Origin of the sequence: uncultured Roseovarius sp., from assembly GCF_913057115.1 — a bacterium.
In the GTDB taxonomy this organism is placed as follows: Bacteria; Pseudomonadota; Alphaproteobacteria; order Rhodobacterales; family Rhodobacteraceae; genus Roseovarius.
Genome location: NZ_CAJXNN010000025.1, coordinates 1 through 57671, shown reverse-complemented (window position 1 = coordinate 57671; position 57671 = coordinate 1). Strand labels below are relative to the sequence as shown.

General features: G+C 60.3%; 46 protein-coding genes, 2 tRNA genes and 1 other RNA gene (1 of these 49 running past the window's edge). 23 read left to right on the top strand and 26 right to left on the bottom strand.

Annotated features, from left to right (window positions below):
* From katG to QZ498_RS11550, 7 genes are all read left to right on the top strand, one after another.
* The coding region annotated (katG, locus tag QZ498_RS11580; protein WP_294622391.1) for a catalase/peroxidase HPI crosses the window boundary (this coding region is incomplete at its 5' end): on the top strand, positions 1–1346 show 1346 of its 1770 nt. Its footprint begins 424 nt before the window's first position.
* A 254-nt stretch (positions 1347–1600) separates the two neighbouring features.
* Positions 1601–4465, top strand: a complete 2865-nt coding sequence (locus QZ498_RS11575; RefSeq protein WP_294622389.1) for a monovalent cation/H+ antiporter subunit A — start codon at positions 1601–1603, stop codon at positions 4463–4465.
* 1 nt (position 4466) lies between these two features.
* Complete coding sequence (locus QZ498_RS11570) at positions 4467–4832, top strand: Na+/H+ antiporter subunit C (protein ID WP_294622387.1); 366 nt, start codon at positions 4467–4469, stop codon at positions 4830–4832.
* Positions 4829–6403 carry a monovalent cation/H+ antiporter subunit D gene (locus QZ498_RS11565; protein ID WP_294622386.1) on the top strand — a complete coding sequence of 525 codons (1575 nt, stop codon included), beginning with the start codon at positions 4829–4831 and terminating at the stop codon, positions 6401–6403. Before QZ498_RS11570 ends, QZ498_RS11565 begins: the two co-directional genes overlap by 4 nt.
* On the top strand, positions 6400–6891 hold the full coding sequence (locus tag QZ498_RS11560; protein WP_294622384.1) for a Na+/H+ antiporter subunit E: 492 nt from the start codon (positions 6400–6402) through the stop codon (positions 6889–6891). Before QZ498_RS11565 ends, QZ498_RS11560 begins: the two co-directional genes overlap by 4 nt.
* Positions 6888–7157, top strand: a complete 270-nt coding sequence (locus QZ498_RS11555) for a K+/H+ antiporter subunit F (RefSeq protein WP_294622382.1) — start codon at positions 6888–6890, stop codon at positions 7155–7157. The genes QZ498_RS11560 and QZ498_RS11555 overlap by 4 nt, the downstream gene beginning before the upstream one ends.
* Before the next feature lie 12 nt (positions 7158–7169).
* Complete coding sequence (locus QZ498_RS11550; RefSeq protein ID WP_294622380.1) at positions 7170–7544, top strand: Na+/H+ antiporter subunit G; 375 nt, start codon at positions 7170–7172, stop codon at positions 7542–7544.
* Positions 7545–7729: 185 nt separating this feature from the next.
* Here the strand turns inward: QZ498_RS11550 and QZ498_RS11545 are convergent, their stop codons facing one another.
* From QZ498_RS11545 to QZ498_RS11500, 10 genes are all read right to left on the bottom strand, one after another.
* A complete protein-coding gene (locus QZ498_RS11545; RefSeq protein ID WP_294622397.1) occupies positions 7730–8905 on the bottom strand; it encodes a BspA family leucine-rich repeat surface protein in 1176 nt (391 codons plus the stop codon).
* 117 nt (positions 8906–9022) lie between these two features.
* On the bottom strand, positions 9023–10333 hold the full coding sequence (locus QZ498_RS11540; protein WP_294622378.1) for an HlyD family type I secretion periplasmic adaptor subunit: 1311 nt from the start codon (positions 10331–10333) through the stop codon (positions 9023–9025).
* The gene (locus QZ498_RS11535; protein WP_294622376.1) at positions 10323–12506 is read right to left on the bottom strand and encodes a type I secretion system permease/ATPase; all 2184 of its coding nucleotides are present in this window, start codon (positions 12504–12506) and stop codon (positions 10323–10325) included. Before QZ498_RS11535 ends, QZ498_RS11540 begins: the two co-directional genes overlap by 11 nt.
* Complete coding sequence (locus QZ498_RS11530; RefSeq protein WP_294622374.1) at positions 12503–13837, bottom strand: TolC family protein; 1335 nt, start codon at positions 13835–13837, stop codon at positions 12503–12505. Before QZ498_RS11530 ends, QZ498_RS11535 begins: the two co-directional genes overlap by 4 nt.
* Complete coding sequence (locus QZ498_RS11525) at positions 13834–14661, bottom strand: SapC family protein (protein WP_294622372.1); 828 nt, start codon at positions 14659–14661, stop codon at positions 13834–13836. The genes QZ498_RS11530 and QZ498_RS11525 overlap by 4 nt, the downstream gene beginning before the upstream one ends.
* A gap of 110 nt (positions 14662–14771) precedes the next feature.
* Positions 14772–18638, bottom strand: a complete 3867-nt coding sequence (locus QZ498_RS11520; protein ID WP_294622370.1) for an Ig-like domain-containing protein — start codon at positions 18636–18638, stop codon at positions 14772–14774.
* Between the two features lie 262 nt (positions 18639–18900).
* On the bottom strand, positions 18901–20526 hold the full coding sequence (locus QZ498_RS11515) for a CAP domain-containing protein (protein ID WP_294622368.1): 1626 nt from the start codon (positions 20524–20526) through the stop codon (positions 18901–18903).
* A gap of 186 nt (positions 20527–20712) precedes the next feature.
* A complete protein-coding gene (locus QZ498_RS11510) occupies positions 20713–25854 on the bottom strand; it encodes a VWD domain-containing protein (protein ID WP_294622366.1) in 5142 nt (1713 codons plus the stop codon).
* Between the two features lie 527 nt (positions 25855–26381).
* Positions 26382–26456 (bottom strand) — tRNA-Asn (locus QZ498_RS11505).
* Between the two features lie 70 nt (positions 26457–26526).
* The gene (locus QZ498_RS11500; RefSeq protein ID WP_294622364.1) at positions 26527–27450 is read right to left on the bottom strand and encodes an MBL fold metallo-hydrolase; all 924 of its coding nucleotides are present in this window, start codon (positions 27448–27450) and stop codon (positions 26527–26529) included.
* A 40-nt stretch (positions 27451–27490) separates the two neighbouring features.
* Between QZ498_RS11500 and QZ498_RS11495 the strand changes: the two genes are divergently transcribed.
* Entirely contained in the window at positions 27491–28780 is a 1290-nt protein-coding gene (locus QZ498_RS11495; RefSeq protein ID WP_294622362.1) for an ATP-binding protein, read from the top strand.
* Between the two features lie 13 nt (positions 28781–28793).
* Here the strand turns inward: QZ498_RS11495 and QZ498_RS11490 are convergent, their stop codons facing one another.
* Positions 28794–29099 (bottom strand): SH3 domain-containing protein, encoded by a 306-nt coding sequence (locus QZ498_RS11490; protein WP_294622360.1) that lies wholly within the window; start codon positions 29097–29099, stop codon positions 28794–28796.
* A gap of 23 nt (positions 29100–29122) precedes the next feature.
* Positions 29123–29199: transfer RNA gene (locus QZ498_RS11485), tRNA-Ile, on the bottom strand.
* 251 nt (positions 29200–29450) lie between these two features.
* Between QZ498_RS11485 and purM the strand changes: the two genes are divergently transcribed.
* The 3 genes from purM to rnd all read left to right on the top strand — a co-directional run bounded on the left by purM (position 29451) and on the right by rnd (position 32348).
* Complete coding sequence (purM, locus tag QZ498_RS11480; protein ID WP_294622358.1) at positions 29451–30497, top strand: phosphoribosylformylglycinamidine cyclo-ligase; 1047 nt, start codon at positions 29451–29453, stop codon at positions 30495–30497.
* Positions 30494–31084, top strand: coding sequence for a phosphoribosylglycinamide formyltransferase (purN, locus tag QZ498_RS11475; RefSeq protein ID WP_294622356.1), 591 nt, complete (start codon positions 30494–30496; stop codon positions 31082–31084). Before purM ends, purN begins: the two co-directional genes overlap by 4 nt.
* A gap of 106 nt (positions 31085–31190) precedes the next feature.
* On the top strand, positions 31191–32348 hold the full coding sequence (gene rnd, locus QZ498_RS11470; RefSeq protein WP_294622354.1) for a ribonuclease D: 1158 nt from the start codon (positions 31191–31193) through the stop codon (positions 32346–32348).
* A 6-nt stretch (positions 32349–32354) separates the two neighbouring features.
* Here the strand turns inward: rnd and QZ498_RS11465 are convergent, their stop codons facing one another.
* Entirely contained in the window at positions 32355–32885 is a 531-nt protein-coding gene (locus QZ498_RS11465; protein ID WP_294622352.1) for a hypothetical protein, read from the bottom strand.
* A 126-nt stretch (positions 32886–33011) separates the two neighbouring features.
* Here QZ498_RS11465 and QZ498_RS11460 point away from each other — a divergent pair, with 126 nt between their 5' ends.
* Positions 33012–33422, top strand: a complete 411-nt coding sequence (locus QZ498_RS11460; protein WP_294622351.1) for a SufE family protein — start codon at positions 33012–33014, stop codon at positions 33420–33422.
* Between the two features lie 99 nt (positions 33423–33521).
* Here the strand turns inward: QZ498_RS11460 and QZ498_RS11455 are convergent, their stop codons facing one another.
* Both QZ498_RS11455 and QZ498_RS11450 read right to left on the bottom strand, forming a co-directional pair.
* Positions 33522–34175 carry a DUF1638 domain-containing protein gene (locus QZ498_RS11455; protein WP_294622348.1) on the bottom strand — a complete coding sequence of 218 codons (654 nt, stop codon included), beginning with the start codon at positions 34173–34175 and terminating at the stop codon, positions 33522–33524.
* Between the two features lie 70 nt (positions 34176–34245).
* On the bottom strand, positions 34246–34950 hold the full coding sequence (locus QZ498_RS11450) for a B12-binding domain-containing protein (protein ID WP_294622346.1): 705 nt from the start codon (positions 34948–34950) through the stop codon (positions 34246–34248).
* 210 nt (positions 34951–35160) lie between these two features.
* Between QZ498_RS11450 and QZ498_RS11445 the strand changes: the two genes are divergently transcribed.
* Complete coding sequence (locus QZ498_RS11445) at positions 35161–36234, top strand: PA0069 family radical SAM protein (RefSeq protein WP_294622344.1); 1074 nt, start codon at positions 35161–35163, stop codon at positions 36232–36234.
* On the opposite strand, the gene bmt is transcribed toward QZ498_RS11445, so the two are convergent.
* From bmt to QZ498_RS11430, 3 genes are all read right to left on the bottom strand, one after another.
* The gene (gene bmt / locus QZ498_RS11440; RefSeq protein ID WP_294622342.1) at positions 36231–37241 is read right to left on the bottom strand and encodes a betaine--homocysteine S-methyltransferase; all 1011 of its coding nucleotides are present in this window, start codon (positions 37239–37241) and stop codon (positions 36231–36233) included. The genes QZ498_RS11445 and bmt overlap by 4 nt on opposite strands.
* A 123-nt stretch (positions 37242–37364) precedes the next feature.
* Positions 37365–38282: a class I SAM-dependent methyltransferase gene (locus QZ498_RS11435; RefSeq protein WP_294622341.1), complete on the bottom strand. Its 918-nt coding sequence runs from the start codon at positions 38280–38282 to the stop codon at positions 37365–37367.
* 138 nt (positions 38283–38420) lie between these two features.
* A complete protein-coding gene (locus QZ498_RS11430; protein ID WP_294622339.1) occupies positions 38421–38738 on the bottom strand; it encodes a DUF1476 domain-containing protein in 318 nt (105 codons plus the stop codon).
* Between the two features lie 168 nt (positions 38739–38906).
* Between QZ498_RS11430 and purC the strand changes: the two genes are divergently transcribed.
* The 7 genes from purC (at position 38907) to QZ498_RS11395 (ending at position 48266) form a co-directional block, all read left to right on the top strand.
* Positions 38907–39668: a phosphoribosylaminoimidazolesuccinocarboxamide synthase gene (gene purC, locus QZ498_RS11425; protein ID WP_294622337.1), complete on the top strand. Its 762-nt coding sequence runs from the start codon at positions 38907–38909 to the stop codon at positions 39666–39668.
* Between the two features lie 59 nt (positions 39669–39727).
* Positions 39728–39967, top strand: coding sequence for a phosphoribosylformylglycinamidine synthase subunit PurS (gene purS, locus QZ498_RS11420; RefSeq protein ID WP_294622335.1), 240 nt, complete (start codon positions 39728–39730; stop codon positions 39965–39967).
* The gene (gene purQ, locus QZ498_RS11415) at positions 39967–40635 is read left to right on the top strand and encodes a phosphoribosylformylglycinamidine synthase subunit PurQ (RefSeq protein WP_294622333.1); all 669 of its coding nucleotides are present in this window, start codon (positions 39967–39969) and stop codon (positions 40633–40635) included. Before purS ends, purQ begins: the two co-directional genes overlap by 1 nt.
* 40 nt (positions 40636–40675) lie before the next feature.
* Complete coding sequence (locus tag QZ498_RS11410; RefSeq protein ID WP_294622331.1) at positions 40676–42442, top strand: ATP-binding protein; 1767 nt, start codon at positions 40676–40678, stop codon at positions 42440–42442.
* Between the two features lie 6 nt (positions 42443–42448).
* The gene (locus QZ498_RS11405) at positions 42449–43783 is read left to right on the top strand and encodes a sigma-54 dependent transcriptional regulator (protein WP_294622329.1); all 1335 of its coding nucleotides are present in this window, start codon (positions 42449–42451) and stop codon (positions 43781–43783) included.
* Positions 43784–44236: 453 nt separating this feature from the next.
* The gene (locus tag QZ498_RS11400; RefSeq protein ID WP_294622327.1) at positions 44237–47005 is read left to right on the top strand and encodes an Rne/Rng family ribonuclease; all 2769 of its coding nucleotides are present in this window, start codon (positions 44237–44239) and stop codon (positions 47003–47005) included.
* A gap of 112 nt (positions 47006–47117) precedes the next feature.
* Entirely contained in the window at positions 47118–48266 is a 1149-nt protein-coding gene (locus tag QZ498_RS11395; RefSeq protein WP_294622325.1) for a Xaa-Pro peptidase family protein, read from the top strand.
* A gap of 6 nt (positions 48267–48272) precedes the next feature.
* Here QZ498_RS11395 and QZ498_RS11390 read toward each other — a convergent pair whose 3' ends face one another.
* Both QZ498_RS11390 and QZ498_RS11385 read right to left on the bottom strand, forming a co-directional pair.
* Positions 48273–49535, bottom strand: a complete 1263-nt coding sequence (locus tag QZ498_RS11390) for an MFS transporter (RefSeq protein ID WP_294622323.1) — start codon at positions 49533–49535, stop codon at positions 48273–48275.
* A 129-nt stretch (positions 49536–49664) separates the two neighbouring features.
* On the bottom strand, positions 49665–49895 hold the full coding sequence (locus tag QZ498_RS11385) for a sulfurtransferase TusA family protein (RefSeq protein ID WP_294622321.1): 231 nt from the start codon (positions 49893–49895) through the stop codon (positions 49665–49667).
* Positions 49896–49987: 92 nt separating this feature from the next.
* Here QZ498_RS11385 and QZ498_RS11380 point away from each other — a divergent pair, with 92 nt between their 5' ends.
* The 3 genes from QZ498_RS11380 to QZ498_RS11370 are packed head-to-tail and all read left to right on the top strand — an operon-like array spanning position 49988 to position 53435.
* On the top strand, positions 49988–50740 hold the full coding sequence (locus QZ498_RS11380) for a cytochrome c biogenesis protein CcdA (protein WP_294622395.1): 753 nt from the start codon (positions 49988–49990) through the stop codon (positions 50738–50740).
* 56 nt (positions 50741–50796) lie between these two features.
* A complete protein-coding gene (locus QZ498_RS11375; RefSeq protein ID WP_294622319.1) occupies positions 50797–52071 on the top strand; it encodes a hypothetical protein in 1275 nt (424 codons plus the stop codon).
* Positions 52068–53435, top strand: a complete 1368-nt coding sequence (locus tag QZ498_RS11370; protein ID WP_294622317.1) for a cytochrome P450 — start codon at positions 52068–52070, stop codon at positions 53433–53435. The genes QZ498_RS11375 and QZ498_RS11370 overlap by 4 nt, the downstream gene beginning before the upstream one ends.
* A 151-nt stretch (positions 53436–53586) precedes the next feature.
* Here the strand turns inward: QZ498_RS11370 and QZ498_RS11365 are convergent, their stop codons facing one another.
* The 6 genes from QZ498_RS11365 to ssrA form a co-directional block, all read right to left on the bottom strand.
* Entirely contained in the window at positions 53587–53808 is a 222-nt protein-coding gene (locus tag QZ498_RS11365; RefSeq protein WP_294622315.1) for a ribbon-helix-helix domain-containing protein, read from the bottom strand.
* Positions 53805–53984, bottom strand: a complete 180-nt coding sequence (locus QZ498_RS11360) for a DUF4169 family protein (protein ID WP_294622314.1) — start codon at positions 53982–53984, stop codon at positions 53805–53807. The genes QZ498_RS11365 and QZ498_RS11360 overlap by 4 nt, the downstream gene beginning before the upstream one ends.
* A gap of 5 nt (positions 53985–53989) precedes the next feature.
* The gene (gene fumC / locus QZ498_RS11355) at positions 53990–55384 is read right to left on the bottom strand and encodes a class II fumarate hydratase (RefSeq protein ID WP_294622312.1); all 1395 of its coding nucleotides are present in this window, start codon (positions 55382–55384) and stop codon (positions 53990–53992) included.
* Between the two features lie 95 nt (positions 55385–55479).
* Complete coding sequence (locus QZ498_RS11350; RefSeq protein WP_294622310.1) at positions 55480–55947, bottom strand: SspB family protein; 468 nt, start codon at positions 55945–55947, stop codon at positions 55480–55482.
* A 72-nt stretch (positions 55948–56019) separates the two neighbouring features.
* The gene (gene chrA, locus QZ498_RS11345; RefSeq protein WP_294622393.1) at positions 56020–57267 is read right to left on the bottom strand and encodes a chromate efflux transporter; all 1248 of its coding nucleotides are present in this window, start codon (positions 57265–57267) and stop codon (positions 56020–56022) included.
* Between the two features lie 87 nt (positions 57268–57354).
* Positions 57355–57671, bottom strand: a transfer-messenger RNA (tmRNA) gene (gene ssrA, locus QZ498_RS11340); the annotation flags it as partial.

The window sequence follows — 57671 nt, the reverse complement described above, 5'->3', positions numbered from 1 at the left end:
CCGAGGCGCTTGGCCCGGAACCCGAAGCCGCCGGTATCGAGGCACAGGGCTTTGGCTGGGACAACCCCAACATGGGCGGCAAGGCCAACAAGGCCGTGACCTCTGGCATCGAAGGCGCTTGGACGACCGAACCCACCAAATTCGACAACGGCTATCTTCGTCTGCTCTTCGGTTACGACTGGGAGCTGAAGAAATCCCCCGCCGGTGCCAACCAGTGGGAGCCGATCGACATCAAGGAAGAAGACAAGCCCGTCGATGCCACCGACCCCTCGGTGCGCCATAACCCGATCATGACCGATGCCGATATGGCCATGAAGATGGACCCGACCTATCGCGCCATCTGCGAAAAGTTCATGGAAGACGATGACTACTTCCGCGATACTTTCGCCCGCGCATGGTTCAAGCTGACCCACCGCGACATGGGCCCGAAAGCCCGCTACTTCGGCCCGGACGTGCCCGAGGAAGATCTGATCTGGCAAGATCCGGTTCCCGCAGGCAACACCGACTACGATGTTGCGGCCGTGAAGGCCAAGATCGCCGATGCCGGCCTGTCGCTGTCGGAAATGGTTGCAACTGCATGGGACAGCGCCCGCACCTATCGCGGCTCGGACATGCGCGGCGGTGCCAATGGTGCCCGCATCCGTCTTGCCCCGCAAAAGGACTGGGAAGGTAATGAACCCGCGCGCTTGCAAAAGGTTCTGGCAGCCCTCGAACCCATCGCGGCGGAAACCGGGGCCAGCATTGCTGACGTAATCGTTCTGGCCGGTAACCTCGGCGTCGAACAGGCCGCCAAGGCCGCCGGTGTCGATATCGAAGTCCCCTTCGCACCGGGCCGTGGCGATGCCACCGACGAGATGACCGACGCCGACAGCTTCGACGTTCTCGAGCCGCTGGCCGATGGCTTCCGCAACTGGCAGAAGAAAGAGTATGTGGTCAGCCCCGAGGAAATGATGCTCGACCGCGCGCAACTCATGGGCCTCACCGCGCCTGAGATGACCGTTCTGGTCGGCGGTATGCGCGTCATGGGCACCAACCACGGCGGCACGGCGCATGGCGTCTTCACCGATAACGTCGGTGCCTTGACCAATGATTTCTTCGTGAACCTGACCGACATGGCCTATCGCTGGCAGCCGGTTGGCGAAAACGCCTATGAAATCCGCGATCGTGCCACGGATGCGGTGAAATGGACCGCCACGCGCGCCGATCTGGTGTTCGGCTCGAACTCCATCCTGCGCGCTTACTCGGAGGTCTACGCACAGGACGACAACAAAGAGAAATTCGTCAAGGATTTCGTTGCCGCCTGGACCAAGGTGATGAACGCCGACCGCTTCGATCTCGAAGCGTAAGGCGCGGGGCAGGGGCATGCCCCCTGCCATCCACCCCCAAAATCCAACGGCGCCCCATATCCGGGGCGCCGTTTTTCTATCACGCAGCTGGTGAAAAATGCCGCACCCCTCATAAATCAACGTCAATAATCTTGCGCGGGACAAAGGGGTTACCCAATTATCCCGTAACAAAGTGAAAGAGTCGACTTTAACAGGCGCACACAACTGGCTACAAAAGTCAGAAGCCGAATTCGGGGAAGGTAAACGGGGGGCACATGAGCAACGGCGGCAGTCTATTACCGATCATCGCGATCCTTCCATTTCTGGGCGCACTTGTCCCCGGCATCATGATCCGCGCAGGCCGAAATGCCTGCGCCACATTCACCGCCGCGCCAACGATCCTTGCCATCGTCATGTTGGGCATCCTTGCGCCCTCTGTTATGCAGGGCGAGGTGATCCGCGCCGAGATTGCATGGCTGCCGCAACTTGGCCTCTCGGCCAGCTTTTTCCTTGACGGTTTGGGCCTGCTTTTCGCGGGCATGATCCTTGGGGTGGGGCTGCTCATCACGCTTTACGCGCGGTTCTACCTCTCGGGCGATGATCCGATGGGGCAGTTCTATACCTACCTGTTGCTCTTCCAGGGCGCGATGCTGGGTATCGTTCTTTCTGACAACATTCTGCTTTTGCTGATCTTTTGGGAGCTGACCTCGCTCTCGTCTTTCCTGCTTATCGGCTATTGGAAGCACCTGCCCGAAGGCCGCCAAGGCGCGCGTATGGCGCTGGCCGTGACCGGGGCCGGGGGCTTGGCGATGATCGGCGGCATGCTGATCCTGGGCAATATCGTGGGCAGCTATAACCTCACCGATATCTTGGCCGCAGGCGATCAAATCAAAGCCTCTGAATGGTACATGCCTGCGCTGATCCTGATCTTGCTGGGGGCCTTCACCAAATCCGCGCAGTTCCCCTTCCACTTCTGGTTGCCGCACGCCATGGCCGCGCCGACGCCGGTCTCGGCCTACCTGCACTCGGCCACCATGGTGAAGGCGGGCGTGTTCCTGATGGCGCGCATGTGGCCCGCCCTCGCTGGGACGCCGGAATGGTTCTATATCGTCGCCACGGTGGGCCTCATTACCATGGTGCTGGGCGCGGTGATTGCGCTCTTCAAGGATGACCTGAAGGCACTGCTGGCCTTCTCGACGGTCTCGCACCTTGGCCTTCTGACCATGCTCCTGGGCTTCGGCACCGAAAAGGCGGCTATCGCCGCCGTCTTCCACATCATCAACCACCTGACCTTCAAGGCCGCGCTCTTTATGACCGCCGGGATCGTCGATCACGAGGCGCATACCCGCGATATCAAACGCCTTGGCGGGCTGGCAAAACTCATGCCCATCACCGCCGTGATCGGCACCATCACCGCGCTGTCGATGGCCGGGATCGCGCCCTTCAACGGCTTTATCTCCAAAGAAAAAATGCTCGAAGAAGCGGTGCACACCGTCTGGTGGGAAAACCCGTGGATCGTACCCGCGCTCGCCACGCTCGGCGCGGTCTTCTCGGTGGCCTATAGCTTGCGCTTCATTTTCCACGTCTTCGGCGGACCTGTGCGCGATGACTACCCGGCCAAACCGCATGACCCGCCCTTCGGAATGTGGGCCGCTCCCGCACTGCTGACGGTCATGGTCATTGTGATCGGCGTCATGCCGTTCCTCGCGGAACCTGTGGTCAACATGGCCGCCAGTGCTGTGACAGGCCACGAAACCCATGCCCACCTGAAGCTCTGGCATGGGCTGACCCCGGCGCTTTACCTCTCGATCATCGCGGTCGTGGGAGGGATCGTCCTGCTTTTGCTGCACAAACCGCTGGATCGTGCATGGCTCGCCATCCCGCGCCCCGAGGCGAAAAACATTTTCGACGCGCTCATGGCCAGCATGGTCCGCCTGACCCGCGCGACAACCGAGACCCTGCACAACGGGGCCATCAGCCGTTATCTGGCGATCTTCGTGGCCGCCACCACGGCGCTTGGCTACCTCGCGTTCAGCTCTGGCACACTCTCGCCGCCCACGCGTGAGATTTTGCCCATCCCGGCCGTGGTCGCGGCAGGCTGGGTGCTTTTGATGGGGGCCACGGCGCTTGTGGTGTTGAACCATCGCAACCGGTTCCGCGCGCTGATTTTGATCGGGGTGATTGGCCTGATGATCTCGGCGGGCTTTGTCTATCTTTCGGCCCCCGACCTCGCGTTGACGCAGATTTCGGTTGAAACCGTAACCATCATGCTGCTTCTTCTGGCGCTCTACTTCATGCCCAAGGGCACCCCGCGTGAAAGCGGCGCTGGCCTGCGACTGCGCGACGGCACGATTGCCATCGCGGCCGGTGGTGCCGTGGCCGGGCTGGCATATGCCTTCCTCACGCGCGATTTCAGCACGATTTCCGACTACCACCTCGCCAACTCCTACACCGGCGGCGGCGGCACCAATGTGGTCAACGTGATCCTCGTGGATTTCCGGGGCTACGATACCTATGGCGAGATCATCGTTCTGGGCATCGCGGGCCTGACCATCTACGCACTCATGGAGTCGCTCTTGAACGGCCCGGCGGGGGCCAAGCTGCGCGCCGCCCCCATACCACCGGACCGCTCGCGCGACCGGCACCCGCTGATGATGGTGGTTGGAACACGTGCTATGCTGCCGATTGCAGTCATGGTCGGCGTTTACATCTTCTTGCGTGGTCACAACCAACCCGGTGGCGGCTTCGTGGCGGGGCTTGTGATCTCGATTGCGCTTTTGATGCAATACATGGCCTCGGGCTTTGCATGGACCCAAAACCGCAAGCGGATCGAATATCATTCGCTCATCGGGTGGGGCGCGCTGATCGCCGGGCTGACCGGGGTAGGGGCCTTGCTCTTTGACCGCCCCTTCCTGACCAGCTTTTATGAGTACATCCAGCTTCCGGGGATCGAGAAATTTGGCTTCGGCTCGGCCTTCATGTTCGACCTTGGCGTCTTCCTGACCGTGCTGGGCGCTGTCATGCTGATGCTCTACAGCCTGTCGCGCATTGCCCGCTATGCCGGTGAAACCGTCAACGTGGAGCCGATGGATTACGACCCCTCCCTCAACGTCAAACCCAGCGAGAAGGAGACCGACTGACATGGAAATCGTCGTTGCCACATCTGTCGGCGTCCTGACCGCCGGAGGGGTCTACCTGATCCTGCGCCTGCGGGCCTTCCCGGTGATCCTCGGGCTGGCTTTGCTGTCCTACGCGGTGAACGTCTTCTTGTTCTCGACCGGGCGATTGGCAATCAACATGCCGCCCGTCCTGCAAAAATATGGCGAGGCCAGCTATACCGACCCTCTGCCACAGGCGCTTGTGCTGACCGCCATCGTGATTTCTTTCGGGATGACGGCGGTCTTGGTGATGTTTGCCCTTGGGGCCTTTCTTGAAGCAGATGACGACCGGATCAACATGACGGCCGCAGATGAAGACAAAGACGCGCGGAAGGAAACCGGCGCATGACACATTGGATCATTGCTCCCGTCATTCTGCCGGCGTTGCTGGCACCCATTATCGCTTTCGTGATGCGCCACGATTACACACTGGCGCGCGCTACGTCGGTCGCGGGTACGCTCGCTCTCGTGGCGATATCCATAGGCCTTACAATCACAGCCATGGAGGGGGATACCATCGCCTACACGCTTGGCGATTGGCCCGCACCCTTCGGCATTGTCTTGGTGCTCGACAGGCTGTCGGCGCTCATGGTGCTGTTGACCTCGGCGCTGGCGCTGATCGTGCTGATCCATGCCATTGCGACCAGATGGGATGAAAAAGGCCGCCACTTCCACGCGCTCTTTCAGTTCCAATTGATGGGCATCACCGGGGCCTTCCTAACGGGTGACGCATTCAACCTCTTCGTGTTCTTCGAGGTGCTGCTCATTGCCTCCTATGGCCTGATGATCCATGGCGGTGGGCGCGTCCGCCTTCAAGCGGGCTTGCAGTACGTGGTGATGAATCTTGCAGGCTCAACGCTTTTCCTTTTTGCGCTTGGCACGCTTTACGCCTCGACCGGCACGCTCAATATCGCTGATATGGCGGTAAAACTCCGCGAAATCCCGGTTGAGGATGCGGCGCTCGTTCGGGTGGCGGCGATCCTGCTGCTTGTGGTGTTTGCCATCAAGGCCGCACTATTCCCGATACACTTCTGGCTGCCCGGCACCTATTCCAACGCTCCCGCACCAGTGGCGGCACTTTTCGCGATCATGACGAAAGTCGGTGCCTACGCCATCATCCGCATCTATACCATTTCCTTCGGGCCTGACGTGGCCGCAACCGAAGGGTTGATCGCCCAATGGCTGATGCCCGCAGCCGTGGTGACACTGGCCGTGGGGGCGGTCGGGGTCTTGGGCGCACGCCGCCTGATGCCGCTTCTTTCCTTCTCGGTCGTGGGCTCCATGGGCACCATGATGCTGGCCGTGGCCGCTTTCACGCCTTATGCCACCAGCTCGGCGCTTTACTACCTTGTGCATTCCACCTTCTCGGCGGCAGCTTTGTTTTTGCTGGCCGATCTGGTGGTCACGCGCCGCGCGGCGGGCGATGGGTTAACCGCGCAATTTCCAACGGTGCAAAACGGCCTCTTCGCGGCACTCTTCTTTGCCGGGGCCATCGGCATGGCCGGTATGCCACCGCTTAGCGGTTTTCTGGGCAAACTGGTGATCCTCGATGCGATCCGCGACAGTAGCTTCATGACCTTGGGCTGGGTGGCGGTCCTGCTTGGGTCACTTCTGACCATTATCGGCTTTGCCCGAGCGGGTAGCATCCTGTTCTGGAAATCCACCGCGCAAGCGCTTCACGAGGATGAACCCGAAACAGACAAGGATGAGCCCGAAGGCGACAGACAAGCCGAAAACGCCCCTAAGCCCGCAACCGCCCTCGAACTGGCCCCGACAATGGCCGCGGTCGCAATGCTGGCCCTTTTGGCCGCCTTCGCAGGCCCAGCCATGCAGTATCTCGAAGGGGCCTCGGCGCAACTCTATGACGGCAGCGGCTATATCTCCGCCGTCCTGCCCGAAGGTGAGGAGGCACAGCAATGATCCGGCGCATCTTCCCCCATCCGCTTCTCAGCTTCACGCTGGTCTTCGTCTGGCTGGCTCTGGTCAACAAGGTGACATCCGGCAATGTCCTTCTGGCCGTGATCCTCGCCATCGTCGTCCCGATGATGACCGCCCCTTATTGGCCGCGCCGCGCCAAGGTGGGCAAACCCCTGCGAATCATTGAATACGGCCTCGTGGTGCTGTGGGATATCGTCGTCGCCAACGTACAAGTGGCCGCGATTATCCTGTTCAAATCCAACGCCAACACCCATTCCAAATGGATCACCGTGCCGCTTGAGCTGACATCTCCCGAGGCGATTACCGTTCTGGCTGGCACCATCACCATGACACCCGGCACGGTCTCTGCCATGCTTTCGGCCGATGGGCGCAGCATCCTTGTCCACTGCCTGCATACCGATGATCCTGACGGGGTTCGCGACCAGATCAAATCGCGCTACGAATGGCGATTGAAGGAGATTTTCCAATGATCACCAGTGCCCTGATCTTCGCCTTCGGCTGCTTTGGGCTTGGCCTTTTGCTGAACCTCTGGCGCATCGCCACCGGACCGGACAGCGCCGACCGTATCCTCGCGCTCGATACCATGGTGATCAACATCATCGCGCTGCTCATCCTCTATGGCATCTGGCAAGGCACCGCCGTATATTACGAGGCCTCCATGCTCGTCGCCATGGTGGGCTTTGTCTCAACCGTCGCCTACTGCCGCTTCGTGCTGCGCGGCGATATCATCGAGTAAGGAGGGACAGATATGATCGTTGAAATCCTGATCTCGGCCTTCCTTGTCATAGCCGGAATATTCGGCATTGTCGGATCGCTCGGCATGATCAAGCTGCAAGAGACCATGCAGCGCCTCCATGCCCCCACCAAGGCCACGACATTGGGCGTGGGTGGCGTGCTGATCGCCTCCATGCTCTATTTCGGATTGGTCAAGGGCGAGTTCTCGTTCCACGAGTTGATGATCACGCTTTTCCTGTTTATCACGGCTCCGATCAGCGCGAATTTCATCGCCAAGACCTTCATGCAGGCCAACATGCGTGCCAAGGATCTGCCCCCCTCGCAAAGCGAATACGGCTGGTCAGTCTATGTCGATCCGCCAAAGCGGGAGGCCCCCGAGGGCGAATAATGCGCCTTTGAAAGCACTTTGAGACAACCAAGAGGGCTTAGCGTTTCGATGCTAGGCCCTTTATAATTTCAAAGGTGGCACTGGGACGTGGCCAGCGGGATGAGGCCTCTCATGTCTGGTAACGCGGAGTGAACAGGTAACGGAGCAATCGGGGTCGGCCAATTCTTCGCAAACAAATAATCGGCTCACACTGTCCCGCTGGGAGAGCTTTCCAAAACCTCCTGCATGTTCCCGACAAGGATACCTTGTACGGTGACCTGCGAATCTGCCACCAGCGCGGCGATGTCAATCTGGGGGGTGAGGGCAGGGACCGCATCGGCGCGTGCCTCAGCGCTCTCCAATTCGCCGAAAACCCAACGTGGTTGCGCATCGCCGGTGTCCAGCCCCACGGCGATGCGCAGGATGTCGACAGCATCAGAAACATTGACCGCGCCGTTGCCGTCGATGTCGGCAGCAACGAAATGTTCCGGGTCAGCGGGGCCCCAGGACGGGTCAAGCCCAACCGCGAGGCGCAGGGCGTCGAGCGCGTCTGAGACGTCGATCTGGGCGATATCGTCGGTTGTCACATCGCGGTCCAGCGTCAGTTGGCCATTGGTGAGCGGGGGGATGTCGAGCCTGAAAGTCCCGTTGGCGTCGGAGGTGTCGGTGGCCTCTTGCGTGCCGGTGACAAGAAAGCGGATCACGGTGTCGGGCAGGGCGCTGCCATCGGGGCCCGTGACAGTGCCGGTGAGCGCCGTTGTCTCGGGCAGGGGCGCATCGCCTTCTATCGTCCAACCGTGATCGTCGATCAGGGCCGCGCGGGCGGCTTCGGCGGCCTCGGAGTACACCAACCCCTCGGCCCCGAGCGTGACGCCCTGTTGAACGCCGGTTGTCTGGGCCTGCTGATGCCAGCCGATCAGGGTGGCGTCGTAATTGCCGACCGAAAGCCCTGAGCCATCCAGCATGCCGGTCATATCGGTGACATTCTGGATTTCGAGGCCAGAGAGGTCTTGGTCAAAGGCGTTGGCAAAATAGAACATGTAACCCATGTCGGTGACAGCGGATGTGTCCCATGCGCTGATGTCTTGGTCGAAGGCTTCAGCGTCATTGAACATCTGCCCCATGGTTGTCACGCTTGACGTATCCCAGCGCCCGATATCTTGGTTGAAAGCGCTTGCCTCCATGAACATGCGGGCCATGTCGGTCACTTGCGAGGTGTCCCAGTCGCCGATGTCCTGATTGAAGGCCTCGGCACGGTAGAACATGTACCGCATAGTGTTGACGCTGCCGGTGTCCCAGTTGCCGATGTCTTGGTTGAAACCTGAGGCTCCGTAGAACATGTAGCCTAAGCTTGTAACATCGGAGGTATCCCAGCCGGCAATGTCGGGGATGGGATTGCCGGACGGGTCGTCGCCGTCACCAAACCATTAGCTCAGGTCAGTGGAAGGGGCTGTCGTCATTCGGGGCCTCTTGTCTTGGTGTCGCAGTGCGCCGGTGCGTTATTCCCTCAGCGCGCGGTCCTTGACGCGGACGACCGGCTTCAGGATGTAATCCAGCACGGTTTTCTTGCCGGCGAGGATGTCCACCTGTGCGACCATGCCGGGCATGATTTCCACCTCGACACCGTCGGCATCAAGGATGGTGTCGGTGGTGCGGATTTCCACGACGAAAACCTCCTCCTCGCTGCGTTCGCTGCGGGTGATGGTATCGGCCCCGATGCGCAAGATCTCCCCCGACAACGAGCCGTAGCGCGAGGCGTCATAGGCGGTGATGGTCACCTTGACGGGCTGTCCGGGGTAGAGAAAGGCGATGTCGGCGGGGCGCACATAGGCCTCGACCAGTAGGGAATCGTCCAGCGGGACGATTTCGATCAGTTCCTCGCCCGCGCGGGCCATGGCGCCCAGGGTGGAACTATGGATGGTGTTGACCACGCCACGCACAGGGGCGCGCAGCTGTGAGCGGTCGGCGCGGCTTTGCAGGGCAGGCAGGGCCGGCTTGAGCGCGGCAAGTTCGGCTGTTGCGGTGGCCAGATCGGTCAGCGCGGCACTGCGAAAGCGGCTGCGTTGCGCTGCGATCCGGTCGTCGATTTCATCAAGGGCGGATTGCAGCCGGTCAAGCGAGGCGCGTGCGCGTACCTCGCGGCCGCGCCATTCCGCTTCGGTCCGGCGCAGCGAAAGCAAGGTCGTAGCCGGTTCCATGCCGCGTTCGACCAGCGGGGCCATGATTTCGCGTTCCTCACCCAGCACGGCGAGGGTTTCGGTGGCGGTTTGCAGGTCGACGCGGCCTTCCTCGAATTCCTGCTGGCGTTGTAGCCGCTGGCGTTCGAGGATGTCGATTTCGGCCTGCAATTCGGCTTGCCGTCCGCGATAGAGCGCGGTTTCGGATTTGACCACATCGGCGGCCTTGGCCACCAGATCGGGGCTGAAGCGCAGTTCGGCCCCGTCAATCTCGGCTTGCAGCCGTTCGATCCGGGCCATGAGGCCAAAGGCGCGCTGCTGTTCCTGATTGAGTTGGCTGTCAAGCAGGGTGCCGTCCAGCTCCATCAAAAGGTCACCTTTCTCGACAACCTCGCCTTCCTTGACGTGCAGGGTTTTCAGCACGCCGGGTTCGGCGGCTTCGATCACTTGCAGGGACGCCGAGGGCACAATCCGGCCATCGGCGCGGGTGACATCGTCGATCTCGGTATAGGCGGCCCAGAGCACGGCGGTCAGCAGAAAGCCCAGAATTGTGAACAAAAGGATCGAGCCGCGCAGCGGCGAGCGGCCGCGCATTTCCCGGGCCAAACGGTCAAGGTCGTGGTCACGCGCCATCCCGGTCTCCTGCGGCTTGGCGGGCACTGCGCGCGAGGATGGATTTGTCACCATCCGCGCCGACGCGTCCGTTTTCGATCACGATGACACGATCCACGAGGTCCAGAAGGCTGGTGCGGTGGGTGACCACGATCATCGTCCGATCTTGTGCCGCCTCTTTCAGCCGGGTGATGACATCGCGCTCGTTTTGGACGTCCATTGCGCTTGTGGGTTCATCGAGCAGCAAAACCGGGGGCTGCCCGACAAGCGCACGGGCCAGTGTGATGGCCTGTTTTTGCCCACCCGACAGGCCCTCGCCGCGCTCGGCCAGCATCATGTCATAGCCCGAGGGGTGGCGGGCGATGAAATCCTCGACGCCGGAAATCTGTGCGGCGTCCAGAATGTCGGCATCGCGGGGCCGGCGGGCGCCGATGGCGATGTTTTCGCGAACCGTACCCGAGAAAAGCCAGACGTCTTGCAGCACCGAGCCGATATTGCGGCGCAGATCGCCGGGGTCGATTTGCCGGATGTCGGTGTCATCCACCAGAACCGCGCCTTTGTCGGGGGTGTAAAGGCCCAAAAGCAAGCGTGCCACCGTACTTTTGCCCGAGCCGATACGCCCAAGGATGGCCACCTTTTCACCGGGCTCGATACTAAAACTGACGCCGTTGAGCGCAGATTGCATCTGATCGGGATAGGTGAAATGCACATCATCAAAGCGTATGCGCCCTTCGAGTTTGGGGCGGCTGATCCAGTGGTGCCCGGCAGGTCGTTCGCTTTCGGCGCGCATGAGGGCATCAAGATTGCGGTAGGAACTGCGCGCCTGATTCAAGCGGGTCAGGGTTTGGGCCAGTTGCGCCAGTGGCGCGAGCGTGCGCCCCGTCAGGATGACGCTGGCAATCAGGGCCCCCATGCTGACCTCGCCCGCGGTAATCAGGAAAACGCCGTAGAAGACGATCATGACCTGTGCGGCCTGTTGCGTGAAACTGGTGGCGTTCATGGCCAGTTGCGTGACCGCGCGGGCGCGGGCGCCGTGATCGGATTGGCGGGCGATGGCCTCTTCCCAGCGGGCGCGCATCCGCCGCGCGGCACCCACCGCCTTGATGGTTTCCAGCCCCGATACGGTTTCGACCAGCACGCTTTGTTTCGATTGCCCGTCCTTGAAGCTTTGTTCGGCAAGGCGCGCGAGGATCGGTTGCACGGCCAGACCGACGATCAATACCAGCGGCACGGCAATTGCCGGTACAATTGCCAGCGGCCCGCCGATGAGAGAGATCACCGCGATGAACAAAAGGATGAATGGCAGGTCGACCACGGCAACAAGCGTTGCCGAGGTGAAGAAATCGCGAAGAGTCTCGAACTCGCGCAGTGTGCTGGCAAGCGCTCCGGTCGAGCCTTTGCGCGCGCGCATCTGCATGTCGAGTAACTGGTCGAAAATGCGGCGCCCCATGACCATGTCGGCCCGCTGTCCGGCCCGGTCGATGAAACCTGCGCGCAGGTTCTTGATGAGAAAGTCGAAAATCAGGGCGATACCAACCCCGAGTGTCAGGGCAATAAGGGATTCGGTGGCTTCGTTGGGCAGCACGCGGTCATAAACCACCATGATGAAAATCGAGGTGGTCAGCGACAGGAAGTTCGCGAGGACCGCCGCCAGTAGAACCTGTGTGTAGGACCAACGATTGGCGGCAAGTGCCGACCAGAACCAGTGACCGCGCCGCCCCTCGCTACTGGCAAGAATGTCTTCGCGGTGTTCCCGGCGCAGCAAAATGGCGTAGCCGCTGTAGACCTTTTCAAGATCATCGCGGGTCATTTCACCGATGCCCTCGCCGAGGGTCGGATCATGGATAGCGAGCGAACCATCGGGTTTGACATCATGCAGCACGACGGCGCGGTCACCCTCGAGCAGAAGGATCGCAGGTGTCAGGATCGAGTCGAAGTCGTTTAGCGGATGGGCCCCAAATGCGGCCTGCATGCCGGCGCGTTCAGCGGCGGTGATGGCTTCGCGGATGCCCAGTGTGCCTTCGGCCTCGGAGGATTGCACGGCATGTAGCGTGGCCAACGTCATGGGACGGTCAAGCGTTGCCGCAGCGTGTATCAAACAGGCCTCAAGCGGAGAGGTCTCATCGGGTCGGCTTCGGTTGTCGCGGTCCAATGGAACGACGCGGCGATCATCCTTGTCTTGGTCAGCCGTCATTCCGGCACCTTGGGAAGAGTGATGTCAAAAACGTCAAGAATATCGCCCGTCAGCGCCAGCGCGGCATAATCGGTCAGGAAGCGTTCCTGTTCCGCGCGTATCAAGGTTTCTTCGGCGCGTACGTAGTCGCGTTGCGCATCCAGAAGATCAACAAGGCTACGGCGGCCAATGCTGAATTGATCACGCGCGGCCTGCACGCTGGCGGCATTGGTTTGAACCGCCTCTCGCGCGGCGGCAACACGCGCTTCGCCTGCCGCCTGATCGGTGCGAACCAAGGCCAGAGCTTCGCTTACATCGCGCAACAAGGTATCACGTTCGGCCTTTGAGGCATCGCGACGGGCCGCTGCTGCTTCAATCGCGGCGCGCCTTTGCCCACGGGTGTCGAGGCTGTAGTTCAGCGTCAGGTCCAAGCCCACGTCCGCCCCCCCGCCAGAGTCGGCTTGGCTCCCGGTAAGCCCAAGTTCAACGGCCGGTTGGCGCCGCGACTGCGCCGCGATCAGATCGGCTTCGGCGGCTTTCAGGCTGGCATTTGCCGCGCGCAAGCGCGGGCTTTGGGCCAGAACGTCGCCTTCGTCGGCAGGCAAGGCCGGGGCCTTGTCCGGAGTCGGCAGCTTGGCCGGAATCGCGTCAAAATAGCGCCGAAAAGCCGCCTCGGCGCGTTCAAGCCCGGCTTGCGCATCGACACGGCGGGTTTCTGCATCGGCCACGCGACTGCGCGCGGTCAGGTTATCGACACTTGAGCCAGCACCGCGTTGTGCGCGTTCGTCAATCTGGTCAGCGATGCCGCGCAACACACGAAGGTTTTCCTGCGCCAGCGCCAACAGTTTGCGGTTCGTGATCAGGCGCTTGTAGGCTTCGACCGCCGAGAGCGCCGAACTGGCACCACTCTCAATCTGGCGGGCCCAGCTTTGCAAAACACGGGCCTCGGCGGCGGTTTGATCGGCGCGCGCGGCCCCGGCATCGTAAACCAGTTGCGAGACACGAACGAAGGGCGAGGCGTCGCTTGTTGTTGAACTGCTGACATAGCGGGTTTCCGCGCTGACCCCGACGCTGAGGTCGGGGCGGAAGGCCCCGTCGGCTGCCTTTTTCTCAGCCCGAGCGGCGCGAGTATCCGACAGGCTTCGGGTCATGGCCGGGTCGGCCATGACGGCGCGGGCGATGTATTTTCCAAAAGGTTTTTGGGCCACCTTGCTGGAAACCCGCGATCCCCCAAGCCCTGCGGTTCCCATTTCCAAGCTGGCCGAGACCGGGGTGAGATCGGGTGGCTCGTTACAGCCTGCCAATGTGGCAAGCAGGATAGGCAAGACAGCGTGGGCGGCGCGAAATCTCATGATGTGGTGCTCCAATCGCGATCTTGTGCATCGGACAGCGCATCCAGAAACCCCGAAAGCGCCGTGTCAGATTGCGACGCCGCCTTGGGGGCTTTTCGGCCAATCCCGGCACTTTCACGCTCCGCGCGCAACATCCACCCTACATGACACAGCGATACCCGCTGTGCTTCGGCCAGACGCAGGGCGCCGCTGTGCCAAAGGTCCGGCAAGTTTTCATCGCTTAGGGCATCAAGTTTTTCGGTGTTGATCGTGTAAAGGTTCTCGAGATCAGCCTGATTCATGCCCGCAAAATCACGCAGAGGGGTCAACAGTTCCGCCGCTTGCAATGCCATGCAGGCTTTTTGCGTTTGCAGTGCGGACAGGGCCCGCGTCCGGAAGAACTCGATAACGTCTTCAAGCGGCTTTGCCGGTTTCCCTTCGGCATCGAAAAACGGCTGGTCATTGGGGTCTTTCGTCACCAATCCGCTTGCCTCGTCCACAAGCAGAGTCATTTCCCCTGCCTTGTCCGTGAACTGCGCCGCAAAAGGATGCGCCCGCAGCGCTGACGGAACATAGGTCCCCCGCCAATTTCCATCGGTTGTTACGAAGGGCGTTGGCTCGGACCTGCCAAAGCTGAGCAGCGCAACAGGGTCAATGCCGCTGTCATCCTGTCGTTTGCGAAATACCAGGGGAAAGGCACTTGCCGCCGGGGCGACTTCGGCCATGACGATATCAACGCAGTGCATTACGCGTGCGAATCCGTATGACTCAAAGCGCCGCCAGTAGCATGTGCCATGGCGCTGCGGGCTGACCGCGACCAGCTTATGGGATGTTGGGTCAGTCATGCGGGAGAAGTGTCTTCAAGGGCTACCTAGGACAGTATTGAGCTCAAACGGTTTTGCGGGCCGGTGCATATGCATCCAGCCCGCGCTTTTGTGACCGTGTCAAAAGACGATCACGCGTTCATGGCCGGATCGGCCAGGATAACGTTTTCGGGGTTAAGCTCGGCAAGATCGCCGATACCCTCGAACTGTGCCATAACCTCGACCGAGGCGTCATCGGTGCCGTTTGTTTCGGTCCGCACGAGCGCCGCATCTTCGCCGTCGCCCGCGAGGAAGTAGACGATATCGCCCGCGGCTTCGCCCGTCAGTCCTTCGAAGGCAGCCTCCAGGGTCGCCGCGTCGGTGTCGTCCAAGGCCGTGGTGAAGATCACGAAGCCTGCGTCTGCATCAAGCGCACCGCCTTCGGAAAGCCCTTGCACCACGTCTCCTTCGCCGCGCAGGTCCACTGGGTCGGAAAATGCGATGATATCGCTTTGGAAGGTGACGCCGGTGGTGAAGCCGGTGATTGTATCGGTGCCATTCGTGGCTTGATCGGCATTGAAGACAACGACATTCGCTCCGGTTGCGGACACATCCAGCGTATCGTCACCGTCCTTGCCCTGAAGAACCGAGTCAAAGTTGCTCGCTGTCAGGGTGTCGGCGCCGGATGTCCCGATTTGAAGCTCGGTTTGGCCGCCTTGCACATCATCGGTGAAGGTCAGCGTGATTGGCCCAGAGCCCTGATCGGTCATGTCGAATTGATACATCAATTCGCCTTCAGGCAATTGGGTGCTGAGAGTGCCGCCGCTCACAACGACGCTGCCTGTGTTTGCATCGGTGTCATTGACGAGGAAAAGATCCAGCTCGTTGCTGTCGCTTCCCGATACATAGGTGGCATGCGCCGGGTCAAATGTTATCGTCGTTTGCACGCCATCCGTTGCATCCAGACTTTCATTTGCAAGCACGGCAACCGACAGGGTTGAGCCGTCTTCGACGGCGTTAAACGCGCTGAAGGCCGAGGCAAGGTAAACCTCCACATCGGTCGAAACCTCCGCCGCATCACGCCCGGCGGCATTGCTGGCATTGGCCGTGACGCTCACCGTTTCGCCCGCGTCCAATGCGTCAAGCGTGGCTTGCGGCACGGTCAAGGCCCATGTGCCATCGGCCTGAACTTCGGCTGTCGCGTTCAGGATTTCACCACTTGCATCGGTGCCCACAATGGTGACATCCCGCCCGGCCTCAACCCCGAGAGCTGTGCCTGTGATCTCCGGCGTCCCGAGATCCGAGAGGTCCACCGCGCCGTCCACACCGATCGGGTCGATGGTGATGATGGGGCGGAAATCTGTGGTGATGGTAAAGGTGGCGGGGGCCGAGGTATTTTCGGCGTCATCGCTAACCGTCGCGCTCAGGTCAAAATCGGTCTCGTCGGCGAGCCCCGAAAGATCCGTGTCGTCCAAAGTGAGTGTCCAGGTTCCGCCGTCCTGCACCTCAGCCGTGAAATCCGTGCCATCAAGGGTGACCGTGACGTTACTGCCAACGGTTTCCTCGCTGGCGGTGCCGGAGATGGTCATGCCGTCGGCCAATTCATCGAGGGTAAGCGTGTCCTCGGTCGAGACCTCGGTGATGGCTACGCTGGGTGCGGTGTAATCCGTGTCTAGAGTGGCTTCATCAGAGCCGGTGTTCCCGGCGTCGTCCGATCCTTCGGCTGTGATTTGGATGGTGTCGCCATCGCTCACCGCTTGCAGCGTGGACGAGGGGATATCAACCGACCAGTCGGAGCCGGTTACCGTGGCGGTGGCCACTTCCGTGCCGTTGACGGTGACAGTCACGCTGTCGGTACCGTCTGCCGTACCGTTGACCGTAAGGTCCGAACCGCTTTCCGAGATGTTGATTGTTCCGTCGGCGTCAACTGGTGTGGTGATCACAATGCTTGGGGCAGTTGTATCCACATCGACACTGCGCGTGGCCTCGGGAGCGGGGTTGCCCGCCGCGTCGGCAAGGTTGGCCGTGATGTCGAGGCTTGCCCCATCCTGACCTTGCACCAATTGCGTGGTCTGTGCAGGCGTTAGTTCGAGCGACCAAGTCCCATCGCTGCCGACCTCGGCCATCTGGGCGTCAAGACCGGGCAGGCCGATTTCAACCATTTGGCCTTCTTCGGCGCCGGTAGAGGTGCCGGAGATGGTGAGGGCCTGTTCGCTGTCGGCGATGTTGATAATGTCGTCATCAGAGATTGTGTCGATGCTGACACTGGGGGCCGTGAAATCAGCGGTGATTTCGGAGCTGGCATTCGCCGGAATGCCGTCGGCATCGCTGACGGCGGCTGTTACCTCGATCTCGCTATCTTCGGGCAAGGCGGCGGCGTCGGCCTGTGGCAGGGTCGCTTCCCAGCTTCCATCGGCTTGGGTCTGCACCTCGGCCAGCGCGCTGCCGTTGACCGTGACGCTGACGGTCTGGCCTTCGCCGACGTTGTTCGTGACACCGGAAATCGTGACATCAGAGCCAGATTCATCGCTGTTGATCACATCATCCCCGGCGATGGTGTCGATGGCGATGGACGGTCCGCTGAAATCGGCGTCAATCGTGGTGGTTGCCGGGGTCGGGGCAGGGTTGCCAGCCGCGTCGTTGACCGTTGCGCTGACTTCGATGCCTTCAAGCACTTCATCTTCGCCCGCAGCATCCTGCAAGGCCTGCAAAGCCGATTGCGGTACGGTGACTTCCCAAGTGGAAAAGCCACCGGGCAGACCGTTGCTGACAACCTCGCCTGTGAACTCCTCACCATTGAAAGTCAGCGTCACGGCTTGACCAACGGCGGCGTCGGTTGTGCCGGTGACGGTCAGGCCCTCACTATCGCCCACATCAAGCAGGCCAACCTGGTCATCGCCGGAAATCGTGTCGATGGTAATCTCCGGCCCGGAAAGGTCGGTCGTGAAGCTGCTGGTCGCCTCAGCAGGGTTGCCCGCCGCATCCTCAACATCCGCTTCAATATCGATGGTCTGACCGTCGGTGTCAGCCACCCCTCCAAGATCATCCGAGGAAATATCGACGCTCCATTCACCGCCTCTTGCGGTGGCCGTGGCGACATGTTCGTCCCCGTCGGCATTCTTGACGCTGACGGTCACTTCCTGCCCGTCCTCGGCATCGGTCGTGCCGCTGATCGTGATACCTTCGTTCAGTTCGGCGATATTGAGAACACCATCTTCGCCGACGCCCGTGTCGGTGACCGCAATGGCGGGTGGAATGGTGTCAATGATGACGTCTTCCGTTTCACTTCCGGTTTCTTCGCCGTCTTCGTCAAATGTGGTCACAGTGATCGAAACGTCACCTTCCGGAAAGCCGCCCTCTGGTTCCGGCAACACCCAATTGCCCTCGGCATCAGGCGTAACCGTCGTGGTCGTCTCGCCACCGTCCGAGTCTGTAACAGTGACGTCTATACTGGAGGTGCCTTCGGGCACATCAAGCCCGGTGTTCTCATTGGTGAGACCGCCATTTGCCGAAAGAACCGCAGCGTTGATCGTGGGTGCAGGAGTGCCGCCATCGTCGCCGCTGTCACCAAAAGCGGCAGCCGTCGCCGCGGCTGCGGCCGCACCACCAGCCGCGATGGCCCCGGCGCCAAGGCCGGCGCCGCCCGCACTCGCGGCCATAACCTCGGCCGCGATCTCAGCGACACGCGCACTGACCATAACCTGCCCGTTGGCCGCGATTTGAAGTTCTTGTGCGGGGACTGCAATGCTGGTGCCGTTCGCCATTTGCATCTGGGCAGAGCCATCTGCCAAGACCTCGACATTTTGGACACCTTGAATGTCCGACGCATTGACAAACCCTTCACGGACTTGCGCAGCGGCCAAGGCCGGAAGCGTCAGGACAGTCCCTACAAAGGCGGCGCTGGCCGTCTTGCCCGCCGTGAGGCGGCGCGCGATCCATTCTCGGACATAAGCGCTGCGATCAGCCTCGGTCTTGATGTTGGAATTACTGGAATCGGTTTGGAAATAACGTTTCTGCACAGCAGCCTCTTCAACTTAATGGCGATACACTTGGATGGCAATTTGCCTGCCATTGCAGCAAGTATGCAAGGGAAAAATCGAATTTTCCCTGTTTTGTGGCATCATGACATGGAAGTTGAACATGTGAGTCGCCAAGAGAGGAGTTCGCTCTCTGGTTGAAGTTGAGTTTGGGTCCGATAGATGTTCTAGGCCTGCACACAAAACGGGATCGGCAGACATGTCCCAAGATTGCCCGAGGCAGGGGGCAGAGATGGCCGGCGATTCAGACGGCGTTCAGGGCACCCAAATCGCCCAGTGTAATCACATCAAGGTCAAGCTGGCTGCCCGCGTGGTCATGTGTGACACTCATACCCCGGCTGTAGGACACGTTGTCGACAGTCACCGTAGTCAACGATTGCTCCGGATCCAGCAGAACATAGGCCCCGGGAGACGCAGAGCCGGTTTCAAGGCCAACAGCCGCGCGCAATGTGTTGAGTGCGTCATCAACCTTGATATCCCCCGAAAAATCCACGTCTGCCGCAATCATATCGTGAGGTGTAGCCGGACCAAAACTCGGGGTGAGACCAACCGCGAGGCGCAGGATGTCGAGGGCATCGGTAACACCGGGTTGGCTATTGGCAACCGCACCTTGGGCCATGCTGAGATGACCTTCTTGCCCGTCTGGAAGTATTAGTGAAAAACCGCCTGTCTCATCTGTTGAAAGCATGCGCTCGGTGCCGTCGGTCAAGCTGAAACGTAGCGCGGTGTCGCCGATGCTCATGCCGTGGGTCGAGGTCAATTGACCGCTTATCGTGATCCCGTCAGGTTGCTCTTGCAAATCCAGGATCGTGTCGGAAAAGACAAGATATTCGACTTCGCTCAACGTGTTGGTTCCGTCACTGTCAGGGTCTGAACGTTGATCGGCGACGGTCATGCTGCCGTTAGGGTTTTCGGTAATTATATAATCAGAGCGCAGGCCGGTGAAAACGGCGCGATCCAGCCCGTTACCCCCCATCAAGGTGTTGTCTCCGTGCCCTATGTAGAAGCGATTGTCCAAGGCATTGCCGATGATCGTGTTGTCGACCGCGCCCAGCATTTCGACGTCACGCGCGCCATCGGCAAGGGTGACGTCGCCAGATGTCAGGATGCGTGTGCCATTCAGTAGGTCCAGCTTGACGTTGTCTCCGGACAGGTCGACGATGACATCCATCGCGGTTTCGCCTTGTCCCAAGGTCACACGCACTGCCGGGTTGCTGTCAATGCCAAGGCTGTAGCCTCCGGCCGCCCAGGTCATTGTGGCCGTGCTTTCCGTAGCGACCTGGAAATCGCCCAGGCCTTCGCCAATCGAATAGGCATTGTTTGCATCGCTGTCATCGAAGATCACTCCGGTCAGGAAGACCTTGCTTCCGGAAAGCCCGAACTTGTGGGTCAGCATCGACGCATCCCAGCCGGGTTCGAACTCCCCCCTTTGCTGTGAGATACCTGTTTCCCGGAAATAGGATCTGAACAGGTTTTCACGGTGCCCGGGGCTCTCATACAGCATGTCGTGATGCTGGGTGATCGCAGCCTGCAAATCGACCGTGCCGGTGGTGCGCCAAAGCGCGATGTTCTCGCCCCATCCGGAAGCCCCCTCGAACGGGTAGCCCGCTGCGCTCATCCGCTCACCCGGAGTGCTGCCGCCTGCGCCCGTATGCGAAAACGTATCGGTATCAAGCATCCATTGGCTGTGTCCGGCAGCGGCCTCTTGTATTTGGACATTGGCCGCCAGCGGTTGCACTGGCGTATCCGGGATGGTGCCTGCGTCCAGACCTTCGTTCAGGGCGATACCTTGTCGTTCGGCTTCGCCCCTGGGGTCAAGCCGCGCTGCGTTCACGAGTTCAAGAAAAAGCTGTTCGTTCTGGGTAAGCATGGTGCAACCTGTGGTTCAAATCGTACTGATACCGAAGGCTATGGACGAACTGCGGCGATCTTTGGACAATCCTGGGTAGTCTTGTTGGCATAGCTTCGCCTCGTGAGGGGGAGGGCGACGCACCATCCCCGAGCTGACACGCCCCCAAAGCGAGGGGGGCGTGTCAAGGTGTCAAGTTGCGGTGGCTCAGACCTCGGGCCGCGCCTCGAGGTCGCCCAGAAGGATCCCAGCCATATCGAGGCTGAGGCCATCCGAGATTGCCCCGCTGTCTATACCGGAATCGAAGGTGACATTGTCCTTGTCGATGCTTGAGAGGTCCTGATCCTTGTCGAGGAACACCCATTTCGGGGCATTCTCGCTTTCAAGCCCGACGGCGAAACGCAGCACGTCCAATGCATCCGAGACATTCACGTTGCCGCTTTGGTCAATGTCGGCGGCGATGAAGTTCTCGGCGTTGGCCGGTCCGAACGAGGGGTCGAGGTTCACGGCGAGGCGCAGAACGTTCAAGGCGTCTTGCACGTTGATCTCGGCGTCGCCGTCTTCGAAACCTCGCACCGCGTCTACGCGCCCGGCATCGGAATTCGAGCCGAGCCGGATTTCGTAAGCACCAGCCGCACTGCCTGTCTGGCCAAGAATCGGTGCGCCACCCGCGGAGAAGTTGACAACGGCACCTTCGAGCGCCCCGCCTTCCATGTCTTCGAGATTGACATGGATGGTGACCCGCGTTTCACCCTGCTCCAAGGTACCGGCCGATCCGGCATTGTCCTCGGTCGGGGCGGTTTCCTGTGATGAGGATTCAATGAACTCCTCGTCATTTGTCAGCAGGAAGTCGAGAACGGCGTTTTCAAAGGCCAAGGTCCCCGGTTCCAAGCCTGCATTGGTGACTGCATCGCGCGCGGCATCAACATCGGCCTGATCAAAATCGCCCACATCGGGGATATCCGCCGGTGCTGCGGGGTCATAGAACCCGGCCAGCGATTCGCCTGCGTCGTAGGTGAACAGGCTTTCGGCCTCGCTGTCCACGCGCCAGTCGTCACGGTAGCCACCATAAAGGTCGTCATAGGCCAAGGGCCGCTCAAGAACGGTACCGTCGGCACGCGCGATGTCGTCATCGGGGTTGCCATTGCCATCGCCCAGAAGCCCCTCGACCTCACCGGCCATGGCCTCGCTGATCTGGATGCCGATATCCATACGGCCATCACGGACGATCGCACTAAGCCGGGCGTCGCCCTCACCAACGGTGCCATCGGCCCCGGCAAAGACGACCGTGTAGGTATCGCCTTCACGGAAGATGCGATCATTGCCCACTTCAAGTACACCACCATCGGCAAGGGTTTGGACGGTGCCATCAATCGAAAGCGGGTCCAAATCGGTGGAATCGATCATCAAAGCCGACCCATCGCCAAGCCGCGCGGCCACGGCGACATTGGCCGATACGCCCGGCACGGTGTTGCCATCGGAGTCGATGACCGGCCCCATGCGTGACTGAATCTCGAAATTCTCGAAGGCACCGCCCGCGATACCATTGAGCAGGACGAATTCACCAATGGCGTGGAAGTCATAACCGACACCGTCAAGCGTCAGAAGGTGCGGGTCACCCACCGTCCATGCGATTGGCGTGACCGGCGGGGGCGGGGGCGCAGGCGACAGGGACGCAACCTCGGCTTCGGTCAGGTTGCCGAAGGTCAGCGTGTTGCCATTGCCGAAGTCGACAACAGCCCCGCCACCCGTCACAGCCGTCGCACCGGCCAGCGCTTGGTCCCTGTCTTCCTCGGATACACCCTCGATCACAACATCGAAACTGTCGATGCCGAGTTCGAAATCCTCGATGGTGGTGACACCGGCCCCGATAACGAAGGCGTCTTCGCCGCCACCACCCTCGAGGGTGTCATCGCCGCCGCCACCGATAAGGGTGTCGTTGCCGCCACCGCCTTGCAGGCGGTTATCAGCGCCATCGCCGGCAATACGGTCATCGTTGTCGGAACCGCGGAACCACTCGAAGTTGCTGATTTGGTCAACCTCGTCGGTGTTGCCGCGGTTCGTGACCGTCCCTGCTACGGCATCGATGTCGACACCGGCCCAGTAATCCATGCTGTCGTATCTCAGCCGGTCGAAACCACCGCCGCCGTCGAGCGTGTCATTGCCGGCATCATCGCGCCAGGATTCATCCGCATCCGAGCCGGTGAAACGGTCATCGTCAAAAGTGCCGTAAACTTCCCAGACCGCGCCGCTGCCGCTGATGGTTTCGGTGTTACCAAAGCCGTCATTGATGATCTGACCGCTGGCAAGGCTAAGGTCAACCTCGATACCTTCGTCGAAGCTATCCCGGAAATTCAGCCGCACGAAGCCATCGCCATTTATCGTGAAGCTGTCCGTCCCGTCCCCAGAGGTCAACGACATCCATTGCTCGTCCGCGAGGGTAAGGTCGAAGTCGTCGTCACCAAAAGTGCCGCGCAGGTCCAGACCGCCGACAGTCCATCCCGCGTTGAGAGGCGTGGCGATCCCGACAAGTGTATCGGTTCCCATCGCGCCCTTGTTCACGCTCCCGGTATTGGCGTCACCGTTCAGGGTCACGCTGACCGGATCCTCCATGCCCGAATAGTCAAGGGTGACGTAGTCCAGGTCAGACCCCGAGAAATCAATCCTGTCATTCCCCTGCGACCCGAAAACCATGTCCGCGCCGCCGTTGCCACCACCCGCGCCGACGAGGTTCAATTCGTCGTTTCCGCGGCCACCCGTTAGGGTATCGCTCCCGTTCGAACCGGTCAGGGTATCGTCACCGTCGGAGCCGTCGGCGCTCAGTCGTCCGAACGCCGAGAAGTCTTCGAGCTTGATCTCGTCATTGCCGTAAGATCCGCGGAAGTCCTCGAAGTTCGCGATCGTATCGGTGAATGTCCCGCCACCCGTCAGCGTGCCCGTCGCCACGCCGGTATCACCGTTGATGTTCACCGATTGAATGACGTCACGATCATAGCGCAGGCTGTCATTTGAACCACCACCACCATCGAGGTCGTCGTTGCCGCCGAAGTCGCGATAGGTCTCGCTGTTGATGCCGCCCATGAAGGTATCATCGTGGCTTGACCCTTGAATTTGCGCCACAGGATTGATGCCGCCAATCGTTTCGGTGTTGCCGAAGCCGTCATCCAAGATCTGGCCGGTTGATTGGGTCAGGTCTATATTGATCCCTTGGGTGGCGTCGCGGAAATCCAGCCGCACGGTGCCGGTCCCTTCCAACTGGTAGCTGTCTACACCGTCGCCGCCCCGAATGTTGATCCATTGCTGGCCATAGTAGAACTCGTTGTAGGAGGATGTGAGCCTGATATCGAAGCTGTCATTGCCGTCCGTCCCGTGAATGCCCAGACCGCCGGTGCGTGCCCCTGCATCAAGCGGGTTGACGATACCGCGCAGCGTATCGATGCCAAGTCCACCCTTGTCGACACTGCCTGTGTTGCTGCTCCCGTCGATAACGACGTCGACCGGAGTGCCATTGCCACCGCCTGCACCATAGTCAAGCACGACATAGCCGGTTTTGATGCCCGTGGTATCAATGGTATCGTCGCCCGCCGAGCCCACGACGCTGTCATACCCTGTTGACCCGCCAGCATTATCGCCGGTTTTGATCAGGTCATCACCGGCGGTTCCGTTGAGCGTATCGTTGCCATCGGTGCCCATGATCTCATTCAGACCGGCATTCACCTGCACATTGATCTCGCTATCAATGGAAACACCCAGAAGGGTCAGAGTGTTATTCGATCCGAAATCGGCCATAATGCCGCCTTGGACTTCGACCGGCTCAATCGTTTCGAGAGCGGCAAGGTCCACGCCGGGGAGGTCGATGACAAGGGTATCTTGAAGAGGATTAAAGTCCGTGATGGTGTCATTGCCGCCGCGATAAACGAAAACATCCATACCGGCATAAGGGCCAGACCCGTCCCCTTCGAAGCGATTGTCCACGCCCGCTTGACCGGCGAGCCGGTCATTCCCGCCCGAGCCGCGCAGCCATTCGATCCCGGAAATCGTGTCGCTGAAGGTTTCAAAAGTGCTTGCAAAGTCGTTATGGTCGAAACCACCGACGACAGAAAGCCCTTCGGTCGTGCCGCGCTCCAAATCAGCGTCGACCGAAAGGATCATCCCGCGATCATAGCGCAGGCGGTCAAACCCGCCGCCGCCGTTGATGGTATTGTCACCGCCCCAGGCCCGGTAGGATTCGTTGTTGCCGGACCCGGTGAAGGTATCGTCGAACCGCGAGCCTTGCATTTCCCAAAGGGTGTTGTTTCCGCTGATCGTCTCGGTATTGCCATAACCGTCGTTGATGATGGTTTTCGTGGCGAAATTGACGTTCGCTCCTTCTTCCGCGTCGCGGAAATCAAAACGCAAGAGGCCCGCGCCGTTGACATCGAAGCTATCCACGCCGTCACTGGCGACAACGCTCATCCATTGTTCGTCACCAATTGTGAAGCTGAAGCTGTCATTCCCTTCGGTGCCAACCAGGTTCAGCCCCCCTGACGTCCAACCCGCATCCAGCACGTTTTCAGCACCAAGTATCTGATCGGTCCCCAAGCTGCCCTTATCGACCGACCCGGAATTCGTGGTTCCGTCAAGATCTGCGGTGATCGCCTGGCCGGAGCCGTTCAAGGCGGAGTAATCAATGATAACAAATCCGGTTTCGATTCCGGTCATGTCAATCGTGTCATCGCCTTCGGAGCCCCGAACGTAATCACTATCAAAGCTGCCACCAGCGTTGTCGCCGGTTGCGATGTAGTCATCTTGGTCCGTGCCGATCAGGGAATCGCTGAAATCTCCGCCGAGGATCACGTTATCGGGCGAGGAACTGATGCTTGTGTTCGCAAGATCCGCGAAAGGAATATCGGTATTGGGCCCGAAGTCGCCAGTGGCATCGCTGAATCCGGTGATCGACGCATCGAGGGCTTCGGCTTGGGCGATCGTCGTCGGATAGGTCAGTGGGTCGCCCCCGACCTGAAAGATCAAATCCACCGACGCTCCGTCGTCCGCAAGAACCTCGAAGGCGAGGATCAGGTGATTGCTTGCACCACTATCGACCTCGACATTCCCGAAAGCGGCTATGGCATCCTCGGGAACGGAGGCGATGGCACCGGGAACACCCGCGCCGGACACCGTTGCGAATGCCTCGCCTGCCTGAATATCCACTTCCGTCAAAAACTCGGAAGTTGCCGGATCGTCTATGATATATGTGAAGGTTGTTTGACCAACCGGAGCGATGACATTCAGAACAACAGGATCGACCGAGACAATTTGATCACTTGCGTTGCGGGTGACTTGGAAACCTGAGATTGAAAAAGTAGGCATAAACGAATCCTCATATCGTACTTGAGCGCAGAGCACATCCTACGGTCGAACGTAATCCGAGTGCTTCGCGTTGATCAAGGTGCAATATGATGTCGGCAATCTGCAGCTTCGTGATCATGATTTTTGCGGTTATCGGCTTCTCCGCAATGTTTGAAAAGGTTGGCGGATGGGTCGGCCGCTTTGGGCTCCTGCTGACCAGTGTTGACCGTTTCAACCATCCTGCGTTTCGGTGGGAGCAGATTGCCCGTCAACCACCAAAACCACCGTTCAGACGTGAGTCCACGAAGCCTGACACCCGGCGGCACCTATCGCGACCGGGGCGCGATGATTCTGCAAGATGAAAGAGAAGATCAAGAAACAAACTTTCCGAGAACGCCGCCTGCAGCATCAATCAAGGGTCGCCTCAACTTGAACAGAAGCCGACCCCAAACCTCCGATGCGAAATCGCCTCAGCATCCCGTATAGCCCTGACGCCAGAAGACTGGTATCATTATTTTGTAATGAAATCAGGAAATTGTAGGAAGTTTTGGCTCCGGCGGTAGGGATCGAACCTACGACCAATTGATTAACAGTCAACTGCTCTACCGCTGAGCTACGCCGGAACACGAGGGCGGATATAGCAATAGGAATCCCCCCCGTCCAGAGGGTTTCTGACAAAAAGTTGTTACGCGCTCAGACAGCGCCGGAGCCGAGGGAAAAGCGGCTGGTGCGACTTAGAGCTTCAAGGCTATGAACCCGGTTTTTCCTCGCCAAGTCAATAAGATGCGCAAGCACGTTGCGGGTTGCGGCCGGAATGAGGGCAGGGGGCGTTTCGGTGTAGATCGCCTCGGCCAGTTCTTGCGCCGTGGCCGCGCCTGCCTCCAGCGCGCGCAGGATGTCGGCCTCGCGCCCCTCGCGATGCGCAATCAGCCAATCCACCCGTCGGGCGGGGTCTTCGATCGGTGCTCCGTGCCCCGAATGCATCACCTTCGCCTCCAGGCTCCGCAAGCGCCGACAGGAGGCCATGAAGTCGGTCAGGTCGCCATCGGGGGGCGAGACCATGGAACTCGCCCAGCCCATCACCAGATCGCCGGTGAACAGCATCTCGTCCACTTCGAAACACATATGGTTACCGAAGTGTCCCGGCGTCCAATGCGCCCTGAGGCGCCAGCCCGCGGCCTCCACAACTTCACCGTCCGCCAATGTCCGGTCCGGGGCAAACCCGGCATCCACCCCTTCACCACCGCCCGCAAGCCCGCTTTGCGCCAAGGTTTCCATCACCGCGCTGCGCCCGGCGTCCGGCCCGCCATAGGCCAGAACCGGCGCGCCCGTGGCACGGCCCAAAACCTCGGCCAAGGGGGAGTGATCCAGATGCGCATGCGTCACGAAGATATGGCTGATCCGCTGCCCTTGACCCACGGACCCCAGAATCGCCTCCAGATGCGCCTCGTTCAAAGGCCCGGGATCAATCACCGCGACGTCACGATCCCCCAGCAGATAGGTGTTGGTCCCCCGGAACGTCATCGGCGAGGGATTGGGCGCCAGAATCCGCCGCACACCGCGCCCCAAGTCCTCGGCCACGCCCACCGGCGGGTTAAACGCGCTTTGCTCTGCCATGGGTCTTCCTCTTGCCACGCCTCACCGCTAGGTTTAGCGCATGTCGTTTCGCTGGCTCAAACCCTATCTGCCCCGCAATCTCTTTGGCCGGGCGATCCTCATCCTGCTTTTGCCGGTGGTGACGGTGCTTTTGGTGGTTTCGGTGGTCTTCATCCAACGCCACTTCGAAGGCGTGACCGAGCAGATGACCCGCTCGGTCAGCCGCGAGGTGCGCCTGATCCTGCAAGAGGGCGGAGACACGCAAACCGTCGCCGAGACGCTTGAAATCGACGTGGTGCAAATCCCGCCCGAGACCCTTCCCAGGCGCGACAGCCGCCGCTGGTACGATTTCACCGGCCGCTTCGTGATCCGCTACTTCGAGCAGATATTGCCGAGCCTCGTGGCCGTCGACCTGCCTGATGACCATGTCGTGCATCTCTTTTTCGAGCGCCCGGACGGCGCCTTGAAACTCAGCTTCGACCGCCGCCGTGTCTCGGCCTCCAATCCCCACCAACTCTTGGTGAACATGGTGGTCTTCGGGGGGTTGATGACCGTGGTGTCCTATTTCTACCTGCGCAATCAACTGCGCCCGATCACCCGGCTGGCGCGCGCCGCCGAGGCCTTTGGCCGGGGGCGCCACGTCGCCTATCGCCCAACCGGTGCGACCGAGGTGCGCGCCGCCGGGAACGCCTTTTTGGACATGCGCGCCCGGATCGAACGCCAGATCGAACAGCGCACGCTGATGCTCTCTGGGGTCAGCCACGACATGCGCACGCCGCTCACCCGTCTCAAACTGGGCCTCAGCATGCTGGAAGACGAGGAGCGCGCCGCACTCGAACAAGACGTCGAGGACATGGAACGCTTGCTCGACGAATTCCTCGCCTTCGCGCGCGGCGCACAGGAAGGCGAACCCGAACCGGTGGACCCGGTGGCCCTTGTCAGCCAGATCATCGAGGATTTCCAACGCGGGCAGGTGCCGGTCACGCTGGCCTTGGTCGAAGGCGAAGGGCAGGTGGCCTTGCGTCCGGGCGGTATCCGGCGCGCGGTCGAGAATCTCGTCGGCAACGCCACCCGCTACGGCACGCGGGCGGAGGTCTCGGTGCTGATCACCGACAAGACCCTGCGCATCCGTGTGGAGGACGACGGACCGGGCATTCCCGCCGATCAACGCGAGGAGGCGGTCAAACCCTTCGCCCGCCTCGACCCGGCCCGCAACCAGAACACCGGCACCGGCGTGGGCTTGGGCCTCTCCATCGCCCTCGACATCGCCCGCGCCCATGGTGGGACACTGAGGCTTGGTGAAAGCCAGCGCTTGGGCGGGCTACAGGCGGATATCGTGATCGGCCGGTGACGCCTGACACCAATCAACCAGGCGTTCGCAGATAGGTCTCCGACACATAGCCGCGCAGCCCCGGCGCCCGGTCCAGCGCGGCCTCGCACCACCGCGTACCACCATTTCGCGAACAGTCCCGCACGCGCAGCATCGTACCATTGGGCAGGCCGACGATCGTGTCAAACCCCGTTCCGGGCCCGGCCCGCAGCTTCAGCATATCACCGTCTTCCACGCCAAAGACCTCAAGGCGGTCTTGTTGGACCATGGCCGCCGGCGTCGTATCCGCGCAAGCCGATAGCAGGGCGAACGCGACAAGGGACAGGGATGTTTTGTGCATGACGTCTTCCCGCTTCGTAATCATGGTAGGCCCGGAGGGACTCGAACCCCCAACCAAAGCGTTATGAGCGCTCTGCTCTAACCAATTGAGCTACAGGCCCGACCTGCGTCTGTCTCTAGCAGATGGGACAGGTCGGTCAAGCAAGCAGCGCACGCCCTGTTAACCCCGCCTCCGCACCGATGTCCTCACCGACGCAATACCGACGTTTTACCGACGTGCTGCCGACAGGGCATTTTCGCGGCGTTTCAACGCGTTAACCGTGATTCGGGACAGGGGCGCTGCCAAGGCGCTTTTCTTCGCCCCTCACTTGGGCTAATCCCGCGCCCACAGGATACGGCAAAGGGCTTGGACATGACCGAGGGCAAGAACGGCATCACCTATTCGGATGCAGGCGTGGATATCGACGCGGGCAACGCCCTTGTCGACCGGATCAAACCCGCCGCCAAACGCACCAACCGCCCCGGCGTCATGGCCGGTCTGGGCGGCTTCGGTGCGCTCTTTGACCTCAAGGCCGCAGGCTATAGCGACCCCATTCTGGTCGCCGCCACCGATGGCGTGGGCACCAAGCTGCGCATCGCGATTGATACCGGAAATGTCGATGGGGTGGGCGTCGATCTGGTGGCCATGTGCGTCAACGATCTGGTCTGCCAAGGGGCGGAGCCCTTGTTTTTCCTCGATTATTTCGCCACCGGCAAGCTCGAAACCGACACGGCGGCGCGCATCATCGAAGGCATCGCCGAGGGCTGTGAGCTGTCGGGCTGTGCGCTCATCGGCGGCGAAACGGCGGAAATGCCGGGCATGTACCCCGAGGGCGATTTTGACCTCGCAGGCTTCTCCGTGGGGGCCATGGAGCGCGGCGCGGACCTGCCTGTGGACGTGGCCGAGGGCGATGTCCTTTTGGGGCTGGCCAGCGACGGTATCCACTCCAACGGTTATTCACTGGTGCGCAAACTGGTCGAGCTGTCCGGCCTTGGCTGGGACGCCGATTGCCCGTGGTCCGAAGGCACCCTCGGCGCGGCCCTGCTGACCCCGACACGGCTTTACGTCAAACAGGCGCTTGCCGCCGTCCGGGCCGGGGGCGTGCACGCGCTCGCCCATATCACCGGCGGCGGTCTGACCGAAAACCTGCCGCGTGTCTTGCCCGATGATCTGGGCGCGGATGTGGACCTGTCTGCATGGGAATTGCCCCCTGTTTTCAAATGGTTGCAAGCCGAAGGTGGCATGGCCGAATCCGAGATGCTCAAGACCTTCAACTGCGGCATCGGCATGATCCTCGTGGTCAAACCCGACCATGTGACAGACCTTGTGACCCTGCTTGAGGTCGAAGGTGAAACCGTCTCCAAATTGGGCACCGTCACCAAGGGCGAAGGCGTCCGCTACAGCGGGGCGCTTGCGTGACCAAACGGGTCGCCATCCTGATTTCCGGCGGCGGGTCCAACATGGTCTCGCTGGTGGACAGCATGACGAGCGATCACCCGGCGCAGCCCGCGGTCGTTCTGGCAAACAGCGATCAAGCGGGCGGGCTGGAAAAGGCCCGGTCGCGCGGCATTCCGACCGAAGTTGTCGATCACCGTGACTTTAAGGGTGACCGGGAGGCCTTTGAAAAGGCGCTTTTTTCCGCGCTTGAGCCGCACCGCCCCGACATCGTCTGCCTCGCCGGGTTCATGCGCATCCTGACACCTCTCTTCATCGACGCCTTCAAGGGCAGGATGCTCAATATCCACCCCTCACTTCTGCCCAAGTATCGCGGCCTCAACACCCATGCCCGCGCCATCGAGGCCGGCGACACCGAGGCCGGCTGCACCGTGCATGAAGTCACCCCAGAACTGGACGATGGTCCCATCCTTGGCCAAGCCCGCGTGCCCATCTTCCCCGACGACACACCTGATACTCTCGCGGCGCGTGTCCTGACCCAAGAGCACAAACTCTATCCGGCGGTCCTGCGCCGCTTCGCGCAAGGCGACCGAACCCCGGTTTTCCTTTAACAAAAGGGCAAATAGGGCGGGGCATTTTCATTGCCTGCGTCTTTGCCTATACGGGTATGAAGCGCGGTTTCCCGCCTCGACCCATTCAAGAATAGAAATGCCTTAGATGAAAACCCTGACAACCACCGAAGAGCTTGCCGATTTCTGTGCCGAGGCTGCCAAACACGATTACATTACTGTCGATACCGAGTTCCTGCGCGAACGCACCTATTATTCCAAGCTTTGCCTTATTCAACTCGCTCTGCCGGGCAAGGACGACAGCAACGCCGTCTTGGTCGATCCACTGGAAAACAATCTATCGCTGGAGCCGCTCTACGATCTTTTCCGCGATACCTCGGTGGTCAAGGTGTTCCACGCCGCACGCCAAGACCTCGAGATTTTCTACGTCGATGCCGGCGTTATTCCTGCTCCCTTGTTTGATACGCAAGTCGCTGCGATGGTCTGCGGCTTTGGCGATCAGGCCGGATATGAAACGCTGGTCCGCAAGATCGCGAAGCAACAGCTTGATAAAAGCTCGCGCTTTACTGATTGGTCGCGCCGCCCCCTTACCGAGGCGCAAAAGAAGTACGCCTTGGCGGATGTCACGCACCTGCGTCAGATCTATGAATTCCTGGCCAAGAAGCTTGAGGATACCGGGCGCGCCGCATGGGTCGCCGAGGAATTGGAAATCCTCACGGACGGCTCCAGCTACGTGGTCAAACCGGACGAGGCGTGGAAGCGCGTCAAAACCCGCAATCCCTCGGCGAAATTCTTGGCGATCGTGCGTGAGCTGGCCCGTTTTCGCGAAGACTACGCCCAATCCCGCAATATTCCACGCAATCGCGTGTTCAAGGATGACGCGCTTGTCGAACTGGCCTCAACCAAACCCCTGTCACACAAGGATCTGTCACGCTCGCGCCTGCTTCTGCGCGAGGCGCGCAAGGGCGATATTGCGGATGGTATTCTGAAGGCCGTTGACGCCGGGGTGAATTGCCCAGCCGAAAACCTGCCCAAACCCGATCGTAGCCGCGAAAAGCTGCAAGTGAACCCGGCCTTGGCCGACCTTTTGCGGGTTTTGCTCAAGGCCAAGACAGAGAACTTTGGCGTCGCCTCGAAATTGATCGCCAGTGCGGCGGACCTTGATGCACTTTCCGCGGGGCTGCGCGATGTGCCCGCCTTACGCGGCTGGCGCAACGATGTCTTCGGACAAGACGCACTGCGCCTTTGTGATGGTGAAATCGCCCTGGCCGCCAAAGGCGGGTCTATCAAGACAGTTGATTTGTAGAACGTTTCAGCGCCGCGAGACGCGTTCGTTCCGGGCACCGACAACGCGGATGACACGCGTCTGCGCGAGTGTCTGGTCCGACACGAACCGCGCGACGTGAATACGGCGGGTCCGCTCGGGGCCTTGCGGCGCGGTTCGCGACTGAACGGCCGACAGCCGGAAGGTCAGAACGCCGTCGACCGTTTGCAACTCGTCGTTCTCGTCGCCCTCGTTGACCAGCCGCGCATCAAAAGCCTGCTGGCGAAGGGGAAGGCCGGTTGCCCGGACAATGGCCCCACCCGGGGTGCGCTCAATACTCAGGGCAGTCACCTGATCGACGGGGGTTCCCTCGTATGAGACATTCTCTGTACGTCTGTCGAAAATCCCCGTCCGTTCCGGGATAAGCGGGTTCACTTCTTCGGTGGTCTCGGCCTTGGCCACGCGCCGGGGCTCACTGTCGCCAAACCAGTTGGACGGGTTCACACGCGAATCGCGCCAACCGCTACAACCCGCCAAAGCCAGCGAAGAAACTACGAGAAGGGAAAGAAAAATCCGCATCGCAAACGCCTTTGTCTCTTTTGTCCCGACTATCCTATCACGCGCGCCTTGAAAAGGTATAAGCGGGGTCTGGACCTTCACCTTTCCCGCGCCTAGGTCTTTAACCAAGACAAACCGGAGTGAACCATGGCCCAAGACGCCTTTGAAAATATCGTTGCCGATTTCGAATTTCTCGACGATTGGGAAGACAGGTATCGCTACGTCATTGACCACGGACGCGCGATGGAGCCGCTGGACGACGCGCTCAAGGTGCCCGCTACGAAAGTGGAGGGCTGCGCCAGTCAGGTCTGGCTTCACCCCAAGACCGAGGGCGGCAGGTTTTCCTTTGAAGGAGACAGCGACGCCATGATCGTCCGCGGCCTGATTTCGGTCCTCCGGGCGCTTTACAACGATTTGCCAGTTACCGAGGTGCCAAAAGTCGATGCCCCGGCGGAACTGGCTCGCCTTGGGCTGAACGACCATCTCTCGGCGCAGCGGTCCAATGGCTTGCGCGCGATGATCGAACGTATCCGCACCGTCGCGTCCGAGGCGGCCTGAGTAACCGAGACCCGAATGTGCGGCTTCGCCGCGCTGGTTTTGTTTGAATGAGGGGCGCTGCCCCTCAAACTCCCCGGGATATTTTTGAACAGAAGAAGGTCAGGGTGTCCTGGCTTGATCTGCGAGTGCGGTGGCCAGATCTCCGTAGCCCGTGAAACGGTATTCATAGGCCAGCCCAAGCCGCGCGGCGCAGTCTTCCGCCTTTGCGCGCAAGGCCGGGTCATCGGTTTGGGCCTGATAGACCAGTTTGGTGTAATTGCCGAACATCATGTCGCGGAGTTCGGGGTGACGGTCCAAACCCATGGGTTTCCAGACGAAGGCGTCAAACTGTTTGACCAGAAAATCCGTCAGGTAAAACGCAGTGATTTCTTCGTCACCATGGGCGGCAAAGGCGGCGTTGCCTTCGAAGAAGGAATAACAATGCGGGCCCTCCACCATCTCGACGCCCAGTTCGGCGCATTTGGCCTGCAAGAGCCCACCAGTGCCGCAATCGGCGTAAACCACGAAAACGCGGTCATAACTCTGGCGGTTCTCGGTGACGGCCTGTTCCACGGCTTGGGGGATTTGGTCTGGATAGAGGTGCAGCTTGGCAGGCAGGCATTGCAGGTCCATGTGATCCCAGCCGTTCAGCCGTTTCAGCGCAATGATCTCGCGCGCCAAAGCCCCGCAGGCGATCAGCAATATCCGCCCACCTGCGTCGGTTCCGGCAAAGCCATCTTCGGTCAGGATGCTATCGCTGGGTAAATCGCTCATGGTCTGCCCTCAAAAACAAACGGCCCGCTGCTAGGGCGGGCCGCTTAGACATCAAAGTCATGTGAGGCCCTTAGCCCGTCGCACCTTGGTTGTGCTTGCGACCGCAGTATTCCTTGGCGGTTTCAACGGCCACGGCCGCGTCACGGCAATAGGCGTCGGCCCCGATGGCCTTGCCGAACTCCTCGTTCAAGGGCGCACCGCCCACCAGAACGATATAGTCATCGCGCACGCCCTGTTCGACCATCGTGTCGATCACAACCTTCATGTAGGGCATGGTGGTGGTCAGCAGGGCCGACATGCCCAGAATGTCGGGCTTATGCTCTTCCAAGGCCTCAAGGTAGTTTTCGACCGGGTTGTTGATGCCGATATCGACCACTTCGAACCCTGCGCCTTCCATCATCATCGACACAAGGTTCTTGCCGATGTCGTGGATGTCGCCCTTGACGGTGCCGATTACCATGGAGCCCACACGCGGCGCACCGGTTTCGGCCAGCAGCGGTTTGAGGATCGACATACCCGCCTTCATGGCGTTGGCGGCCAAAAGCACCTCGGGCACGAAGAGGATGCCATCGCGGAAGTCCTTGCCGACGATGGTCATACCGCCCACCAGTGCTTCGGTCAGGATCTTGTAAGGCGCCCAGCCGCGCTCAAGCAGGATATTGACGCCTTCTTCGATCTCTTCTTTCAGACCGTCGTAAAGGTCGTCCCACATCTGTTGGACAAGTTCCTCGTCGTCCAGTTCCGACAGGATGATGTCGTCTTCTTCATCAGACATGAGCGGTTTCCTTCGATTCCTGTGGCGCCCTCGGCGCGTTTGTCTCTGCGTCAGCTTTCGTCAATTTGTCGCATACCAACTTTCCGAATTGCGACACTGGCCGCGCTGCTACCGACCTTTATCCTGTTATAGAGGCAATTACCTTCGAAAAGCCTTCATGATTTATATTGGGTTGTTGCAAGTGTTCTTTATTTGTTCCAATGTTGCGACATGTCGCAATCCCTCACCCATGATCCAGCGCTGCGTCGCCCCGGTCGGGCGGCGGGCTCGAATGGTGTTGGCCGTTTCGAAAGGCTGGAGCGCTGTTTTGAGCCGGATGCGCCGGGGGCAGGCGTTTTGCGCACTGAGGTGTGCATGGAAAACCCGCGCAAGATCATCACTTACAATCGCTCGCCCGATCTGCCATTTGACCGCTCGATCAACCCGTATCGCGGCTGCGAACATGGCTGCATCTATTGTTTCGCACGGCCAAGCCATGCGTGGCTGGGCCTATCGGCGGGCCTGGATTTCGAAACCCGCCTTGTGGCCCGCCCCGAGGCGCCCGCAGCCTTGAATCATGAATTGCGCGCCGCGCGCTACCGGGTGGCGCCCATCGCCATTGGCACCAATACGGACCCTTACCAACCCATTGAAAAGACGCATGAAGTGACGCGCGCCTGCCTGAAAGTGCTGGACCGTTTCAATCATCCCGTCGCCATTGTCACCAAGGGGCGCTTGATCGAACGCGATCTGGACATTCTTTCGGATATGGCGACGCGTGGCTTGGTCCGTGTCGGCATATCGCTCACCACCCTCGATCCCACGCTCTCGCGTCGGATGGAGCCGCGTGCGCCATCGCCTGCGCGCCGTTTGCAAATGATCGAACGACTCTCCGGGTCAGGGGTGCCGGTACGGGTGATGACCTCGCCCATTGTGCCGGGGCTGACCGACCACGAGATCGAAGCGCTGCTCAAGGCCGGGCAGGGGGCCGGGGCCACGGCGGCCTCATGGATCATGCTGCGCTTGCCTTTGGAGGTGTCCCAGCTCTTTCGTGAATGGCTGGTGACACATTACCCCGACCGGGCTGGGCGCGTCATGGCGCGGGTACGTGAGATGCACGGCGGGAAGGATTACTCTGCCGATTGGGGCCGCCGCATGCGCGGCAGCGGCACCTACGCCCAGATGATTGCGCAACGCTTCGATCTGGCCGCCAAACGCTTGGGCCTGGACCGCGCGCAGCCAAAGCTGCGCTGCGATCTGTTCAAGCCGCCGCCGCAAAAGGGCGACCAACTCAGCCTGTTTTAACCGCGTCGCCGCCGGGTGCGGCGCTTGGGCGTGTCATCCTCACCGGTGCCATCCACTGCCGAGGAAAACCCGCCCAGCTTTTCGGCCACCTCTTCGAGCGTCGGACGCTCGCCCCGGGGCCGGCTTTCCAAGGCCTCGCGCATCTGCGACAGGTGTTCGGGCATCGTCCCACAGCAGCCCCCGATGATCGTCGCCCCCGCATCGCGCGCCAGAACCGCGTATTCGGCCATCAATTCGGGCGTGCCGTCATAATGGATATGCCCGTCTACATATTTGGGAATCCCTGCATTACCCTTGGCAATCACCGGGCGCTCTGTCCCTTGGGCGATAAAACCCATTACCGTGCGCATCAGGTCCGCCGCACCCACACCGCAATTGGCCCCGAAGGCCATCGGCGGGTTGTCCAACTTCGCCACCATGGTCACCATATCAGCCGAGGTGACGCCCATCATCGTGCGCCCTGCGGTGTCGAAACTCATGGTCCCGCACCACGGCATATCGGCCAGTTTGAAGGCTTCTGCGGCGGCCTTGTATTCCTCGGGCGCGCTGATCGTTTCCAGCCACAGCACATCCGCGCCGCCTTCTTTCAGCCCATCCGCTTGTTCGTGGAAGATTTCCACGGCCAGTTCATGGGTCAGTTCCCCCATGGGCGCCATGATTTCACCCGTCGGCCCAACCGAGCCTGCAACGATAATATCGCGACCCTTGGCATCGGCCACATCGCGGCCGATCTCGGCGGACATGCGCGACAGCTCTCGCGCGCGCTTTTCCGCGCCGTGCAGCTTCAGCCGCGCGGCATTGCCTCCAAAAGAGTTGGTCAAAAACAGGTCGCTCCCTGCATCCACGGCCAGCCGGTACAGCTTCTTGATCCGGTCGGGGTGCTGCTCGTTCCACAACTCGGGCGCATCGCCTGATTCCAGCCCCATGTTGAACAGGTTGGTGCCCGTGGCTCCATCCGCCAAGATCCAGTCGCGGGTTTCCATCATCTTGCTGAGTGCGTTGCTCATTTCGCGCCTTTCAAACCGTTGCACGCGGGGCAGGGCCGCCGCTTTTCTGTTTCCTGTCATATGTGGGGGCGTGAGGCAAATTCATAGATTGCATGAGGATCATGCAAGCGGCTCACATACCGATCAGCTATCAGTGCGCTGCAAGAATACATCCGTCGTCTTCGGCTGAAAAAACCAGTTCATCGCCGCACGCAAAACATCGCGCGCCCGTGTCGTGACAAAGGCTGACGGCCTGCGGACCGGCGTAAACCCCGCCCGTCGCGCCAGATCGCGCAGGCTGTCGGGGGTGAAGGCATTGATGTGTTCAATCGGCTGCACCAGTGTGAACTCCTGAAAGCTGCGTGGTACGGTAACACCCGATGTATCCGGAACAGCAACAAACAGCACACCCTCCGGTGCAAGACGCGCCTCCAAGGCCTTCAACAGATCAAGCGGGTCGGCAACGTGCTCCAGAACCTGCGACAGGACGATTGCGTCAAACGGTTCGGGGTCAGCCGCGTCCAGTGCCTCAAAATCAGAATAGATGCGGTAGCCGTCGTTCAGCGCCGCACCACTGCGCGAGGCACTGACGTCGATACCACAGGCATCAAAGCCAAACCCGCGCGCCATCCGCAACAGCGCCCCATCGCCACAGCCGAAATCAAGAATGCGGGGTGCGTCGGTGTCGCGTCCTATCAATCGCCTCAGCCGCAAGACCAGCTTGGCCAGTTGTGTGTGGTAGCCCCACCGGTCCACCTTTGTCGGCACATGCGCCGCTTCGAACCGGCGGGCCTGTTCGGCATCCGCCCATTCACCGTAAACCGTATTAAGTGATTGGTTATCAATAATATATTGGTGATACTTAAAGTGGCAGGCTTTGCATTTCACCAAGTCAAACGGCGCCGTGCCAAGCGCGCCGCGCCAATCGCCACTGTAATGGTAAAGGTCTATATTGCGGGCAACATCCGCGTCATCGAACTGCCCGCGCCACAGTGAAATATGGTCCCGCTCCTCACAAGCCGGGCATTGCGTTCGGGTTTGAAACTCAAGGCCGTCAAGCATGCTCTTATCCGTATCACGTTCACGGACCGCAGCATATGACCATCATGCCATCGCGACAATGATATCGATTAAAGCGCATGTAAAAACGGACCGCGACAATGCGCAGTCCGTTGACATTACCTGGAATGATGGCGCGACTTAGTCGGTTTCCTTGACCAATTGGTCTTTCGCGACCCGCAGCAGCTCGTCCATCTTGCCACGGATCGTGTCGGCATCGGCCAGATCGCCAAGATCACCGGCGACCTTGCGCACCACATCTTCGTGACCGGCCTCTTCGAAATCCGAAAGCACGACTTCCTTGGCATAGGTGTCGGCATCGTCGCCTGTCTTGCCCAGAAGTTCCGCCGCCCAAAGACCCAAGAGCTTGTTGCGGCGGGCTTCGGCCTTGAATTTCATTTCCTCGTCATGGGCGAACTTGTTTTCGAATGCGTTTTCGCGATCGTCGAAGGTGGTCATGGGTCATTCCCCTAGAGCAGCGTTGCAGTTAGCCAAGATATGCCGCCCCGCGCCCCGGATCGCAAGGCCCCAGTGGCATCTTGAGCCATCTTGCGGCGTTTCCCCTCATGCACTAAGAGGGCGCCAAGGACCTGCGGGACTCATCCCCGGTCAGCGACGGAGGCTGCTTTGGCGCGGCGCAAGAAAATTTACGAAGGCAAGGCGAAAACCCTTTACGAGGGGCCGGAACCCGGCACCGTCGTCCAGTATTTCAAGGACGATGCAACCGCTTACAATGCCGAAAAAAAGGATGTGATCGAGGGCAAGGGCGTCCTCAACAACATCCTGTCGGAGTACTTTATGCTGGGTTTGACCAACATCGGCATTCCCAATCACTTCCTCAAGCGGCTCAATATGCGAGAGCAACTGGTTCGCAGTTGCGAGATCGTGCCGCTTGAAGTGATCGTGCGCAACTATGCGGCTGGATCTATGTCCAAACGTCTTGGTATCGACGAAGGCACCCAATTGCCGCGCCCGATCGTCGAATACTGCCTCAAGGATGACAAGCTCGGCGATCCGCTGGTGACCGAGGAACACATCGCCGCCTTCGGCTGGGCCAGCCAGCAGGACATGGACGATATCCTCAGCCTTGCCTTGCGGGTCAACGATTTCCTCTCAGGCGTCATGTACGGCGTCGGGATCAAGCTGATCGACTTCAAGATCGAGATTGGCCGCGTCTACGAAGGTGATTTCATGCGCTTGATCGTCGCCGACGAAATCAGCCCCGACAGCTGCCGCTTGTGGGACATCGAGACCGGCGAGAAGCTGGACAAAGATGTGTTCCGCCGCGATCTCGGCAGTCTGACCGATGCCTATTCCGAAGTGGCCACCCGCTTGGGCGTCATGCCCAAGAACACCGCCCAGATGACAAAGCCGACGCTGATCAACTGATCGCGCCGCCAAGTAACCAACCGGCGCCGCCCGCGCCACGCAAACACGGGAAGAAAACCATGAAAGCTCGCGTGCATGTCATGCTGAAAAACGGCGTTCTTGACCCTCAGGGCGAGGCCGTGCGCCACGCTTTGGGCCAACTGGGCTTTGACGGGGTCGAAGGGGTGCGCCAAGGCAAGGTAATCGAACTGGACCTTGCCGAAACAGATGCCGAAAAAGCGCGCGAGGCCGTGACGCAGATGTGCGAAAAACTGCTCGCCAATACCGTAATCGAAAGCTACTCGGTCGAGGTGTCGTGATGCACGCCGCCGTCATCGTTTTTCCCGGTTCCAACTGCGATCGCGACATGGCTGTCGCGCTTGAGCGGGCAGGGGCCAAGGTCTCCATGGTCTGGCACAAGGATACCGCGCTGCCCGAGGGCATCGACCTGATCGGCGTGCCCGGCGGGTTTTCTTTCGGGGATTACCTGCGCTGCGGCGCGATTGCCGCCAATTCGCCGATTTGCCGCTCGGTCGTCGCCCATGCCGAAAAGGGCGGCTATGTGCTTGGAATCTGCAACGGCTTTCAGGTGCTCACGGAAACCGGCCTTTTGCCCGGTGTCCTGCTGCGTAACGCGGCCCTGAAATATATCTGCAAGCCGGTGGAACTGACGGTCCAAACGTCTGACAGCGCCTTCACCTCCGGTTACGAGGCCGGTCAAACCGTGACCTTCCCCATCGCCCACCACGACGGCAACTATTTCGCCGACGCCGAAACGCTCAAGCGTCTGCATGGCGAGGCACGGGTGGCCTTCACCTACAACACCAACCCCAACGGCTCGGTCGAGGATATCGCCGGCGTGCTGTCGGAAAACCGCCGCGTGCTCGGCATGATGCCGCACCCCGAACGCATGGCCGAAGAGGCCCATGGCGGCACCGATGGCGCGGCGATGTTCGACAGCCTCGTGTCTCAGGTGGTGGCGGCCTGATCCTCTTGCCGCGCGGGTCTTGCGGGCGTAGATTATGGCAATGAGCCTGCTGCCTACCTCTGCAAATTCCGTGCGCCGACGGACGCGCACCTTCAGTTGGCGTGCGCGACTGGCCTTGCTGGTCATCCTCGCCATGGCGATTGGCGTGGTCTACGTGACCAACAGGCTTCTGACAGACCGGTTCACCGAAAACACCCGGAACCGGGCAGAACTTCGGCTTGTCCTCTACAGCGGCAACCTGCTCAGCGAACTGCGCCAAAACGCGATTGTTCCGCAACTCCTCGCGCGTGACCCGGCGCTTATTCAGGCCCTGAATACCGGCGATTACACGCAATCGACACAGCGCCTTTTGTCCTTTCTCGAAGAAATCGGAGCCGCCTCGCTTACCTTGCTGGATCGCGATGGCCGCACCGTGGCGGCGACAGAACGCGACAAACTTGGCCAAAGCCATCGCCAAGCGCCATACTACGTTGAAGCCCTTCGCGCCCGAGACACCATTTTCCAGCTGCTTGAAGACGAAACAGGGCAATATCGCTTTTTCTATTCGCGCCGCATCGAAAGCCAGAACCAAGTCGCCGGTGTTATCGTTGTCGAGGTTGACCTGGCCAAATACGAGCGCGCTTGGGCCGGGATATCCGATGCCGTTCTCGTCACCGATAGCGAAGGGCGGATCATTCTTGCCACCGAACCCCGCTGGCGTGGCCTGAGCGAGGCCGAAGCCCTGCGCCGCGAGCCTGTCGACAGTGCCATTCAGCGCGCCATTCAGGCTACCGCAGATTGGACGGCACTGCCCGCCGACGCCTACTTGCAGGGCGAAGCGGTTATGCGCGTCGAGGGGCGGGTGGCGTTCCGCGGCTGGCGCATAGCCTCCTTCACCACCTACGCCAGTGTGCGCGAGAAGGTGAACGGTGTTCTGGCCCTCGAAATCATGGGCTTCGCGATTCTTCTCGCCCTCGCTTTCTATTTCCTGAATCGCAAAACGGCCGTGCGCATGGCGCTCTTCCAGCGCGAGTCGGCAGAGCTTCGCGCATTGAACGCACGCCTACAGCGGGAAATCGCCGAACGTGAAAGGGTGCAGGAAAACCTCGACGTAGCCGAACAAACCCTTGCCCAAAGCTCCAAGCTCGCCGCTCTGGGCGAGATGTCGGCGGCCGTCAGCCATGAACTGAATCAGCCGCTTGCCGCCATGAAAACCTACCTCGCCGGCGCGCGCCTTCTGTTGACCCGCAATCGCCCCGACGAGGCGCTTTCCTCGTTCCAAAGGATCGACGATCTGATTGAACGGATGGGGGCCATCACCAAGCAGCTAAAATCCTACGCGCGGCAGGATCGCGATGCGTTTGAGCCAGTAAAAATGGACGAAGCGCTCAATTCCGCGCTGACCATGATGGAGCCGCAATTGCGCCAGCGAAAGATCACCATCACCCGGTCCATCCCCGATGACCCCGTCGTCGTGATGGGCGACCGGGTTCGCATCGAACAGGTTATCATCAACCTGCTGCGCAACGCCATGGACGCCACCGAAGCAAGTTCCGATCCGGCCATCGACATTCTGCTTGTGGGCGGGGAAACGGCAATGCTCACCGTGCGCGACAACGGACATGGAATAGAGGACATCGAAAACCTGTTCGAGCCCTTCTACACCACCAAGCAACCCGGTGACGGTGTGGGGCTGGGTCTTGCCATTTCCTCGGGTATCGTCAACGACCTTGGGGGCCGGCTGACCGCGCGCAACGCGGTTGGCGGGGGGGCTGTATTTGAAATGCAGCTTCCTATCTTACCCGAAGAAACCCGTGCTGCGGAGTGATCTGAAATGCCAAGTGCCATGAAAATTGCCATCGTCGACGACGAAAAGGACATGCGCCAATCCATCAGCCAATGGCTGGCGCTTTCCGGCTACGATACCGAGGCCTTCGGAAGTGCCGAAGAGGCGCTCAAAGCCCTTGGGCCAGATTATCCCGGTATCGTCGTCACCGACATCAAGATGCCCGGCATGGATGGGATGCAATTCCTCAAGAAGCTGATGGGCACGGATTCCAGCCTGCCGGTGATCATGATCACCGGCCACGGCGATGTGCCCATGGCGGTCGAGGCGATGCGCATGGGGGCTTATGACTTCCTCGAAAAGCCGTTCAATCCCGACAAGATGAACCAACTGGCCAAAAAGGCCACCAACGCTCGCCGTATGACGCTGGACAGCCGCGCCTTGCGGCGCGAGTTGTCCGATGGCGGCCAGTTGATGAAAAAGCTGATTGGCGTCTCTCCTGTCATGGAACGGCTCAAAGAGGATATTCTCGATCTGGGGCAGGCCGATGGCCATGTGCTGGTCGAAGGCGAAACCGGCACCGGAAAGACGCTCGTCGCCCATGCCCTGCATGCCGTTGGCTCCCGCGCGGGCAAGAAATTCGTTCTCGTCTCCTGTGCCGCCTTCGAGGAAGATGCGCTCATCAAGCGTCTTTTTGGCCCCGTCCAACCTGAAGACAGCCAAATCCCGGCGGTGGAAGAGGCGCGCGGCGGCACGCTCGTGCTGGAAGACATCGAGTCCCTTTCGGACGCGGTGCAGGCCCGTCTGCTGACCTTCATCAACGATGAAGGCACCCCGCCCGAAACGCGTATCGTCGCGATATCCAACATGCAGGAACAGGACCGCACCTGCGAAGATGCCCTGCGCTCGGATCTCTTCTATCGCCTTGGCAGCCTGCGGATCACCGTGCCGCCCCTTCGCCAGCGCGGCGAGGATATCCTGACACTCTTCACCCGGTTTTCCGAGAACTTCGCCGATGATTATGGCTGCGAAACCCCCGAGGTCAGCGCGCAGGAAGCTGCCCAGCTTCTGCAAGCGCCTTGGCCCGGCAACGTGCGGCAACTCATCAACGTGGCCGAACGCGCCGTGCTTCAGTCGCGCCGTGGCTCGGGCACCATCGCCTCGCTGCTGATGTCGGACCATCAGGAAATGCAGCCGGTGATGACCACCGAAGGCAAACCCCTCAAGGAATATGTCGAAGCGTTTGAGCGTATGCTCATCGACAACACGATGCGCCGCCACAAGGGCTCGATCGCCAGCGTGATGGACGAACTCTGCCTGCCACGCCGCACGTTGAACGAAAAGATGGCCAAATACGGCCTGCAACGGTCGGATTATTTGTAGGACAACCGTCTTGTCGGATGCGGCGCATCGCGCCGCGCCGACTGCCGCATTGCATTTTCCCCATTGTAATTGGCCCACCCAAGGCTTTAGTGTGCTAATCAGGCCGGGATTACTCCCGCGCAGCAAGAGTTTCGCTGTTTAGGGCCGTTGTAGGACGAAAACTGCGTCCACACCTCGAAACAGACCGATCAGGTCCCCCGACCGGGGATCACCCGAATGCCTGCCGCCGTACAGACGGACCCGCAGGTGACAGAGTTGGCGCAAGGCAAAGCGCCGGAGAAGAAGAACCGCGATGAAGCGCGCGCTACACCATAGGCAAGGGGCAGGTGCTGAAACCGGCACACCCTTCCGTACGCCCGCCATCGCGCCCAACAGACACCCCCCGCATTCCGCATGCTCCCTCGGCCCACCCGGGCAGGGGCAGGCGCGTGTGCCGCGGTGCAAACGGATAACATGGCTAAGAAAATGCTCATCGATGCCACCCACGCGGAAGAGACCCGCGTCGTGGTGGTCGACGGAAACAAGGTCGAGGAATTTGATTTTGAATCCGACAACAAACGGCAACTCGCCGGCAACATCTATCTCGCAAAGGTAACACGGGTCGAACCGTCGCTTCAGGCGGCCTTCGTCGACTATGGCGGCAACCGCCACGGCTTCCTCGCCTTCTCGGAAATCCACCCGGATTACTACCAAATCCCCGTGGCCGACCGCGAGGCGCTTCTGGAAGAAGAACGCGCCTATGCCGAGGCACAGCGCGCGCAGGAAGAAGCCGACGAGAAACCCAAGAAACCCTCGCGCTCGCGCTCCCGGTCGCGCTCCAAGTCGAAGGCCGAAAAGGCCGAAACCAACGATGCCGTGGTCAGCACCGAGGCCGAAAGCACCCCCGAATCCGAGGCCAAGGGCGGTGAGATTTCCGGCATGGAAACCATCGACCTTGACGGGGATGAAACGGACTCCACGCCCGAGGGCACCTCGCCGATGGAAACCGTGGGCGAGACCCCGGTCGAAGAACCCGCCGATGAAGCCACACCCGAGAAAAACGACAAATCGGACAATGCCTCCGAGGCAAAGGCTGACGACGTCTCAGAGGCTCAAAACGCTGATAGTGACGACGACGACACCGACAGCCCAAAACGCTCCGACGCCACGGCCAAGGACGACTCGATCGAATCCGTCGCCGACGACGACGACCAGGAAGACATCCGCCCGCCGCGCAAACCGCGCCCGCGCCGGTATAAAATCCAAGAGGTCATCAAGGTCCGCCAGATCCTTCTGGTGCAGGTCGTCAAAGAGGAACGCGGCAACAAGGGTGCCGCGCTCACAACCTACCTCAGCCTTGCAGGCCGCTACTGCGTCCTGATGCCCAACACCGCCCGTGGCGGTGGCATCTCCCGCAAGATCACCAATGCCGCCGACCGCAAAAAGCTCAAGGACACCGCCAGCGAGATCGACGTGCCCAAGGGCGCGGGCCTGATCATCCGCACGGCGGGGGCCAAACGCACCAAGGCGGAAATCAAGCGTGACTACGAATACCTGCAACGGCTTTGGGAACAAATCCGCGAACTCACGCTGAAATCCATCGCACCCGCGAAGATTTACGAAGAAGGTGACCTGATCAAACGTTCGATCCGCGACCTTTACAACCGCGAGATCGACGAGGTGCTGGTCGAAGGCGAACGCGGCTACCGCATCGCCAAGGACTTCATGAAAATGATCATGCCGTCCCACGCCAAGAACGTGAAGCATTACCACGACCAAATGCCGCTTTTCGCCCGCTATCAGGTGGAAAGCTACCTCAGCTCCATGTTCAACCCGACGGTACAGCTCAAGTCGGGCGGCTACATCGTTATCGGCGTCACCGAGGCGCTTGTCGCGATCGACGTGAACTCCGGCCGCGCCACCAAGGAAGGCTCGATCGAGGAAACCGCGACCAAGACAAACCTCGAAGCCGCCGAAGAAGTGGCCCGCCAATTGCGCCTGCGCGATCTGGCCGGTCTCATCGTGATCGACTTCATCGACATGGACGAGCGCAAGAACAACGCCGCCGTCGAAAAGCGGATGAAGGACAAGCTCAAGTCCGACCGCGCCCGCATTCAGGTTGGCCGCATCTCGGGCTTTGGCCTGATGGAAATGAGCCGCCAACGCCTGCGCCCCGGCATGATCGAGGCCACGACACAGCCTTGCCCGGCCTGTCACGGTACCGGCCTCATCCGCTCCGACGACAACCTCGCCCTGTCGATCCTGCGCCAGATCGAAGAAGAAGGCGTGCGCGGCCGCTCCCGCGAAGTGCTGGTGAAGTGCCCCGTCGGCATCGCCAACTTCCTGATGAACCAAAAACGCGAACATGTGGCACAAATCGAAGCCCGCTATGGCCTTTCCGTGCGCATCGAAGGGGACCCGCTGCTGATCTCGCCCGATTTTAGCATCGAGAAGTTCAAGACGGCCACGCGAAATGTCCCCGAAGCCACCGCACCGGTCGTGTCTGTCGACAGTTCGCTGATGGATGATGTCGACAGTAGCGGTGCGCCTGAGGCCGAGGCGAAATCGGACGACAATGCCGAGAACGCCGAGAATAACGGTGAAGAGGGCAAGCCCAAGAAGCGCCGCCGCCGCCGCCGCCGCCGCTCCAAGTCCAAATCGGGCGAGGAGGGACAGAACGGCGAGGCACAGGCCGCCAACGACGAGGGCCAGCCCTCCGAGTCCGGGGATAAGGCAGACAAGCCTGCCGAGGCGGCCGAGGCCAAGTCAGAGGACGCGCCCGAAGCCAAACCCGAGGATACCCCGGCGGCCGAGGATAAGCCCAAAAAAGCCACCCGGTCGCGCTCGCGCTCCAAATCCAAGGCGGCCAAGGCCGAAGAAAGCACCGAAGCGGCCGCACCCGAGGCCAAAGCCGCCGAAGCCGAAACCAAGGCAGAGGATACCGCCGAGGCCCCCAAGCCAAAGCGTACGCGCAAGCCGCGTAGCAGCAGCAAAGCCAAGGCCGAACCCAAGGCGGATGCGTCCGAGGCCACCCCGGAGGCCCCCAACCAGGACGCCCCCAAGCAAGAGGCGCAGCCCAAGGCAAAACCCGCCCCCGCGGCGGAAGAGGCCCCCAAGCCCGCACCGGAACCTGAGCCCGTGAAGGAAACAGCAACAGCCACAGCGGCGCCCGCTGAACCGGAACCCGGCGACTCGGAACCACCCAAGCCGAAAAAACGCGGCTGGTGGTCCTTGGGCCGCTAACCCCACGCAAAGAAAACGCCGCGCCCCTCGGGACGCGGCGTTTTTTCTTGGCCAGAACAGGGGCTTGGGTCACACTCCGGCACGGATAGCAACAGCACGAAGGCCGATGCCAATGTTCGAACCCCGTGTGCAGGCCCTGCGCGGCCATATGGCCCAGCAGGGCCTCGATGTTGCGCTGATCACGGATGAGGACAATATTTATTACCTCACCGGCTACTACGACTACCTGCATATGGAGTTCGGCCGCCCGACGATCCTTGTGATCCCGCGCGAGGGCGATAGCCTGCTCATCACCCCCGTGATCGACCTCAATACCGCTCAAGCCAACGCGCGCGTCGACAAGATCGCGGCCTGGAATGACGGGGCAGGGCAGGAATGGCGCGCCGCGCTGCCTGGCGCGCTCAAAGGGGCCGGAAGTGTCGCGATTGAACCCGACCAGATGCCGCCTCTCGTGCGCCGCTATCTGGAGGATTTGCGCCCCGCTGAGCGCATGGCCAATATCACGCCCATCTTGGAGGAGATGCGGATGATCAAATCGCCGCAGGAGGTGCAACTCGCCCGCCACGCAGGCGAGGTCGCCAATGCGATGATGGCCGCCGGGCGCGCCGCCATCGGGGCAGGGGTGCCCGAATACGAGGTCGCCATCGCCACCTCACAGGCGGGCACCCGCCGGGCCGCCGAGCTTCTTCAGGCGCATTACGACGATGCCGATATGTCGCCCAACACCCACTTCCTGCAAATCATGGCCTCGGGCGAGGACATCACCAAAACTCACCACCGCGCCAGCACCCGCATCATGCAACACGGTGAACCGGTTTTCCTTTGTTTTTGCGGGATGACCAACTTTCACCGCTTCAAACTGGTGTTTGACCGAACCTTCTGGATCGGTGATATCGCTGACCCCTCACAGGCCGATGTCTACCAAGTCGCCGTGGATAGCCAAGCCGCAGCCCTTTCCGCCCTGCGCCCCGGTGTCACTGCCGAAAGCGTCCATGCCGCCTATGCCGAGGTGATCCAAGGCGCGGGCTATGACTATCCCTTCCGTTGTGGCCGCGCCACGGGGTTCAGCTTTCTGGAAAAACCGCAACTGGTGACCGGCGATCAAACGATTCTGCAACCCGGCATGGTTTTGGCGGTTGATGGTTCGGTCACGGTCGAGACCTTCCGCGCGCAGGTGGGCGATAGTTTTGTCATCACGGACAGCGGATATGAGCCGCTTACCGACCACCCCAAGGCGCTTGACGATGTGATCCTCGCATAGCGGCGTTTACGTGGCGTCCTCCTCGCGCTCCGCCTCGGCCTGCTCGGCCGACCATGCGCCTGCCGCTTCCACCGCCACGGGCGAGGCCGAGGGCAGAACCCCAAGGTAGCTTTCGGTTTCCTCCACCGGCGTCACCTCGCGCTGCGTCATGCGATAAAGCGCATAAAGCGCGATCGCCGCGAATGTCGTTCCCAAGACCAGCCAGAAAGCGAACGGCCCGGCGCCCTGCATCGCCCAACCTGCGGCCATTGGCCCGACAATTGCCCCAAGCCCGAAGGTAAAGACCAGCCCGCCCGAGGCCGCTGGCATGTCCTCCGGCGAAAGCGCGTCGTTCGTATAGGCCAGAAACAGGGCGTAAAGCGGCGTGGTTGTCCCGCCCGCCACAAAAGCCGCCGCCATCAAGGCGCCGATATCCCCGCCAAGCATCCATCCCGCCGCGCAGGCCAAGGCCCCCAGCAAAGCGGCCCCGAAAATCAACTTGCGCCGGTCCATGCGGTCCGACAGCCAGCCAATGGGATATTGCAGCACCAAGGCCCCGCCAAACAGCATCGCCACGAACAAGGCCACCTGCGCCGTGCTCATGCCAATCTGGGTGCCGAACACCGCGCCCATCCCCGATTGCGTCGCATAGACACTGCCCAACAGGAATATCCCGACCGTCCCCAAAGGTGAGCCGACAAACAGCTTTCTCAGGGGCATGGGCCGCGCCACCTCGGCAGCAGGAACCGGCGTCACCGACAAAAGAATCGGCGTCAGCGAAATCGACACCAATATCGATGCCCCGATAAACAAGACCGATGTGCCCGCATCCCCCAATGTCAGCAGGCCCTGCGCCCCGATGATCCCCAAGGTCTGCGCAATCATGTAAGCCGACAAGACCTTGCCGCGCGTCTCGTTGGTGGCCGCATCGTTCAGCCAGCTTTCAGCGGTGACATAGATCCCCGACATGCAAAACCCGATCAGGATACGCAGGATGGTCCAGGCCCAAGGGTCCGCGATCAAAGGAAAGGCAATCAGGCCCCCCGACATCAGGCTGCCAAGGGCGGCAAATGCCCGCACATGCCCAACCCGCCGGATCATGCCGGGGGTCAGCCGCGCGCCCGACAGGAAGCCGATGAAATACCCCGAGGTGACAATCGCCAATTCCGAGGCTGAAAAGCCTTCGATATCGCCGCGCAACCCGATGAGGGTAAAATGCATGCCGTTGCCCAGCATGATAAAGACGATCCCCAGCAAAAGCGCCCAGACGCCAGACAAGACCTGTATCATCGCTTTATCCTCGCGCTTGGACGTCCTGATGATTGGTTTGCACGATCAGCCATGCCGCGCTGCAGCATGTGCGCCGTTTGTAGTACCTACAGCGACACGCCCGAACAGTTGGTTGGCCTGCTGTTCAGGCTAACCAGCCTTGCGTACCACGTAAATCTGGTGGCCGTCCGCTTCGCGCATGTTGACAACCTCATGGCCCGCTTCTGCACAGAAATGCGGCACGTCCACCACTGCCGCCGGGTCATCCGCCAGCATCTCGATGCAATCGCCCGCCGCCAGCGGCACCATCCGCTTGCGCAGCTTCAAAACGGGTAGCGGGCACAGCAATCCCCGCGCATCCAATGTCTCGGCAATCTCCATACCCGCGACTTAAGCGCTCTGTTACAGCCTGTCCACAAGGTTGTGACATTGCGTGCCGTGACGCCGCCCTGCAAATGGATTATCTGAGCCATATGTTCGGAATCGAAATCATCGACGCGGGGCTTCTTCCCGCCATGATCGTGGCGCTACTGGCGGGGGTTATCTCGTTCCTGTCGCCTTGCGTCTTGCCCATCGTGCCGCCCTATATCGCTTACATGAGCGGTGTCACCCTGACGGAACTCAGCCAAGAGGGCCAAAAACGCGCCCGCGCCGTGATCCCCGCACTCTTCTTCGTGCTGGGCCTCTCGACGGTCTTTCTGTTCCTCGGGTTCACCGCCTCGGCCATCGGCCAAACCTTCCTGCAATACCAAGACACTTTCAACACCGTCGCGGGGCTACTCGTCATGGGCTTCGGCGCGCATTTCGTCGGCGTCTACCGCATCGGTTTTCTCGATCGCGAGGCGCGGCTGGACGTGGGGGACAAGGGCGGCTCTTCCTTCGGGGCCTATATCCTGGGCCTCGCCTTTGCCTTCGGCTGGACACCCTGCATCGGCCCGCAACTGGGCGCGATCCTGTCGATGGCCGCCTCCGAGGGCAACGTCACCCGCGGCACTCTGCTGCTGGCGCTCTACGCCATCGGCCTTGGCGTCCCCTTCCTGCTGGTCGCCGCCTTCCTGCCGCGCCTGACGGGCCTCATGGGCTGGATGAAGCGCCACATGGAACAAATTGAACGCATCATGGGCCTGCTGCTCTGGACCATCGGCCTTCTGATGCTCACTGGCGGCTTTTCCGATTTCTCCTTCTGGCTGCTGGAAACCTTCCCCTCGCTCGCGGCCTTGGGATAGGCCTTACTCTCGCCAAAAACCTGCGCTAGGGTTGCCCGGTAAAGAGGTCCGAGGTCATGAGCAGCCCAAGCCCTGTGCGCAAAAGGCGCGTCTTCTATATCCCGGGGTACGATCCGATCCACCCCCGCCGCTACCGCGAACTCTACCGCAAGGAGAGCGCGGAACAGGCGCGCATTTCCGGCTACGACATCACCCTCAGCCCCAAGAAAACCGAAGACGGCAGCACCGCCCGCTACGGCTGGAACGTCGAAGGGGAGATCGACGGGCAAACCACCCAAACCACCTTTGACGTGCTCGTCTGGTCCGACATCGTTCGCGACAGTATGGAGAAAGGCATCCTTGGCACCTACGCGCAACTTGTCCGCACCGCTTGGGCCTATATCGCCTCGGGCGCGCTTTTCCGGCTGATGCGCCTGCGCAAGGGGCCGGTGATCGCAGCACTCTATCCTGTGGGGATGCTGATCGGGCAACTGCTGCTGGCGCTGCTTGCCGGACACCTCGTCGGCAAGGGCCTCGCATGGGCCACGCAATTCCTGCCCTTGGGGCAGGAAAGCACCAGTTTCGCCGCTCACCACATGGCGGCCAGCCTTGCTTATTGGCTGGGCCTTCTGCCCACCGCTTGGGGCCTTTTGCATTGGTTCAAGGCCAAGGATAACAAGCTCTTCGCCTATTACCTGATGCACGATTATGCCTATTCCGCCCGCCACAAGGGCGCCAACCCGCTCGAGCTTGAGGCACGCATGGCCGAATTCACCAATGAAATCGCCCAGGCCCTCACTGAAGACCTCGACGAAGTCCTCGTCGTCGGCCATTCCTCCGGCGCACATCTTGGCGTGTCGATCCTGTCGGACCTCATCCGAAAAAACCGCGTCCCCACAAACGGCCCAAGCCTCTCGTTCCTAAGCCTAGGCCAAGTCGTCCCCATGGTCTCTTTCCTGCCCAAGGCCCACCGCCTGCGCGCCGATCTGCATTACCTTAGCACCCGCGATGAGCTCGCGTGGGTCGATGTCACCGCCCCCGGCGATGGCTGCGCCTTCGCGCTTTGTGATCCCGTGGCCGTTTCCGGCGTCGCCCCAGAGGGTCAGACATCCCCGCTGGTGCTCTCTGCAGCCTTCACCCACACCCTCAGTCCCGACCGCTGGAAAGAACTCCGCTGGCGCTTTTTCCGGCTGCATTTCCAATACCTCTGCGCCTTCGACCGCCCCGGCGACTACGACTATTTCCAAATCACCGCAGGCCCGCAAACCTTGGGCACCCGCTTTGAAGGCCGCCCACCTTCGCCCAGCACCATTAGCATTCCGGCCAACAAGTTCACCGGGATGGCCGCATGACCCTGCCACCCAAACCCCCGGCGCGCGAGGGGCGCGTGTCCCTCTGGCGCTACATGAAACTGTTTCGCCAAGATATCCTCTCGGCCCAACCCGCGCGCCTCTACCGCGCATGGATGGCCGAGTTCAAAACACCCTTTTTCCGCTCCTACCTCTGCAATCAGCCCGAATTGGTCGATCTGGTGCTAAAGAACCGCCCCGATGATTTTCCGAAATCCGACCGCATCCGCGAAGGGCTGGCGCCGCTTCTGGGCAACTCGGTCTTCGTCACCAATGGGGAAACATGGAAACGCCAACGCCGGATCATCGACCCGGCCTTCGAAGGCGGCCGGTTGCGCGATACCTATCCGGCGATGCTCAAGGCCGGGCAGGGGGCCGTGACGCGCCTTGCTTCGGTGGCCAATGGAGAGCCGCATGAGATCGAGTCCGAGACCTCGCACGCCGCCGCCGACGTGATCTTTCGCACGCTCTTTTCCATCCCCATCGAAAACGAAATCGCCACACAGGTGTTTCACGCCTTCCGCGATCACCAGCGCGCGCAACCGGTTCTGAACCTCGGGGCCTTCCTGCCGCTGCCCCGCTGGATGCCGCGCTTCCACCGCGGCGAGGCCAAGAAAACCGCCGCCACCATCCGTCGGCTTATTACAGACCTCACCGCCGCCCGGATGCAGCAGATCAAGGCCGGCACCGCCCCCGACGATCTGGCCACCAAGATCATGACCACCGAAGACCCATTGACAGGTGAACGGTTCGAGACCGAGGAAATGGTCGACCAAGTGGCGATCTTTTTCCTTGCAGGCCATGAAACCAGCGCCTCGGCCCTCGCTTGGGCGCTTTACATGCTGGCGCTCTATCAAGACTGGCAAGAGAAGTTGGCGCAGGAGGCCCTTCAGATCTACAGCGACCACGGCCCCGACTTCGCCCAAGTAGGCAAACTACGCTTGGCTCGCGATGTCTTCCGCGAAACCCTGCGGCTTTATCCCCCGGTCCCAATGATGGTGCGCGAGGCCACATGCCCCGAACGCTTTCGCGATCGTGACGTACCCAAAGGCGCGCAAATCGTGCTCAGCCCTTGGCACCAGCACCGCCACGAACGCCTCTGGGATCGCCCCGATGAATTCGACCCCGCCCGCTTTGGCACCGAAAATGGTAAGACCTGCCTGCGCTCCGCCTACATGCCCTTTTCCGCCGGTCAGCGTGTCTGCACCGGTGCGGGCTTTGCCATGATCGAAGGGCCGCTTCTTTTGTCGATGCTGGTCCGGGCCTATCGCTTCGATCTCGTCCCGGAGCGCCCCGCCATGCCGGTGGCGCATCTCACGGTGCGCGGCAAGGATGGCATCTGGCTTCGCATCACGCCAAGGGGCTAGGGGGCGCTCATCGCTACGCTCCTCGCGCAGGCGCGCCGAAGGCCGTCAGGCCTGAAAAGCGCCGGGTTTCGTACGACTCGTACGAAAGGTTTTCAGACCCCCCGGATTTTCGTACGAAAATAGGGGGTTAAGCGTACGACTCGTACGAAACTCAGGCCCGGTCGCGGTAGTGCTTTAGAATATAAAGCCGAATGGCCGAGGCAAGGCCCGACTCCACCCCGCGTGCCTCATCAATTTCTGCAGCCAACGCATTGATTGGAATAGATTTTTCTTCCGCAATTTCGCGAAAGGCGCGCCAGAATTCTTCCTCCAAGGACACGCTGGTGCGATGCCCCCGCAAGGTCAGCGACCGTTTGATCGGCCGCCCGCTCATTCCTCATCCCGCTTATGTCTCGAAAAATCCGCCAAGTCTTTGACATTGCGCGACTTTTCAAGCTCTTTCTGGGCCTTGGTCCGGCCATGTTTGACGGCGTTTTCATCGGCCCGGGCGCGCTTTTCCGCCCGGGCCTTCTCCTTGCGAAACCGATTCAGGTTCACCGGTTTCGACATTTGCCTTAGTCCTTTGGCCCGATCATCTGCTCTGGCCGTACAACCTCGTCAAAGGTTTTTTCGTCGACAAATCCGAGGTTTATGGCCTCTTCTTTAAGTGTCGTGCCGTTCTTGTGCGCGGTCTTGGCAACCTTCGTGGCGTTGTCATAGCCAATGGTCGGCGCCAGTGCGGTGACCAACATCAGGCTTTCGCGCATCAGTTTTTCGATCCGCTCCTCATTGGCCTTGATGCCATTGAGCATCCGCTCGGTGAAACTATCTGCTGCGTCACCCAAAAGTTGTATAGATTGCAACAAGTTATAGGACATCATCGGGTTGTAGACATTGAGTTCAAAATGCCCCTGCGACCCGGCAAACTTGATCGCCGCGTCATTGCCCATCACATGTGCGGCCACCTGAGTCAGCGCTTCGGCCTGCGTTGGGTTCACCTTGCCCGGCATGATCGAGCTGCCCGGCTCATTCTCGGGCAGGATCAATTCGCCAAGCCCCGAGCGAGGACCGCTGCCCAAGAACCTGATATCATTGGCAATTTTGTAACAGCTACCCGCCACAGTGGCGATTGCGCCAGACATGAAAACCATCGCATCATGCGCCGCCAGAGCTTCGAATTTATTCGGTGCTGTGACGAAAGGTAGTCCGGTGATCTCGGCCATGTTGGCCGCGACCGTTTCTCCCCAACCCTTTTTGGTGTTGAGGCCCGTACCAACGGCCGTGCCACCCTGCGCCAGTTCGTAAATCGCCGGCAATGCGGCCTTGACGCGGTCGATGCCTTGGCGGACCTGATGGGCATAACCCGAGAATTCCTGACCCAGTGTTAATGGTGTCGCGTCCTGTGTGTGAGTCCGGCCAATCTTGATGATGTCTTTGAATTCATTGGATTTTGCTTCCAATGACGCGGCCAGTTTTTCAAGACCAGGAAGCAGCACGTCATGCACACTCATCGCCGTGGCGATATGCATCGCGGTCGGGAAGGTATCGTTTGACGACTGCCCCATGTTGCAATGATCATTGGGGTGTACGGGATGCTTGGAGCCGATCTCGCCGCCCAAAATTTCAATGGCTCGGTTGGCGATCACCTCGTTGGAGTTCATGTTCGACTGCGTGCCCGAGCCCGTCTGCCAAACTACAAGTGGAAAGTTGTCATCAAATTTGCCCTCGAATACCTCACCAGCGGCCTGAATGATGGCATCGGCCAATTCCGGATCAATGTTGCCCAATTCCTTGTTGGCCTGCGCGCAGGCCTTCTTGATCACGCCAAGCGCGCGCACGATGGCGACCGGTTGTTGTTCCCAACCAATCGGAAAATTCATCAAGGAACGTTGTGTTTGCGCGCCCCAGTACTTGTCTGTGGGCACTTCCAAAGGGCCGAAGCTATCGGTTTCGGTGCGGGTTGCGGTCATTGTGGCTCTCCTGCGTCTAGGTTGCTCCTGTCATACCCGACGCACCGGAAAGATCAACAATGTATACTATGGAATACAGGGGTGGCGGCACCGCGCTATTTCCGGAAACTGTCCAAGCTGACAATGTCGGCGTCGCTATGGTCGTCTTCTGTGTCAGAGTGATCTTGTTCATAATCGGGATGATGTGAAGGATCACTCGGTTCTTCTTCTTCCTGAGTTTCGAAGCGAAGGCCAAATTCAACCGATGGGTCCACGAAAGTCTGTATGGAATCGTAAGGCACATAGAGATGCTCTGGCGCATCGCCGAAATTGAGCGTCACTGAAAAGCCATCATTGGTTACTTCGAGGTCATCGAACCAATGTTGCATGACGACGGTCATCTCTGATGGGTATCTGTCGTGCAACCAGTCGGCCAACTGCACATCAGGGTGCGTCGTGTCAAACGTAATGAAGAAGTGATGAGCGCCCGGCAGTCCGTTGTCCCGCACGTCAAGGAGGACTTCTTGAATCAAGCCACGCATGGCCCTGTGCATCAGTTTTCCATAGTCAATCGTGTCAGACATCGGAGCCTCATATTTCCTATCGGCAAGCATAGGGGATTCGATCCAAAACAAAAGACCTCTGCGGCGTCTTAGTCAAAAGACGAGGTGCAGACTTCCGGCACAGACAGCCATGATAACAAGTGTGGTGATCATCGAACGGCGAAAGCCGAGTAATAGAATGGCGGCTAGAATGACGAAGCTGGCAGCAAGAGAATTGAAACTCGACAAGACGGGCAGAGGTCCAAGGGAGCCAGGAACGATCTGCGTGAAAAGAACATGCAGGGCGAACCAGACCGACAGGTTCAGGATAACGCCCACGACAGCGGCCGATATCGCGGATAGCGCGCCTTTCAACCTGGGGCGCGCAAGAAGAGTTTCCACGTAGGGCGCGCCCGCGAAAATCCATAAAAAACAAGGCACAAAGGTTACCCAGAGGGTCAACAATCCGGACGTGAGTGCAAGCATCACACCGCCTTCTTGGTGACCTGCCAGATGACCCACGAACTGAGTAACAAGAATGAGTGGGCCCGGTGTGGTTTCGGCAAGACCCAGAGCGTCGATCATTTGCGCGGTACTGAGCCAGCCATGCGTTTCGACGACCGATTGTGTCATGTAGGCCAAAACAGCATAGGCGCCGCCGAAGGTGACTATCGCGAGTTTTGAGAAGAAGACCGCGACACTGGTGAGGAACTGGTTGCCAGATGCCCAGGCCAAAAAGATTGGCAGCCCCCAGATTGCCAGCCAGATCAAAACCGTTTTTATCGTGGATTTATAGTGCTTTGTGGCGCTTTTCTCAGGTGCCTCTTCGGTGTCGCCATGCCGCATGACAAAGCCCCAGAGGGCCGCCGTTGCGATAATCGCTGGAAACGGAACCGAAAGGAAAAACATCGCAACAAAGCCCAGTCCCGCCAAGGCCCAACTGTCCCAACCCTTGAGAGCACGGCGCGCAAGCGAGAGTAACGCTTGCAACACGATAATGACGACCGCCGCCTTGATCCCCATGAAAAGTGCTTGGATTACAGGCACTTGACCATATGCCGCGTAGCCCATTGCGAGCAACAGGATGACCATGGCACCGGGCAGAACGAACAGGCCGCCGGCGATTAGGCCGCCAAGAGTGCCGCGCAGGCGCCAACCGGCGTAGGTAGCCAGCTGCATGGCTTCGGGGCCGGGAAGTAACATGCAGAAGGACAGTGCGCCGAGAAATTGATTTTCCTTCAACCACTTATGCCGATCCACTAGTTCCGTGTGCATCAGAGCGATCTGGGCGGCCGGGCCGCCGAAAGACAGCAGGCCAATACGCCCGAACACCCGAAAAAGATCACCGTATGAGGGTTGCATGAAAGGGTGATAACGCCCTTCAAGATTCGTGCAAGGTTTTTGCGGGGTGTCGCAAAAATATAATAATTTCAATATGTTGAAATGCAAAGTGCAGGCTTCTGTTGCCAGGTGCCTGCGAACCCCGCCAGACCTTGCTAGAGGGCTGGGCTTAGATTTCGGTCTTGTTACTGCTTACGCAGCAACGGCGACCGGAGCACGATTGTCGTTGGCAATTATGCTTTAGCGAACCGATAACGGTGGTATCTCACCGGGACAAAGCTAACCCCTTTAGACGTTCGTCGATCCTGTTTCGGCCCCCTAACCACCTCCAACGAAAGGCTTTTTTGGTGGAGCCGCCGGGTACCGCCCCCGGGTCCGATCCGCTTATTACGAGCGCGTTTATGTCCATAGTTCCCGAAGGAACA

Coding starts and splice junctions, on each gene's coding strand:
- QZ498_RS11575 (WP_294622389.1), top strand. CDS start 1,601: ATGAGCAACGGCGGCAGTCTATTACCGATCATCGCGATCCTTCCATTT.
- QZ498_RS11570 (WP_294622387.1), top strand. CDS start 4,467: ATGGAAATCGTCGTTGCCACATCTGTCGGCGTCCTGACCGCCGGAGGG.
- QZ498_RS11565 (WP_294622386.1), top strand. CDS start 4,829: ATGACACATTGGATCATTGCTCCCGTCATTCTGCCGGCGTTGCTGGCA.
- QZ498_RS11560 (WP_294622384.1), top strand. CDS start 6,400: ATGATCCGGCGCATCTTCCCCCATCCGCTTCTCAGCTTCACGCTGGTC.
- QZ498_RS11555 (WP_294622382.1), top strand. CDS start 6,888: ATGATCACCAGTGCCCTGATCTTCGCCTTCGGCTGCTTTGGGCTTGGC.
- QZ498_RS11550 (WP_294622380.1), top strand. CDS start 7,170: ATGATCGTTGAAATCCTGATCTCGGCCTTCCTTGTCATAGCCGGAATA.
- QZ498_RS11540 (WP_294622378.1), bottom strand. CDS start 10,333: ATGGCGCGTGACCACGACCTTGACCGTTTGGCCCGGGAAATGCGCGGC.
- QZ498_RS11535 (WP_294622376.1), bottom strand. CDS start 12,506: ATGACGGCTGACCAAGACAAGGATGATCGCCGCGTCGTTCCATTGGAC.
- QZ498_RS11530 (WP_294622374.1), bottom strand. CDS start 13,837: ATGAGATTTCGCGCCGCCCACGCTGTCTTGCCTATCCTGCTTGCCACA.
- QZ498_RS11525 (WP_294622372.1), bottom strand. CDS start 14,661: ATGACTGACCCAACATCCCATAAGCTGGTCGCGGTCAGCCCGCAGCGC.
- QZ498_RS11515 (WP_294622368.1), bottom strand. CDS start 20,526: ATGCTTACCCAGAACGAACAGCTTTTTCTTGAACTCGTGAACGCAGCG.
- QZ498_RS11510 (WP_294622366.1), bottom strand. CDS start 25,854: ATGCCTACTTTTTCAATCTCAGGTTTCCAAGTCACCCGCAACGCAAGT.
- QZ498_RS11500 (WP_294622364.1), bottom strand. CDS start 27,450: ATGGCAGAGCAAAGCGCGTTTAACCCGCCGGTGGGCGTGGCCGAGGAC.
- QZ498_RS11495 (WP_294622362.1), top strand. CDS start 27,491: ATGTCGTTTCGCTGGCTCAAACCCTATCTGCCCCGCAATCTCTTTGGC.
- QZ498_RS11490 (WP_294622360.1), bottom strand. CDS start 29,099: ATGCACAAAACATCCCTGTCCCTTGTCGCGTTCGCCCTGCTATCGGCT.
- purM (WP_294622358.1), top strand. CDS start 29,451: ATGACCGAGGGCAAGAACGGCATCACCTATTCGGATGCAGGCGTGGAT.
- rnd (WP_294622354.1), top strand. CDS start 31,191: ATGAAAACCCTGACAACCACCGAAGAGCTTGCCGATTTCTGTGCCGAG.
- QZ498_RS11465 (WP_294622352.1), bottom strand. CDS start 32,885: ATGCGGATTTTTCTTTCCCTTCTCGTAGTTTCTTCGCTGGCTTTGGCG.
- QZ498_RS11460 (WP_294622351.1), top strand. CDS start 33,012: ATGGCCCAAGACGCCTTTGAAAATATCGTTGCCGATTTCGAATTTCTC.
- QZ498_RS11455 (WP_294622348.1), bottom strand. CDS start 34,175: ATGAGCGATTTACCCAGCGATAGCATCCTGACCGAAGATGGCTTTGCC.
- QZ498_RS11450 (WP_294622346.1), bottom strand. CDS start 34,950: ATGTCTGATGAAGAAGACGACATCATCCTGTCGGAACTGGACGACGAG.
- QZ498_RS11445 (WP_294622344.1), top strand. CDS start 35,161: ATGTCGCAATCCCTCACCCATGATCCAGCGCTGCGTCGCCCCGGTCGG.
- bmt (WP_294622342.1), bottom strand. CDS start 37,241: ATGAGCAACGCACTCAGCAAGATGATGGAAACCCGCGACTGGATCTTG.
- QZ498_RS11435 (WP_294622341.1), bottom strand. CDS start 38,282: ATGCTTGACGGCCTTGAGTTTCAAACCCGAACGCAATGCCCGGCTTGT.
- QZ498_RS11430 (WP_294622339.1), bottom strand. CDS start 38,738: ATGACCACCTTCGACGATCGCGAAAACGCATTCGAAAACAAGTTCGCC.
- purS (WP_294622335.1), top strand. CDS start 39,728: ATGAAAGCTCGCGTGCATGTCATGCTGAAAAACGGCGTTCTTGACCCT.
- purQ (WP_294622333.1), top strand. CDS start 39,967: ATGCACGCCGCCGTCATCGTTTTTCCCGGTTCCAACTGCGATCGCGAC.
- QZ498_RS11410 (WP_294622331.1), top strand. CDS start 40,676: ATGAGCCTGCTGCCTACCTCTGCAAATTCCGTGCGCCGACGGACGCGC.
- QZ498_RS11405 (WP_294622329.1), top strand. CDS start 42,449: ATGCCAAGTGCCATGAAAATTGCCATCGTCGACGACGAAAAGGACATG.
- QZ498_RS11400 (WP_294622327.1), top strand. CDS start 44,237: ATGGCTAAGAAAATGCTCATCGATGCCACCCACGCGGAAGAGACCCGC.
- QZ498_RS11395 (WP_294622325.1), top strand. CDS start 47,118: ATGTTCGAACCCCGTGTGCAGGCCCTGCGCGGCCATATGGCCCAGCAG.
- QZ498_RS11390 (WP_294622323.1), bottom strand. CDS start 49,535: ATGATACAGGTCTTGTCTGGCGTCTGGGCGCTTTTGCTGGGGATCGTC.
- QZ498_RS11385 (WP_294622321.1), bottom strand. CDS start 49,895: ATGGAGATTGCCGAGACATTGGATGCGCGGGGATTGCTGTGCCCGCTA.
- QZ498_RS11380 (WP_294622395.1), top strand. CDS start 49,988: ATGTTCGGAATCGAAATCATCGACGCGGGGCTTCTTCCCGCCATGATC.
- QZ498_RS11375 (WP_294622319.1), top strand. CDS start 50,797: ATGAGCAGCCCAAGCCCTGTGCGCAAAAGGCGCGTCTTCTATATCCCG.
- QZ498_RS11370 (WP_294622317.1), top strand. CDS start 52,068: ATGACCCTGCCACCCAAACCCCCGGCGCGCGAGGGGCGCGTGTCCCTC.
- QZ498_RS11365 (WP_294622315.1), bottom strand. CDS start 53,808: ATGAGCGGGCGGCCGATCAAACGGTCGCTGACCTTGCGGGGGCATCGC.
- QZ498_RS11360 (WP_294622314.1), bottom strand. CDS start 53,984: ATGTCGAAACCGGTGAACCTGAATCGGTTTCGCAAGGAGAAGGCCCGG.
- fumC (WP_294622312.1), bottom strand. CDS start 55,384: ATGACCGCAACCCGCACCGAAACCGATAGCTTCGGCCCTTTGGAAGTG.
- QZ498_RS11350 (WP_294622310.1), bottom strand. CDS start 55,947: ATGTCTGACACGATTGACTATGGAAAACTGATGCACAGGGCCATGCGT.
- chrA (WP_294622393.1), bottom strand. CDS start 57,267: ATGCAACCCTCATACGGTGATCTTTTTCGGGTGTTCGGGCGTATTGGC.